This window comes from Flavonifractor hominis (genome assembly GCF_040095835.1).
Taxonomy (GTDB): domain Bacteria; phylum Bacillota; class Clostridia; order Oscillospirales; family Oscillospiraceae; genus Flavonifractor; species Flavonifractor hominis.
In genome coordinates this window covers 57672-111123 of the sequence record NZ_JBBMFT010000001.1, presented here as the reverse complement: position 1 = coordinate 111123, position 53452 = coordinate 57672, and the positions used below count along the sequence as shown (strand labels likewise).

Annotated in this window: 64 protein-coding genes, 5 tRNA genes and 1 riboswitch (2 of these 70 only partly in view); of the genes, 12 read left to right on the top strand and 57 right to left on the bottom strand. The window is 59.5% G+C overall.

Annotated features, from left to right (window positions below):
* The 10 genes from tsf to WMO45_RS00560 form a co-directional block, all read right to left on the bottom strand.
* Positions 1–724: the 5' portion of a translation elongation factor Ts gene (gene tsf / locus WMO45_RS00605; RefSeq protein WP_349138686.1), read on the bottom strand. 191 nt of this gene lie to the left of the window's left edge; the window shows 724 of its 915 coding nt (coding positions 1–724); the start codon lies at positions 722–724; the stop codon falls past the left edge of the window.
* 83 nt (positions 725–807) lie between these two features.
* Entirely contained in the window at positions 808–1536 is a 729-nt protein-coding gene (gene rpsB / locus WMO45_RS00600; RefSeq protein WP_349138684.1) for a 30S ribosomal protein S2, read from the bottom strand.
* Between the two features lie 209 nt (positions 1537–1745).
* Complete coding sequence (locus WMO45_RS00595) at positions 1746–2933, bottom strand: DUF4179 domain-containing protein (RefSeq protein ID WP_349138683.1); 1188 nt, start codon at positions 2931–2933, stop codon at positions 1746–1748.
* Positions 2914–3417 carry an RNA polymerase sigma factor gene (locus tag WMO45_RS00590; RefSeq protein ID WP_349138682.1) on the bottom strand — a complete coding sequence of 168 codons (504 nt, stop codon included), beginning with the start codon at positions 3415–3417 and terminating at the stop codon, positions 2914–2916. Before WMO45_RS00590 ends, WMO45_RS00595 begins: the two co-directional genes overlap by 20 nt.
* Before the next feature lie 153 nt (positions 3418–3570).
* Positions 3571–4038, bottom strand: a complete 468-nt coding sequence (ribH, locus tag WMO45_RS00585) for a 6,7-dimethyl-8-ribityllumazine synthase (protein ID WP_349138681.1) — start codon at positions 4036–4038, stop codon at positions 3571–3573.
* A gap of 24 nt (positions 4039–4062) precedes the next feature.
* Positions 4063–5265: a bifunctional 3,4-dihydroxy-2-butanone-4-phosphate synthase/GTP cyclohydrolase II gene (locus tag WMO45_RS00580; RefSeq protein ID WP_349138680.1), complete on the bottom strand. Its 1203-nt coding sequence runs from the start codon at positions 5263–5265 to the stop codon at positions 4063–4065.
* Between the two features lie 18 nt (positions 5266–5283).
* Complete coding sequence (locus WMO45_RS00575; RefSeq protein ID WP_349138679.1) at positions 5284–5931, bottom strand: riboflavin synthase; 648 nt, start codon at positions 5929–5931, stop codon at positions 5284–5286.
* The gene (ribD, locus tag WMO45_RS00570) at positions 5912–7018 is read right to left on the bottom strand and encodes a bifunctional diaminohydroxyphosphoribosylaminopyrimidine deaminase/5-amino-6-(5-phosphoribosylamino)uracil reductase RibD (protein WP_349138678.1); all 1107 of its coding nucleotides are present in this window, start codon (positions 7016–7018) and stop codon (positions 5912–5914) included. The genes WMO45_RS00575 and ribD overlap by 20 nt, the downstream gene beginning before the upstream one ends.
* A 151-nt stretch (positions 7019–7169) precedes the next feature.
* A riboswitch (FMN riboswitch) is annotated at positions 7170–7284 on the bottom strand.
* Positions 7285–7378: 94 nt separating this feature from the next.
* Positions 7379–8929 carry a M56 family metallopeptidase gene (locus tag WMO45_RS00565; RefSeq protein WP_349138677.1) on the bottom strand — a complete coding sequence of 517 codons (1551 nt, stop codon included), beginning with the start codon at positions 8927–8929 and terminating at the stop codon, positions 7379–7381.
* On the bottom strand, positions 8929–9312 hold the full coding sequence (locus WMO45_RS00560; protein WP_349138676.1) for a BlaI/MecI/CopY family transcriptional regulator: 384 nt from the start codon (positions 9310–9312) through the stop codon (positions 8929–8931). Before WMO45_RS00560 ends, WMO45_RS00565 begins: the two co-directional genes overlap by 1 nt.
* 267 nt (positions 9313–9579) lie before the next feature.
* Between WMO45_RS00560 and WMO45_RS00555 the strand changes: the two genes are divergently transcribed.
* On the top strand, positions 9580–10032 hold the full coding sequence (locus WMO45_RS00555) for a MarR family winged helix-turn-helix transcriptional regulator (protein WP_349138674.1): 453 nt from the start codon (positions 9580–9582) through the stop codon (positions 10030–10032).
* Positions 10025–11398 carry an MATE family efflux transporter gene (locus WMO45_RS00550; RefSeq protein ID WP_349138673.1) on the top strand — a complete coding sequence of 458 codons (1374 nt, stop codon included), beginning with the start codon at positions 10025–10027 and terminating at the stop codon, positions 11396–11398. Before WMO45_RS00555 ends, WMO45_RS00550 begins: the two co-directional genes overlap by 8 nt.
* Before the next feature lie 325 nt (positions 11399–11723).
* Here WMO45_RS00550 and WMO45_RS00545 read toward each other — a convergent pair.
* From WMO45_RS00545 to WMO45_RS00510, 8 genes are all read right to left on the bottom strand, one after another.
* Positions 11724–11797, bottom strand: a tRNA-Cys gene (locus WMO45_RS00545).
* A 42-nt stretch (positions 11798–11839) separates the two neighbouring features.
* Positions 11840–11915, bottom strand: a tRNA-Gly gene (locus WMO45_RS00540).
* Positions 11916–12004: 89 nt separating this feature from the next.
* A tRNA-Phe gene (locus tag WMO45_RS00535) sits at positions 12005–12080 on the bottom strand.
* A 3-nt stretch (positions 12081–12083) separates the two neighbouring features.
* Positions 12084–12160: transfer RNA gene (locus tag WMO45_RS00530), tRNA-Asp, on the bottom strand.
* 37 nt (positions 12161–12197) lie between these two features.
* Positions 12198–12273, bottom strand: a tRNA-Val gene (locus WMO45_RS00525).
* A 122-nt stretch (positions 12274–12395) separates the two neighbouring features.
* Positions 12396–13274 carry an Hsp33 family molecular chaperone HslO gene (hslO, locus tag WMO45_RS00520; protein WP_349138671.1) on the bottom strand — a complete coding sequence of 293 codons (879 nt, stop codon included), beginning with the start codon at positions 13272–13274 and terminating at the stop codon, positions 12396–12398.
* A 4-nt stretch (positions 13275–13278) separates the two neighbouring features.
* Positions 13279–14025 (bottom strand): class I SAM-dependent DNA methyltransferase, encoded by a 747-nt coding sequence (locus tag WMO45_RS00515; protein ID WP_349138670.1) that lies wholly within the window; start codon positions 14023–14025, stop codon positions 13279–13281.
* A complete protein-coding gene (locus WMO45_RS00510) occupies positions 14015–14323 on the bottom strand; it encodes a YerC/YecD family TrpR-related protein (protein ID WP_349138669.1) in 309 nt (102 codons plus the stop codon). The genes WMO45_RS00515 and WMO45_RS00510 overlap by 11 nt, the downstream gene beginning before the upstream one ends.
* Before the next feature lie 152 nt (positions 14324–14475).
* Here WMO45_RS00510 and WMO45_RS00505 point away from each other — a divergent pair, with 152 nt between their 5' ends.
* Together WMO45_RS00505 and WMO45_RS00500 are read left to right on the top strand one after the other, a co-directional pair.
* The gene (locus WMO45_RS00505) at positions 14476–15135 is read left to right on the top strand and encodes an RsiV family protein (protein WP_349138668.1); all 660 of its coding nucleotides are present in this window, start codon (positions 14476–14478) and stop codon (positions 15133–15135) included.
* A 155-nt stretch (positions 15136–15290) separates the two neighbouring features.
* Positions 15291–16568, top strand: a complete 1278-nt coding sequence (locus WMO45_RS00500) for an adenylosuccinate synthase (RefSeq protein WP_349138667.1) — start codon at positions 15291–15293, stop codon at positions 16566–16568.
* Between the two features lie 82 nt (positions 16569–16650).
* Here WMO45_RS00500 and WMO45_RS00495 read toward each other — a convergent pair whose 3' ends face one another.
* Positions 16651–16797, bottom strand: a complete 147-nt coding sequence (locus WMO45_RS00495; RefSeq protein WP_349138666.1) for a hypothetical protein — start codon at positions 16795–16797, stop codon at positions 16651–16653.
* A gap of 123 nt (positions 16798–16920) precedes the next feature.
* Between WMO45_RS00495 and WMO45_RS00490 the strand changes: the two genes are divergently transcribed.
* Both WMO45_RS00490 and WMO45_RS00485 read left to right on the top strand, forming a co-directional pair.
* Positions 16921–17799: a LysR family transcriptional regulator gene (locus tag WMO45_RS00490; RefSeq protein ID WP_349138665.1), complete on the top strand. Its 879-nt coding sequence runs from the start codon at positions 16921–16923 to the stop codon at positions 17797–17799.
* A gap of 94 nt (positions 17800–17893) precedes the next feature.
* Entirely contained in the window at positions 17894–19087 is a 1194-nt protein-coding gene (locus tag WMO45_RS00485; protein WP_349138664.1) for a coenzyme F420-0:L-glutamate ligase, read from the top strand.
* Positions 19088–19143: 56 nt separating this feature from the next.
* Here the strand turns inward: WMO45_RS00485 and WMO45_RS00480 are convergent, their stop codons facing one another.
* The 6 genes from WMO45_RS00480 to WMO45_RS00455 form a co-directional block, all read right to left on the bottom strand.
* Positions 19144–19695 carry an ArsR/SmtB family transcription factor gene (locus WMO45_RS00480; protein ID WP_349138663.1) on the bottom strand — a complete coding sequence of 184 codons (552 nt, stop codon included), beginning with the start codon at positions 19693–19695 and terminating at the stop codon, positions 19144–19146.
* 76 nt (positions 19696–19771) lie between these two features.
* Positions 19772–20641 (bottom strand): ABC transporter permease, encoded by an 870-nt coding sequence (locus WMO45_RS00475; protein WP_349138662.1) that lies wholly within the window; start codon positions 20639–20641, stop codon positions 19772–19774.
* The gene (locus tag WMO45_RS00470; protein ID WP_349138661.1) at positions 20641–21606 is read right to left on the bottom strand and encodes an ABC transporter permease; all 966 of its coding nucleotides are present in this window, start codon (positions 21604–21606) and stop codon (positions 20641–20643) included. The genes WMO45_RS00475 and WMO45_RS00470 overlap by 1 nt, the downstream gene beginning before the upstream one ends.
* A gap of 78 nt (positions 21607–21684) precedes the next feature.
* Positions 21685–23253 (bottom strand): ABC transporter substrate-binding protein, encoded by a 1569-nt coding sequence (locus WMO45_RS00465; RefSeq protein WP_349138660.1) that lies wholly within the window; start codon positions 23251–23253, stop codon positions 21685–21687.
* Between the two features lie 18 nt (positions 23254–23271).
* On the bottom strand, positions 23272–25104 hold the full coding sequence (gene glmS, locus WMO45_RS00460; protein WP_349138659.1) for a glutamine--fructose-6-phosphate transaminase (isomerizing): 1833 nt from the start codon (positions 25102–25104) through the stop codon (positions 23272–23274).
* Between the two features lie 89 nt (positions 25105–25193).
* Positions 25194–25481, bottom strand: a complete 288-nt coding sequence (locus tag WMO45_RS00455) for a YlmC/YmxH family sporulation protein (RefSeq protein ID WP_349139322.1) — start codon at positions 25479–25481, stop codon at positions 25194–25196.
* Between the two features lie 104 nt (positions 25482–25585).
* On the opposite strand from WMO45_RS00455, the gene WMO45_RS00450 reads away from it, so the two are divergent.
* Positions 25586–26533, top strand: coding sequence for an AEC family transporter (locus WMO45_RS00450; RefSeq protein WP_349138658.1), 948 nt, complete (start codon positions 25586–25588; stop codon positions 26531–26533).
* Between the two features lie 60 nt (positions 26534–26593).
* On the opposite strand, the gene WMO45_RS00445 is transcribed toward WMO45_RS00450, so the two are convergent.
* Positions 26594–27676 carry a putative NPN-dependent ornithine cyclodeaminase gene (locus WMO45_RS00445; RefSeq protein ID WP_349138657.1) on the bottom strand — a complete coding sequence of 361 codons (1083 nt, stop codon included), beginning with the start codon at positions 27674–27676 and terminating at the stop codon, positions 26594–26596.
* Between the two features lie 434 nt (positions 27677–28110).
* On the opposite strand from WMO45_RS00445, the gene WMO45_RS00440 reads away from it, so the two are divergent.
* The 3 genes from WMO45_RS00440 (at position 28111) to WMO45_RS00430 (ending at position 30207) form a co-directional block, all read left to right on the top strand.
* Positions 28111–28785, top strand: a complete 675-nt coding sequence (locus WMO45_RS00440; RefSeq protein WP_349138656.1) for a TVP38/TMEM64 family protein — start codon at positions 28111–28113, stop codon at positions 28783–28785.
* Between the two features lie 88 nt (positions 28786–28873).
* Positions 28874–29536: a lysoplasmalogenase family protein gene (locus tag WMO45_RS00435; protein ID WP_349138655.1), complete on the top strand. Its 663-nt coding sequence runs from the start codon at positions 28874–28876 to the stop codon at positions 29534–29536.
* Positions 29537–29541: 5 nt separating this feature from the next.
* Positions 29542–30207, top strand: a complete 666-nt coding sequence (locus tag WMO45_RS00430) for a TIGR01906 family membrane protein (RefSeq protein ID WP_349138654.1) — start codon at positions 29542–29544, stop codon at positions 30205–30207.
* A gap of 288 nt (positions 30208–30495) precedes the next feature.
* Here WMO45_RS00430 and WMO45_RS00425 read toward each other — a convergent pair whose 3' ends face one another.
* The 11 genes from WMO45_RS00425 to WMO45_RS00375 are packed head-to-tail and all read right to left on the bottom strand — an operon-like array spanning position 30496 to position 37093.
* Positions 30496–30984, bottom strand: coding sequence for a phage holin family protein (locus WMO45_RS00425; protein ID WP_349138653.1), 489 nt, complete (start codon positions 30982–30984; stop codon positions 30496–30498).
* A gap of 9 nt (positions 30985–30993) precedes the next feature.
* Entirely contained in the window at positions 30994–31602 is a 609-nt protein-coding gene (locus WMO45_RS00420) for a M15 family metallopeptidase (RefSeq protein WP_349138652.1), read from the bottom strand.
* 15 nt (positions 31603–31617) lie between these two features.
* Entirely contained in the window at positions 31618–32052 is a 435-nt protein-coding gene (locus WMO45_RS00415) for a hypothetical protein (protein WP_349138651.1), read from the bottom strand.
* Complete coding sequence (locus WMO45_RS00410) at positions 32049–32222, bottom strand: hypothetical protein (RefSeq protein ID WP_349138650.1); 174 nt, start codon at positions 32220–32222, stop codon at positions 32049–32051. Before WMO45_RS00410 ends, WMO45_RS00415 begins: the two co-directional genes overlap by 4 nt.
* Positions 32219–33631, bottom strand: a complete 1413-nt coding sequence (locus WMO45_RS00405) for a collagen-like domain-containing protein (protein ID WP_349138649.1) — start codon at positions 33629–33631, stop codon at positions 32219–32221. The genes WMO45_RS00410 and WMO45_RS00405 overlap by 4 nt, the downstream gene beginning before the upstream one ends.
* Positions 33628–33936, bottom strand: a complete 309-nt coding sequence (locus WMO45_RS00400; RefSeq protein ID WP_349138648.1) for a toxin-antitoxin system toxin subunit — start codon at positions 33934–33936, stop codon at positions 33628–33630. The genes WMO45_RS00405 and WMO45_RS00400 overlap by 4 nt, the downstream gene beginning before the upstream one ends.
* A gap of 11 nt (positions 33937–33947) precedes the next feature.
* The gene (locus WMO45_RS00395) at positions 33948–34757 is read right to left on the bottom strand and encodes a hypothetical protein (protein ID WP_349138647.1); all 810 of its coding nucleotides are present in this window, start codon (positions 34755–34757) and stop codon (positions 33948–33950) included.
* Positions 34735–35283, bottom strand: a complete 549-nt coding sequence (locus WMO45_RS00390) for a putative phage tail protein (RefSeq protein WP_349139321.1) — start codon at positions 35281–35283, stop codon at positions 34735–34737. The genes WMO45_RS00395 and WMO45_RS00390 overlap by 23 nt, the downstream gene beginning before the upstream one ends.
* 1 nt (position 35284) lies before the next feature.
* Positions 35285–36382 (bottom strand): baseplate J/gp47 family protein, encoded by a 1098-nt coding sequence (locus tag WMO45_RS00385; protein WP_349138646.1) that lies wholly within the window; start codon positions 36380–36382, stop codon positions 35285–35287.
* The gene (locus WMO45_RS00380; RefSeq protein ID WP_349138645.1) at positions 36375–36800 is read right to left on the bottom strand and encodes a DUF2634 domain-containing protein; all 426 of its coding nucleotides are present in this window, start codon (positions 36798–36800) and stop codon (positions 36375–36377) included. The genes WMO45_RS00385 and WMO45_RS00380 overlap by 8 nt, the downstream gene beginning before the upstream one ends.
* Entirely contained in the window at positions 36800–37093 is a 294-nt protein-coding gene (locus WMO45_RS00375; RefSeq protein WP_349138644.1) for a hypothetical protein, read from the bottom strand. The genes WMO45_RS00380 and WMO45_RS00375 overlap by 1 nt, the downstream gene beginning before the upstream one ends.
* A 71-nt stretch (positions 37094–37164) precedes the next feature.
* On the opposite strand from WMO45_RS00375, the gene WMO45_RS00370 reads away from it, so the two are divergent.
* Together WMO45_RS00370 and WMO45_RS00365 are read left to right on the top strand one after the other, a co-directional pair.
* Positions 37165–37338, top strand: a complete 174-nt coding sequence (locus WMO45_RS00370; RefSeq protein ID WP_349138643.1) for a type II toxin-antitoxin system HicA family toxin — start codon at positions 37165–37167, stop codon at positions 37336–37338.
* A 36-nt stretch (positions 37339–37374) separates the two neighbouring features.
* Complete coding sequence (locus tag WMO45_RS00365) at positions 37375–37764, top strand: type II toxin-antitoxin system HicB family antitoxin (protein WP_349138642.1); 390 nt, start codon at positions 37375–37377, stop codon at positions 37762–37764.
* A 36-nt stretch (positions 37765–37800) separates the two neighbouring features.
* On the opposite strand, the gene WMO45_RS00360 is transcribed toward WMO45_RS00365, so the two are convergent.
* From WMO45_RS00360 to WMO45_RS00265, 20 genes are all read right to left on the bottom strand, one after another.
* Positions 37801–38787: an XkdQ/YqbQ family protein gene (locus WMO45_RS00360; RefSeq protein WP_349138641.1), complete on the bottom strand. Its 987-nt coding sequence runs from the start codon at positions 38785–38787 to the stop codon at positions 37801–37803.
* On the bottom strand, positions 38780–39547 hold the full coding sequence (locus WMO45_RS00355; protein WP_349138640.1) for a LysM peptidoglycan-binding domain-containing protein: 768 nt from the start codon (positions 39545–39547) through the stop codon (positions 38780–38782). The genes WMO45_RS00360 and WMO45_RS00355 overlap by 8 nt, the downstream gene beginning before the upstream one ends.
* Positions 39547–41688, bottom strand: a complete 2142-nt coding sequence (locus WMO45_RS00350; RefSeq protein WP_349138639.1) for a tape measure protein — start codon at positions 41686–41688, stop codon at positions 39547–39549. The genes WMO45_RS00355 and WMO45_RS00350 overlap by 1 nt, the downstream gene beginning before the upstream one ends.
* A gap of 146 nt (positions 41689–41834) precedes the next feature.
* Complete coding sequence (locus WMO45_RS00345; protein WP_349138638.1) at positions 41835–42242, bottom strand: phage tail assembly chaperone; 408 nt, start codon at positions 42240–42242, stop codon at positions 41835–41837.
* A gap of 10 nt (positions 42243–42252) precedes the next feature.
* Positions 42253–42693, bottom strand: a complete 441-nt coding sequence (locus WMO45_RS00340; RefSeq protein WP_349138637.1) for a phage tail tube protein — start codon at positions 42691–42693, stop codon at positions 42253–42255.
* Positions 42694–42708: 15 nt separating this feature from the next.
* The gene (locus WMO45_RS00335; protein WP_349138636.1) at positions 42709–43812 is read right to left on the bottom strand and encodes a phage tail sheath C-terminal domain-containing protein; all 1104 of its coding nucleotides are present in this window, start codon (positions 43810–43812) and stop codon (positions 42709–42711) included.
* A gap of 7 nt (positions 43813–43819) precedes the next feature.
* Positions 43820–44296 (bottom strand): hypothetical protein, encoded by a 477-nt coding sequence (locus WMO45_RS00330; protein WP_349138635.1) that lies wholly within the window; start codon positions 44294–44296, stop codon positions 43820–43822.
* Complete coding sequence (locus tag WMO45_RS00325) at positions 44293–44760, bottom strand: hypothetical protein (RefSeq protein WP_349138634.1); 468 nt, start codon at positions 44758–44760, stop codon at positions 44293–44295. Before WMO45_RS00325 ends, WMO45_RS00330 begins: the two co-directional genes overlap by 4 nt.
* On the bottom strand, positions 44760–45371 hold the full coding sequence (locus WMO45_RS00320) for a hypothetical protein (protein WP_349138633.1): 612 nt from the start codon (positions 45369–45371) through the stop codon (positions 44760–44762). The genes WMO45_RS00325 and WMO45_RS00320 overlap by 1 nt, the downstream gene beginning before the upstream one ends.
* Before the next feature lie 3 nt (positions 45372–45374).
* Positions 45375–45683 (bottom strand): phage gp6-like head-tail connector protein, encoded by a 309-nt coding sequence (locus tag WMO45_RS00315; RefSeq protein WP_349138632.1) that lies wholly within the window; start codon positions 45681–45683, stop codon positions 45375–45377.
* 2 nt (positions 45684–45685) lie between these two features.
* Positions 45686–46879, bottom strand: a complete 1194-nt coding sequence (locus tag WMO45_RS00310; protein WP_349138631.1) for a phage major capsid protein — start codon at positions 46877–46879, stop codon at positions 45686–45688.
* A gap of 16 nt (positions 46880–46895) precedes the next feature.
* Positions 46896–47585: a head maturation protease, ClpP-related gene (locus WMO45_RS00305; protein ID WP_349138630.1), complete on the bottom strand. Its 690-nt coding sequence runs from the start codon at positions 47583–47585 to the stop codon at positions 46896–46898.
* Entirely contained in the window at positions 47582–48862 is a 1281-nt protein-coding gene (locus WMO45_RS00300; protein ID WP_349138629.1) for a phage portal protein, read from the bottom strand. Before WMO45_RS00300 ends, WMO45_RS00305 begins: the two co-directional genes overlap by 4 nt.
* Entirely contained in the window at positions 48859–49026 is a 168-nt protein-coding gene (locus tag WMO45_RS00295; RefSeq protein ID WP_349138628.1) for a hypothetical protein, read from the bottom strand. Before WMO45_RS00295 ends, WMO45_RS00300 begins: the two co-directional genes overlap by 4 nt.
* 9 nt (positions 49027–49035) lie before the next feature.
* A complete protein-coding gene (locus WMO45_RS00290; protein WP_349138627.1) occupies positions 49036–50781 on the bottom strand; it encodes a terminase large subunit in 1746 nt (581 codons plus the stop codon).
* Complete coding sequence (locus WMO45_RS00285) at positions 50774–51259, bottom strand: phage terminase small subunit P27 family (RefSeq protein WP_349138625.1); 486 nt, start codon at positions 51257–51259, stop codon at positions 50774–50776. Before WMO45_RS00285 ends, WMO45_RS00290 begins: the two co-directional genes overlap by 8 nt.
* 22 nt (positions 51260–51281) lie before the next feature.
* Positions 51282–51968 carry a DNA-methyltransferase gene (locus WMO45_RS00280; protein WP_349138624.1) on the bottom strand — a complete coding sequence of 229 codons (687 nt, stop codon included), beginning with the start codon at positions 51966–51968 and terminating at the stop codon, positions 51282–51284.
* Between the two features lie 262 nt (positions 51969–52230).
* On the bottom strand, positions 52231–52602 hold the full coding sequence (locus WMO45_RS00275) for a DUF8602 domain-containing protein (protein WP_349138623.1): 372 nt from the start codon (positions 52600–52602) through the stop codon (positions 52231–52233).
* Positions 52603–52660: 58 nt separating this feature from the next.
* Positions 52661–52867, bottom strand: a complete 207-nt coding sequence (locus tag WMO45_RS00270; protein WP_349138622.1) for a cysteine-rich KTR domain-containing protein — start codon at positions 52865–52867, stop codon at positions 52661–52663.
* Between the two features lie 26 nt (positions 52868–52893).
* On the bottom strand, positions 52894–53452 hold the 3' portion of the coding sequence (locus WMO45_RS00265; protein ID WP_349138621.1) for a rolling circle replication-associated protein. 236 nt of this gene lie beyond the right edge of the window; only the last 559 of its 795 coding nucleotides appear in the window; its start codon lies off the right edge, out of view; its stop codon occupies positions 52894–52896.

The window sequence follows — 53452 nt, the reverse complement described above, 5'->3', positions numbered from 1 at the left end:
CCTTGTAGAACTTACCCAGCTTGCCGGCCACAATGCCTTCCTTCACCTTGTCGGGCTTGGAAGCCATCTTGGGATCGTTGGCCATCTGCACCAGCAGGATCTTCTTCTCTTCCTCCAGAGTGGCCTCGTCCACCTGGCTCTTGTCCCAGAAGCGGGGGTTCAGAGCGGCGATCTGCATGGCCACGTCCTTGCCGATGGTCTCCACCTGCTCAGCGCTCAGGCTGCTCTCCAGGTTGACCAGCACGCCAATCTTGCCGCCAGCGTGGACATAAGGCACGGAGATGCCGTCCGTGAAGAAGGCAAAGCGGCGGACCTTGATGTTCTCGCCGATGACCAGCACCATCTCCTGCTGCTCCTCCTGCACGGTACGGCCGTTGCCATAGGGCAGCGCCATCAGGGCATCCAGGTCGGCAGGCTTGTTGGCGGCCACAACAGCGGCCACACCCTTAACAAAGTCCACAAACTTCTCGTTCTTGCCCACGAAGTCGGTCTCGGCGTTGACCTCGACCACCACGCCCACGCCGTCCACAACGGCGGAGTAAGCCATACCCTCGGCGGCGATGCGGCCAGCCTTCTTCTGAGAGGCAGCCAGGCCCTTCTCGCGGAGGATCTCAACGGCCTTATCCATGTTGCCCTCGGCCTCGGTGAGGGCCTTCTTGCAGTCCATCATGCCTACGCCGGTCATCTCGCGCAGAGCCTGTACGTCTTTTGCAGTGATTGCCATGATCACATTACCTCCATTTTTCATATCAAAGAGCGCCCGCCCGCGCGGGCGGGCGCTCCAAACAGTCCGTTTTTAGGTCCGGATTACTCGGCGGCCTCTTCCTTCTCGGCGGAAGCCTCAGCGGCATCCTGACCCTGCTTGCCCTCCTGGATAGCGTTGGCCATCACGCCGGAGATCAGCTTGATGGCGCGGATGGCGTCATCGTTGCCGGGGATCACATAGTCGATCTCATCGGGATCGCAGTTGGTGTCCACGATAGCCACGATGGGGATGTTCAGCTTGCGGGCCTCGTTGATGGCGTTGCGCTCCTTGCGGGGATCGACCACGAACAGAGCGCCGGGGAGCTTCTTCATCTCCACAACGCCGCCCAGGTACTTCTCCAGCTTGGCGATCTCGCCCAGGTGCTTCATGACTTCCTTCTTGGGCAGCATGTCGAAGGTGCCGTCCTCCTGCATCTTCTTCAGCTGGTTCAGGCGCTCCACGCGGCCGCGCATGGTCTTGAAGTTGGTGAGCATGCCGCCCAGCCAGCGGGCGTTCACATAGTACATGCCGACGCGCTCAGCCTCTTCCTTGATGGCCTCCTGAGCCTGCTTCTTGGTGCCCACGAACAGCAGGGTCTGGCCGGACTCGCCCAGAGAACGGACAAAGTTATAGGCCTCCTCCAGCTTCTTCACGGTCTTCTGCAGGTCGATGATATAGATGCCGTTGCGCTCGGTGTAGATATAGGTGGCCATCTTGGGGTTCCAGCGGCGGGTCTGGTGACCGAAGTGGACGCCCGCCTCGAGAAGCTGCTTCATAGATACGACTGCCATGGTAAATTTCCTCCTTTAATTGTTGATTCCTCCACCCGGTTCATTCGGAGCCGGCCAACCTCCATTTGGAAGCACCTGGCCCCCCGTCCGCGGGTGTGCGTAATCACATGCCCTGGTATAATATCACATTGTTCCCCCTTTTGCAAGGATTTTTTCGTTTCAAATCAAAAAAGAGGCCCGGAACACCCCGGGCCTCTCAAAGGAGATAATCAGTTCTTCTTCCAGAGGTAATTGACCTCGTTCCAGTAGGTTTCGTTGCGGAAATGTCCGGGGCCAAAGCTGAAGTGGACCACATCTCCGCTTTGCTCCTCACCTTCAGCCCTCCGGTTGTTGTCTCCCACAAAGACCAGCTCCCGGATCTTCGCCACGTCGATGGGAGATTCCAGCTCGAAGCGAACATGATCCGCCCGGAAGAAAATCTGACCGGCATCATCGTGGAATATGTCCTGGACGCCTCCCCCCTTCTCAAACCGGGTCGGTACCATGGTACCATCCTCCAGTTGGACATACATCTGCCAGGGACCTTTGGCCTCAAAGGCAGCGTCATAGGCTTCCCCGTCCGGGATCACCAGATCCATAGCGATGCTGATCGGAGAAATCGTCAGGTTTTCCACCACCGCCAAGGTGAGCCCATTCAGATTGACGGCGCACCGGCCTTCAAAGGAATAGATCTCCGCCGTAGTCTCGATGGGCACAGAGAGGGTAAAGTCCATACCGGACACAACCGCGGTCTCCTCTCCATTCTCCAGCGCCCAGAGCTTGGAGAGTTTGGTGATCCGAAGCCAGGCAGCCTCCTCCGGAATGGTCTCATCCGAAGTAATCTGGAGCATGAGAGGGATCACACGGTCGGTGGGATCCGGGTCCTCCACCGCTTGGAAGCCCCATCCCCAGCTGCGGGGATCCACTCTCCGTGTGCATGCCTCGTCCGCATAAAAGGCCACGGCACATTCCCCGTACTCCTCCCCCAGCCAAAAGTTCCGGCCGTCCGCAGTCTCCTCCGGTGTGGGAAGCACCACCTCCTCCGGAGCAGTGAAGTCCATCAACACATAGACCCGCTCTTGGTCCTTGACCACCTCTTTGACCGTGATGGAGGCTCCGGAGCCGTTTTTATCCGGAAAAACCAGATTCAGCTGTTCCGATCCCAACTGTCTGGCCTGCTCATCGCTGGTAATGCCAAAAATGGCCCGGAAAGCCGGAGACACCCCAGCCAGAGAAGTGGCACCTGCCGCTCCCAGCAGCAGGGAAACCGCCGCTACCACAGCCACAAAACCACGGTAGGGCAGCCGCATTCGCCGCACGTTTGTTTCCGTTTGTCCTGCCGTCAACCGACGGCTCAATTCCGCTTTCTCCGTCGGCGAAAAACACAGTCGTTCCAGCTCATCCTGATAGCTTGCCATATCCCTGTCCCTCCAGTTCTACTTTCAGCTTCTGCCGGGCCCGATTCATCCGTACCCGGACCGTCTCGGGCCGCAGTTCCAGCATGGCGGCGATTTCGTTGGTATCATAGCCAAGATAGTAGTAGAGCACCAGCACCTCCCGGTATTTGGCAGGCAGCTTCTGGACCTGCTCCAATACGCCCCCTTCCTCCGGTCGAAAGGGCGCTGCCTGCTCCGCTACCGTATCCAGTCCCACCGTGCGGGTTCGCCAGGGACTGCGGCGCAGATTTTTGCAGGTATTGATCGTCACCCGCACCAGCCACGCCCGTTCATGTTCCGGCCCTTCAAATTCACCGGCATACTCCAGGCGTTTGAGCAGCACCTCCTGACACACGTCCTGAGCGTCGGGCACAGAATTGAGCAGCGAATACGCCAGACGCAGCAGTCGGTCGGATTCCCGTTCCACCAGCCGCCGGGCCAGCTGTTCCCGGGTTGTTTCCGCCATAGGCTCTCCTCCTCTCCGTTCCGGTCCCGCAAGGACCTGTCCACCCAGAATACACCTCACCGGCCCCAAACGTAACACTCCGTATAAATAAAAAGGGACGCCGAGCCGCGCATCACACGGCCCGACGCCCCATCGGTATACAGACAGAATCGATCAGCAACCCATCTCCCGGATCAGGTTCACCATCTCGATGGCGCCTTCGGCACACTCGGACCCCTTGTTGCCTGCTTTGGAGCCCGCCCGCTCGATGGCCTGCTCGATGTTCTCCGTGGTAAGAACGCCGAACATCACCGGAATGCCGGTCTCCAGGGAGACAGCGGCAATGCCCTTGGACACCTCATTGCACACATAATCGTAATGGCTGGTGGAGCCCCGAATAACAGCGCCCAGGCAGATCACCGCATCGTACTTGCCGCTCTTGGCCATTTTGGAGGCAATGAGGGGGATCTCAAAGGCACCGGGCACCCAGGCCACCTGAATGTCCTCCTCCTGCACATTGTGGCGGAGCAGCCCGTCCATGGCGCCGCTGAGCAGCTTGGAGGTAATAAACTCGTTGAACCGGGCCACCACAATGCCCACCTTGATGTTGCTGGATACCAGTTTACCCTCAAACGTTTTCATAATTCAGTTCTCCTCTCATTTTTATTAGTAAGTAAGGATATGACCCATCCGCTCCTGCTTGGTCTTCAAGTAGAATAGGTCGTAATCGTTGGCGTCCATCTGAATGGGCACACGCTGGGTGATCTCCAGGCCGAACTCAGAGAGTTGGTATACCTTGTCCGGATTATTGGTCAGCAGCCGCATGGTGCGCACACCAAGGTCCCGCAGGATTTGGGCCCCGGTCCAGTACTCCCGCAGGTCGGGGGCAAAGCCCAGCTCTACATTGGCGTCCACGGTGTCAAAGCCCTTTTCCTGGAGGGCGTAAGCCTTCAATTTGTTGATGAGGCCAATGCCCCGGCCCTCCTGCCGCATGTAGAGGACCACGCCCCGGCCCTCCTTCTCAATTTGCATCATAGCGGCAGCAAGCTGCTGGCCACAGTCGCAGCGGCAGGAGCCAAACACGTCACCGGTGAGGCATTCAGAGTGGACCCGGCAGAGCACGTCCTGGCCGTCCCCGATGTCTCCCTTCACCAGAGCCACATGGTGCTCGCCGGTCAGGTCGTTGACATAGCCGTAGATTTGGAACTCACCGTAACGGGTAGGCATCTTGGCCACCGCCTCCCGCACCACATGCTTGTCATGGAGGCGGCAATAGTCCTGAAGGGCTTTGATGGTAATGATCTTCAGTCCCCACTCTCTGGCTTTCTCCAGCAGTTCGGAGGTGCGCATCATAGTGCCGTCGTCCCGCATGATCTCACAGCACAGGCCGCACTGGGCCAACCCGGCCAAGCGGCACAGATCCACCGTGGCTTCCGTATGGCCGTTGCGGGTGAGCACACCGCCCCGACGAGCCACCAGCGGGAACACATGGCCCGGACGGCGCAGGTCCTCAGGACGGGTGGACGGGTCCACGCACATCCGGCAGGTATAGCCCCGCTCCTCGGCGGAGATACCGGTAGTGGTATTTACATGATCGATGGACACTGTAAAGGCGGTGTGATGGTTGTCGGTGTTGACCTTCACCATCTGCTCCAGCTGGAGCCGGTCAGCGATCTCCTGGCTCATAGGGGTGCAGATGAGCCCCTTGGCGTGCATGGCCATAAAATTGACGTTCTCAGTCGTGGCAAACTGGGCGGCACAGATCATGTCTCCCTCGTTTTCCCGGTCCGGATCGTCGATGGAGATGATGATGCGGCCAGCCCGCAGCTCCTCCAGGGCCTCCTCCACCGTACAGAACAATTCTTCCATATTCAGCTTCCTCCTCGCTTAAAATCCATGCCGCGCCAGAAAATCCAGGGTAATTCCACCGGCAGCCTGAGGCTCCGGGGCAGGCATGAGCAGTTTTTCCACGTATTTGCCGATGATGTCGGTCTCCAGATTCACCAGGTCTCCTGCCTTTCGGTCCCGCAGTACTGTCTGGGCCACCGTGTGTGGGATGGCAGAGATGGCAAACCGATCCGCTTCCACCCGGGCTACCGTCAGGCTGATGCCGTCCACGGCGATGGAGCCCTTCTCCACGATGTAGCGCAACACCTGGGGCGTGGCCTGAATGGTGTACCAGATGGCGTTGTCATCCTTGCGTACTTCCATCACCCGGCCGGTGCCGTCAATGTGCCCAGCCACGATGTGACCGCCAAACCGGCCGTTGGCCGGCATGGCCCGCTCCAAATTGACAGCCCCGCCCCGTTTGAGCTGCGCCAGAGAGGAGCGGTCCAGGGTCTCATGCATCACGTCGGCGGTAAACCGGTCGGCAGCCAGGGAAGTCACCGTCAGGCATACCCCGTTCACGGCAATGCTGTCCCCGATTCTGGTGCCCTCCAGTACCGTTTGGGCCCGGATGGTAAGCACAGCGGACTGTCTGCCCCGCTGTATACCCTCTACCTGGCCCATTTCCTCAACAATCCCCGTGAACACAGTGCGCCACCTCGCTTTCAATCAGAAAATCTTCCCCGATCCGGGTAATGGAGCTGTGTTCCAACCGGATGGCCCGTGCCATCCGGTCGATACCAGTCCCCTCCACCGGTGTCTTGGCCTCTTTACCGCCCGCCAATTTTGGAGCAATGTAGGCCAGCACTTTCTGCACGATGCCCTGCTCCAGGGCCGCCCAGTTCAACGTACCGCCCCCTTCCAGCAGGATGCTGTCGATTTCACGCCGCCCCAGTTCTTCCATCAGCCAGTTCAGGTCCACATGCCCATCCCGTTCCGGGCCGCTCAATACTTGGCATCCCATCGCCTCATAGGCCGCCCGCTTCTCCGGGTCTGTGCAGCAAGTGGCCAGCAGAGTGGGAACCTGTCGGGCTGTGGTTACTACCCGGGCCGTGAGCGGGGTATGGAGATGTGTATCGCAGAGAATGCGCACTGGGTTTCGCCCGCCAGGGATACGGCAGGTCAGCAGTGGATCGTCGGCCAGCACGGTGCCCACCCCCACCATGATGCCAGTATAGCGGTGGCGCAGCTTCTGAACGTGATTCCGGGCCTCCTCGCCGGTGACCCATTTGGAGTCCCCGGTATGAGCAGCAATTTTACCGTCCAAAGTCATAGCGTATTTCATCACCACATAGGGCCGCTTGGTACGGATGTAGTGGAAGAATACCTCATTGAGCTTCTCACATTCCGTTTCCAGCACATGCTCTGTAACCTCTACACCCGCCTGACGCAGTATGGCGAGTCCTTTGCCCGCAACCAGGGGGTTGGGATCCCCGGAGCCCACCACCACCCGGCGGATACCCGCCTCCAGAACGGCCTGTGTGCAGGGAGGTTGCCTGCCGTAATGGCAGCAGGGCTCCAGCGTAACGTACATCGTGGCCCCCTGGGGCGGCTGGTTGCAGGCAGCCAGGGCGTTGCGCTCGGCGTGGGGCTGGCCGCACTTTTCATGCCAACCCTGACCGATGATCTTTCCGTCCTTCACAATGACTGCGCCCACCATGGGATTGGGGGAAGCCCAGCCCACCCCCCGCTCTGCCAGGGACAGAGCCAGGGCCATGTAGTCCCGATCCTCCATACCATCATCTCCGAAAAACAAAAATTGCCCTGAACAGACCGTTCAGGGCAATTACAAAGACATTGGAGCCATTCTGCGCAAAGAAAAAACTCTGGGATGTCAACACATACCAGAGCAATCGCAAAATCCGCGGGAAATCATCCCGCGCGGCAACGATCTTCTTCCATCCAGACTATACTGTCGGCTTCGGAATTGCACCGAATCATGCCTTACGGCTCGTGGGCTATACCACCGGTAGGGAATTGCACCCTGCCCTGAAGATCTTATTCACTTGCAGATCAGTATATACGCCTCTGTTTCCTTTGTCAACCCCAATCCACGCGGCGCGCCCGAATGATTCGGGCGCGCCGCGTCGTCTGTTTACATGGAATAGAATTCCGCCGGGTCGATCCGCACACCATCCTCCCACACCTCCATGTGCAGGTGTGGACCGGTTGCCTTGCCTGTCTGTCCCACATAGCCCACAGTCTGGCCCCGGGTGACTTGATCTCCCTCCAGCACCGCATTGGCTGACAGGTGGGCAAACAGCGCCCACGCCCCGTCATCCCAGCCGATGACCACATAATTGCCGTAATCAGCACTAAATGCAGACAGCAGCACAACTCCGCTGCGCGGCGCGTACACCGGTGCATCGCTGTCGGCAGCCACATCCGTTCCGTCATGACTGGTGGTAAGCCCGGTGATCGGATGCACCCGGGTGCCAAACGGAACCGTCACATCCTGATACGATGCATCCAGCGGATAACACGCCGTCTCCTCTCCCAGAGCCAGTGCGTCCCAGTCTAGCGCTGCCGCACGCTCCCGCAGCAGTGCCTCTACCGCCGCAGGCTCATCTGCCGTTGTGGGCTCCGCCTGGTCTTGTCCGGCAGAGCTCACTGGTTCCGCCTGCTGCTGCACAGAGAGCTGTTCCGCTGTTCCTTCCGGCAATTCCGCTGCATAAGCGCCCACCAGCACGGCGCACAGACACAGCGCCGCCGTCACACCGACTGCCATAGCAGCCGCTTTTCGATTCCTGGGTCGAATGTTCATAATCTCTTCCAGCCTTTCCTTTAAAATCTGTGCATCTCCGCTCATCGCCAGAGTCAGGGTTCCGCGGTCCGGAGCCGGCCGTGCCAAAGCCAGAAGAGCACTGCCATAGGCGCGCCGCCCCTTCTCATCCAGTCTTCGGATCACCCCTTCATCGCAAGAGAGCTCACACCTCCGCTCTATCTCCCGTCGGAGCAGCCGAACCAGAGGGTTGAACCAGTGCAGGCAGACGACCCCCTCCACCAGCCATTTATAACATACATCCCCCCGACGGTAATGGGTCAGTTCGTGCAGGAGTGCTGCCCGCAGGACTGTCTCCTCCATGTCCCCACTGGGCAGAAGCACCATGGGGCACAGGCATCCCGCCTGCATAGGAGCTCGCAGGGCCGGACAGAGCCGGAGCTCCGGCACCCGACGCATCCCCAGTTCGCTGCAGATCTGTCGATAGAGCTGCTCTGCGCGCCCATCCATCGGGCTGCTTTCCCGTCTCAGTGTCCGCAGGCACCGGCCGTACTGCCAGAGCGCCCGGAACAGCAATACGCCGGCCACCACCGCCCACAGGAGAAACAGCAGTTCCCACACTCCCATCGCAGGCGCCGCCTGCTGTACGGCCAGTGCCCCATCCTCCGGAATGCGCAGATCGGGCGCACGCATCCAGAGTTCTCCCGTAACCGCCTCCGTCGGCAGTCGTTCCAGCACCGTCCCTGTCAGGCTTATCCTCGGCGAGAAAGGCAGCAGCAGCCGCAGCAGCGGAATAAGCCAGAGATAGTACTGCCACCCCTGCCCTATCCGGTCCCGCAGCAGCGGACGCAGTGCCAGCAGCAGAAGAATGAGCACCGACCCCGACAGGGAAAGCGAACATACGCTCAGCAGCACCCGCCCCATCACGATTCTCCACCTGTTTCCCAGAAAGCCCGCAGCTGTTCCAGCTCTTCGGCAGTCAAACAATCTTGTTTCAGCAGAGAGGACACCAGCCGCCCGGCATTGCCGCCATAGACCCGTTCCAGAAAGGAGCGCGTCTGTTCATCAGCGTACTCCTCCTCCCGTACCAGCGCTACATAAACGTTCAGCCGCCCGTGCTTCTCCACGGCCAGCATTTCTTTCTCCACCAGACGAGAGAGGAACGTAAGCACGGTATTCGACTTCCACTCTTTCCCCTGCTCCTCCAGCGCTCCCATCACCTGGGCAAAGCGGGCCCGTCCGCCCAGACGCCAGATGACGCGCATCAGCTCCAGTTCCGAATCCGAAATGGGCTGCCGCTTCTCCATAAAATCTCCTCCTGCTATTTCAACTACAACTTGTAGGCGTATTTACATTAACATATTGTAGGTGAAATGTCAAGCTCAATCATTCCGCATGGCTGTATCGCTTCATAGCACAACATGTGATTATAAAAAGAGAGGTCGGGTATCAAAGCAGCCTGCGGCCGCTTTATACAACACAACTGATAAAAATGTGGATCCAATTGTAGTGCTATATATTTGCGTGCGCACGCACTTGGTAGTAAAATAGGATGCTGAATGGAGGAATTAAATATGAATACACTGCTGAAATGGTTTTCTGTAGTAGACCGCTTTTCAAAGCTGTATCTGGATAAGCAATTGGCTGCCCATGGCATCAACAGCAGCCAGCACATGTTCCTAATCAAAATTTGTGAAAATCCGGGGATCCTGCAAGATGCGCTGATCGACACCATATACCTGCATCCCAGCAACATCGTACGTACAGTCGCATCTCTTGAAAATAAAAAACTTTTGATCCGGAAGCCTTGCGAGGAGGACAAACGCACCTGCCGGTTGTATCCTACCGATCAGGCTATGGCAATGATTGCAGATGTGGAAGCGGCCTGTGCACAGACAGAAACTGTACTTTTGCAGGGTCTTAGCAACGAGGAACGGGTTGCGTTTGAAAAGTCTCTGATGCTGATTGGAAAAAATATCACTTCCGCCATGAAGGTTTATCGGGAAGAAGATGAATTTGATGCCTGAAAACCAACTTGGCTATGAAAAAATGACAACGTTGCTGCGCAGGTTCGCTCTGCCCAGCATTACATCCACCCTTGTTAGCTCTCTATATAACATCGTCGATCAAGTCTTTATTGGGCAGGGCGTTGGTTACCTTGGCAACGCAGCTACCAATGTATCCTATCCATTCTCCACCATCTGTCTGGCAATTGCCTTGTTGGTCGGGGTCGGAAGTGCCGCCAGGTTTTCTCTGTTTCTTGGAAAGAAGAAACCTGATGAGGCTGCAAAGGTTGCCGGCAGCGGCATTGTGCTGATGGCAACCGCCGGGCTCCTCTATGCCGTCGTAGGCGAATGCCTGCTGGAACCCTTGCTGCGGATATTCGGAGCAACTGCGGATGTACTTCCATACGCCCGCCAGTATGCAGGTGTCACACTCCTGGGAATGCCATTTCTGATCGTTACCAATGGCCTGAGCAACCTGATTCGGGCGGACGGAAGCCCAAAGTACTCTATGTTCTGTATCGTTTCCGGCGCAGTTGTCAATACAATCCTTGATCCGATTTTTATCTTTATCTGCGGCTTGGATGTGTTCGGTGCGGCTCTGGCCACTGTGATGGGACAGCTTCTCTCATTTACTCTTGCTGTAGGCTATCTGAAAAAATTTAAGACAATCCGACTTGTCAGAAGCGATTTTCGCCTTTCTCTGCACAGCACGCTAAGGACCTTCGGAATGGGCATCAGCAGCTGTATAAATCAAGTAGCCATTACCATTGTACAGATTGTTCTCAATCACTCTCTAACCTATTATGGTGCTCTGTCAATTTATGGAACAGATATTCCGCTGGCTGGCTGCGGAATCGTCATGAAAACAAATGCCATATTGCTGTCTATCATCGTCGGAATCTCCCAGGGGGTACAGCCTCTGATTGGCTTCAATTACGGCGCACAGCAATACAAACGAGTCCGTGAGGCCTATCTGTTAGCCATACGCTGGAATTTTATCGTCTCATCCATAGGATTCTGTCTATTTGAATTTTTCCCTTATCCGATCATATCTGTATTTGGAAGCGGCAATGAACTGTACATGGAATTTGCAGTTAAGTTCATGCGAATTTTCCTTTTCATGGCGCTTGTCAACGGAGTACAATTGCTCTCATCCAATTTCTTTACCGCGATCGGGAAAGCAAATCGTGGGTTGCTGCTGGCGCTGACCCGGCAAGTGTTTTTTCTGATTCCCCTGCTTCTCCTGCTTCCGCTGTGGCTTGGCATGGACGGTGTAATGCTGGCAGGACCCATCGCAGACTTTATTGCCTTTGTCGTTTCCGTGGCGCTTGTACGAAAGGAATTGAAAAGGCAGGCAGCACATTCAAATTCACCTCTGCAAGAATGACCAAAGAACATCAAATTACCAGTTATGAATAAATCCCAACCGAAACCGTGGCGGAGGGCAAATTCATTTCGCCCGAGTATTTCAAATTTCCCCAGGTATGCAAAAAAGAAGCACCTGCTTTGCAGGTGCTTCTTTTTTGTCTTGTCTGTACACTTTAAATGCCGCTGCCAGACCCTCAAACGGCCCTTTGGGGCCGCGCCGCGAGTGCGGCGTAAATTCGGAGCGCAGCGGAGAATTGCACAGAGGCGGCTTTGCTGACCCCGAGCATTTGAAATATCCCAGGATTCCATAAAAATAACCACACCTAGCGGTGTGGTTATTTTTATGGAGGCGACACCCAGATTCGAACTGGGGGTGGAGCTTTTGCAGAGCTCTGCCTTACCACTTGGCTATGTCGCCATATGGATAACAGGAGCGCTGGCGCTCCTGTTATCTTTTGTTTGGAGCAGGTGACGAGGCTCGAACTCGCTACCTCCACCTTGGCAAGGTGGCGCTCTACCAGATGAGCTACACCTGCGTTTCTGGTCCATTCTATGCAGACCCAACGCGAATGATACCTGTTTTAGAAGATCCCCCGGTGGACACCACACGGTGTCCACCGGAGAATGGTGCCTCCGGCCGGAATCGAACCAGCGACACGGGGATTTTCAGTCCCCTGCTCTACCAACTGAGCTACAGAGGCAAATGGCGACGCGGAAGGGACTTGAACCCTCGACCTCCGGCGTGACAGGCCGGCGTTCTAACCAACTGAACTACCGCGCCAGACGGTAGGGGGTACGGGAGCTCTCCCAAAAGAGAGTGGTGGGAACAACAGGGCTCGAACCTGTGACATCATGCTTGTAAGGCATGCGCTCTCCCAGCTGAGCTATGCTCCCTTATCCAGATCACTTCGCCTTTGCTTTCGAACCGCTCGGCCAAGCGACGGATGTTATTATACCAACCCTTTCCGCAGTTGTCAACCATTTTAAACAAATTTTTTTATTTTTTTCTTCTGGCCTCACAAGGAGGCCAGAAGTGCCTCCAATTCCTCGCGTGTATAGGTATATACCTTGTCACAAAACTGACAGGTGAGCTCCGCCTTGCCCTGCTCCCGGATCAGTGCTTCCAGTTCTTCCCGGCCCATACTGACCAATGCGCGGGTCACGCGATCCCTAGAGCAATAGCAGCGGTATTCCACCGGCTCTTCGGAGAGAACCTCCAATTCAAACTCCGAAAGCACCTGCTCCACCAGTTCCCGGGCAGTGGCTCCGTTCTTCATGGCCTCCGTTACCGGGCCTACCCGCTCGATTCCCCGCTCAATGGCGGAGATAGCCGCATCATCGGCACCGGGCAGCAACTGAATCAGATATCCACCGGCGCAAAGCACGCTCTGGTCTACGTCCACCAGCACACCCAGTGCGCAGGCTGTGGGAATCTGCTCGCTCTCAGCAAAATAAGAGGTGATGTCCTCGGCGATCTCACCGGAAACCAGCGGGACGGTGCCCACATAGGGCTCTTTCATGCACAGATCCTTAATGACCGTCAGGGAACCGTCCGCTCCCACTGCACTGCCCACGTCCAGCTTGGCAGGTCCTTTCAGGGGCAGATCCACCAGAGGGTTCACCACGTACCCCCGGGCGTTGCCCTGACTGTCGGACACTACGGTGATTCCGCCCAGCGGTCCACCGCCCTTAATACGCAGGGTAACGGAACCGTCCTTCTCTTTCATCTGATTGCCCATCATGGATGCAGCCATCAACCCACGTCCCAGTGCAGCGGTGGCCACAGGGAGCGTCTTATGGATCTGTCGGGCGCGCTCCACCATTTCACGCGCGGAAATAGCCGACGCCTTCACAGGCGCATTTTTGGCCAGTACTCGGATAATGCTGTCTGCCATTGTTTTAAAGTTCCTTTCGTGCGGCAAAAAAGATGCGCTGTTCCCCCGCTTTGGGAGCGCGCAGTTTCAGCTCGCCATATTGTTTGATGTGGGAAAAGCCTGCCTGACGCAAAAACTCCTCCAGTTCCGCCGGCTCATAGGCGTACTCCTCGTGGATCTCTTCCCAGCGCTGCCAAAGGTCCCCTTCTTCCCGCTGAAAGATATCCATTCCATAGGTACACACACGCCTACGCGGAGAATAATCCGCCCGCCAGACACAGTAGGCATCCTCATTCTCGTCCAGAAACATCTGTCCGTCCAATCCCCGCAGCTTGTCCGGTGTGTTGATGTCGAACACGAACACACCTCCAGGCATCAGGAACGTATGCACCCTCTGAAACGCCCTGGCCAGTGCCTTGGGCCGGGTAACGTAATTCACGCTGTCCAGGCAACAGACACAAGCGTCAATTGTCCCATACAGGTCCAGACGCTCCATCGCCTGGTGGAGAAAGATGGGCTCGATCTCCCCCACCCCCCGGCATTTCTCCGCAGCCTGGGCCAACATTTCCTGGGAAAGGTCTACCCCGATCATTTCATAGCCCCGCCTGGCCAGCTCGCAGGTCAGGCTGCCGGTACCGCAGGCCAGGTCCAGCACTGTGTGTACAGGAATGGCACTGCGGGCAAAATGCTTTTCCAAGTAGTCGGCCCAGCGGGCATAGTCCACATCGGCGGTAAAGGTATCATAACACCCCGCCAGAAATTCATACGCCATCGCGGTCCAGCTTCTCCTTGATCCGGGGCAGCACCGCCTGATACCCGTCTGCGCCGTATTGCAGCGAGCGATTTACCCGGCTGATCGTGGCGCTGGATGCGCCGGTGCGCTCCAGAATATCATTGTAAATCATGCCGTCCGACAGGAGCATGGCGACCTCGAAACGCTGCTCCATCGCCCGCAGTTCCGCCACGGTGCACAGATCAGAAAAGAATTTCTTGCATTCCTCCAGATCTCTCAGGGTGAGGATCGCCTCATACAGCAGATCTCCATGTTCCCGCTTCGCATTTTTCGTCATTCGTATTCACTGCCTCCTAAACGATTCAATGGATGGTAATGATCGCTCCTATTTTACCAAAGTGAAGTATGGAAGTAAACTACTTTTCACATTTTTTCCGAAAGAACATAGGCTATTGTGATGGAAAACTCATCCAAAAGGAGGCGCCTCGTATGGAGCGGGCACACCCAAAAGAGCCTATTTCTATTGTGGAAGTCCGGGCCAAGCGCACACTTCGGCTGGAGCACCTGCCCGTATTGACCTACAGCATCTCCCGTCCCACCTTTTCCGGTCTTTCTGGCTTAAAACGGATCGAGCGCTATTACCGCGATATGTCCGAGGCATGGAAAACCCGTTGGGAAGGTCCGCTCTATCAGCAGGCTGTGGCCAAAGCCAGACAGGTCGATGCCGCCCCTTTTCAGCCCTGGAATTGTACGCTGCGCTATACCATGGCCCTTAGGACGGAAGGCGTGCTGAGCCTGTATGCCGATGCTCTGGAACGCACCGACTCGCCGCACGAGCTGTGTGTCCGCTGTGCGGATACCTGGCTGCTCCCTTCCGGTACCCCTTGCACACTTTCTACCCTCCTTGGCCGCCGCTGGCGCAGGCTGGTTCTGGAGCGGGCTACCCAGCAGATCCGCAGCCGCCTGGCTGGCGGAGAGGCCTGGTTTTATCCCGACTGGGAGCGTCGCTTGCCCCGTTTTCTCTCTCCGGAACGGTTTTACTGTACTCAGGAGGCCGTATGTGTGTATTTTCCTCTGTGCTCCCTTGCCCCCTGGGTGGAAGGTCTCCCCATCGTTTCTCTTCCACTTCCACCAGAAATCTCCTCCTAAACTTTCCTGTATTTTTATCATCTTTTTCCCCTTTTTTTCTTGCTTAAGCCGGAATATAGCGCTATAATAGTTGCCGCTATGGGGAATCTTTCTTCATGTGCAGTTGCGCGCGGGAAAAGGCCAATGCGCGAATCCCCGCGGCAGGAGGAAGCAATATGGTCAAAGCAATCGTCGGCGCAAACTGGGGCGATGAAGGCAAGGGCAAGATCACCGATCTGCTGGCGGAAGAATCTGATGTGGTCATCCGTTTTCAGGGCGGAGCCAATGCGGGGCATACCATTATCTGTGACTATGGTAAGTTTGCCCTCCATCAGCTGCCCTCCGGCGTGTTCTACCCTCACACGACCAATATCATTGGCAACGGTGTGGCGCTGGATGTGAAAAAGTTCATGGAGGAGCTCAAACATCTGGAAGATGGCGGCGTTCCCGCTCCCCACATCATCGTGGACCAACGTACCCAGCTGCTGATGAGTTATCACGTACTGCTGGACACCTATGAAGAAGAGCGGCTGGCTGGCAATGCCTTTGGCTCCACCAAGTCTGGTATCGCCCCCTTCTATTCCGATAAATATTCCAAGATCGGCATCCAGGTAGCTGATTTGTATGATGAGGACCGGCTGCGCGGGCAGCTGGAACACATCTGCACTCTGAAAAACGTGCTGATGGAGCACCTTTATCACAAGCCTTTGCTGGACCCTGAGCAGCTCTTCCAGGAGTTGATGGAATACCGCAGCATCCTCACCCCTTATGTAGGCGATGCGGTCACCTTCGTGCACGACGCCCTCAAGCAGGGCAAGCGCGTGCTGCTGGAGGGTCAGTTGGGCTCCATGAAGGACCCCAACCTGGGCATCTGCCCCATGACCACGTCCTCCCATACGCTGGCCGGCTTCGGCACGGTGGGTGGTGCGGTACCTCCCACCGCGATCAAAGACGTGGTCACCGTCACCAAGGCCTACTCCTCCGCTGTGGGAGCTGGCGCCTTTGTCAGTGAACTGTTCGGCGCGGAGGCCGATGAACTGCGCCGCCGGGGCGGCGATGCCGGTGAGTTCGGTGCCACTACCGGCCGTCCCCGCCGTGTTGGCTGGTTCGACGCAGTTGCCACCAAGTACGGCTGCATGGTTCAGGGTACCACAGAAGTGGCTCTCACCGCCATCGATTGTCTGGGTTATCTGGACGAAATCAAGGTATGCACCGGCTATGAGATCGATGGCAAGGTCACCACAGACTTCCCCGTTCCCGCTCTGCTGGATAAGGCCAAGCCGGTCTATGAGACCCTGCCCGGCTGGAAGTGTGACATCCGAGGCATCACCGAGTATGACAAGCTTCCCAAACAGGCCAGGGACTATGTGGATTTCATCGAGTGCCACATTGGCGCTCCCATTACCATTGTCTCGACCGGTCCCAAGCGCCACGAGATCTGCCGGCGCAAGTAAACCGAAAAACCGTGAAAGCGCCCCCGGGCCATGTGGCCCGGGGGCGCTTTCTTTCTCCCCAACACAAAGACTGATAGCAAGTTCAGACGGGTCGGTTCATCGCCCAGAGCGCACTCCAGGGACTTCCCTTCCAGTACTGCCGCACGACACTTGCCGGTACAGCACCGTGCCGCAACAGCTCATAACCGGCCTGGCGGCCATACTCCTTTTTCGTTTCATTCTGCTTCATATCAGTACGCTCCTTTCCGATTGATTCCCGCTTGCCTTTCTTCTGTGTACAGTATACAATAGAATTACGCATTCGTAAAACGAATCTTTTTCATCCTTTTCATGATAGATCGGAATGATACATATGTATTTAAACAAGTACCAGATCCTGTTGAAAACCGTGGAACTGGGCAACATTACCCGGGCCGCGGAAGCACTGGGTTATACCCAGTCGGCCGTGAGCCGGGCCGTGGCAGACCTGGAGCGGGAGTGGGACCTGGAGCTGCTCACTCGCAGCCACAGCGGTGTAGCCCTCACTTCAGATGGAGAAGCGCTGCTGCCCTATATACAGGCAGTATGCAACGCCGGCAAAGAGCTGGAGGAGCAAGTGGCCGAACTGCACGGAATGACCCAGGGTACCCTGCGGGTAGGCACGTTTGCCAGCGTCTGCATTCACTGGCTCCCCTTCATCATGAAGGAATTTCTGCACCGTTACCCTGGCATTCATTTCGAGCTGGTCAGCAAATGGGAATTCGCCGAAGTGGAGGATCTGGTACGGCGAGGACGGGTAGACTGCGGCTTTCTGGGCCTGCCTGCCGGGCCGGGTCTGGATACTTTTCCTCTGCGCCGGGACGAGCTGTTGGTGGCGCTTCCACCGGATCACCCGCTGGCTGATGCGCCCTTCTATCCCATGGAGCGCTTTGCCGTAGACCCCTATATCTGTATCCCGGAGGAACGGGATCTGGAAATCGGCCTGATCTTCCAGGAAGAGGGCGTCCATCCCAACCTTCAGTATACCGTCAATGATGATTTTGCCGTGCTTGCCATGGTGGAGCAGGGACTCGGCGTCAGCATTCGACCCGAGTTGGTATTGCGGCACACCGGCCGCCGTTTCGCCGCTATTCCGCTGGAACGCCCCCGCTGGCGGGACATCGCTCTGGCAGTACGCAGCGGAAAGCTCCCCTCCCCCCTCACCGCCCGCTTTTTGGAGTGCGTTCAGGAATGGATTGGGACAGACAAATGATTTTTTATTTTACAAATGTGGCCGTTCATAGTATAATCTCTTTGCCGCGGTAAAGCTGCCGCGCCGAATTGAATCGAATTAGGAGTGTTGTACAATGAGCCGGATGGTCGGCACCGTATCTATGGGGATCCGCGCCCCCATCATCCGCAGCGGAGACGATTTGGTAGAGATCGTCACCACTTCCGTGCTGGACGCGGTAAAAGAAGGCGCGATCACCGTCCGTGACCGGGATGTGGTCGCCATGACCGAGGCCATCGTAGCCCGTGCCCAGGGCAACTATGCCTCGGTGGACGATATCGCCGCCGATGTAAAGGCCAAGCTGGGCGGCGAGACGATCGGAGTTATTTTCCCCATTCTCAGCCGCAACCGCTTTGCCATCTGCCTGCGTGGCATTGCCAAGGGCGCCAAAAAAGTGGTGCTCATGCTGTCTTATCCCTCCGACGAGGTAGGCAACCATCTCATCGACGAGGATCTGATGGACGAAAAGGGCGTGGACCCCTACAAGGACGTGCTCACCCTGGAGCGCTATCGGGAACTGTTTGGCTACACGACTCACCCCTTTACCGGCGTAGATTATGTGGACTACTATGCCAATCTGATTCGGGAAAGCGGAGCCGAGGTGGAGGTCATCTTCGCCAACGATCCCCGGGCCATCCTGGACTATACCAAAAATGTCCTGGCCTGTGACATCCACACCCGCGCCCGCACCAAGCGCCGCCTGGTAGCCGCTGGAGCCGAGAAAGTATTCTGCCTGGATGAGATCATGACCGCCCCGGTAAACGGCAGCGGCTGCAACGAGACATACGGCCTGCTTGGCTCCAATAAGTCCACTGAGGATAAGGTAAAGCTCTTCCCCCGCCCCTGCCAGGACCTGGTGGAAGCTATCCAGGCCCGCCTGCTGGCCGAAACCGGCAAGCATGTGGAGGTCATGGTCTACGGAGACGGCGCCTTCAAGGATCCGGTGGGTAAGATCTGGGAACTGGCCGACCCGGTGGTGTCCCCTGCCTATACCGCTGGTCTGGAGGGCACTCCCAATGAGCTCAAGCTCAAATACCTGGCTGACAATGACTTTGCCGCCCTTTCCGGTGAGGCCCTGCGGGATGCCATCAAGGATGCCATTCAGAAAAAGGACGGCTCCCTGGTGGGCAACATGGCCGCTCAGGGTACCACTCCCCGCCGGCTCACCGATCTGATCGGTTCTCTGTGCGACCTGACCTCTGGCTCAGGCGACAAGGGTACCCCCATCGTGTATATCCAGGGCTATTTTGATAACTATACCGCCGAATAATGTTTGCAACAAAGTACCCCCACTGCATCTGCAGTGGGGGTACTTTTTCTTATTTTCTATTCTTCTGGTGAGCGATAGGCGAGCAGCACATATTCCCAGTGCTCATCCTCCTCCGTGCCTGGAGTGCTGTGGCGGCTGAGATAGTCCTCCACCAGAGCAGCCAGCTCCCTGCGCTCCTGAGGCGGAAGGTGGAGCGCCCCAAACTGGAGCTTGCGGTAATCCTCCAACTCCGCCTCACTGCACTGATGCACGCTATCCAGCAGTCCACGAAACGCCCCGTCCACCAGACTGGCGGCCAGCGCCTCACGTTCTCCCTGAAAGGCATCTTTTCGGCCCAGGCAAAACCGCACCTCCAAGTCGGACATCTGGTAGCAGATCACTTTTCCACCGCTGCGGGTAGGGTGTTCCTGAGCGATCACGATACCCATATCTTCCAGCTTCTTCAGATGCCCCTGCGTCGCCATAGGAGATAAGTGCATCCGCTCTGCAATCCGCTTGACAGTCATTGGGCGCCCAACCCGCCGCAGCAGATGCACGATTTCCTGGCGCACCGGATTCAGCAACACGCGAAACTGTTTCCGCTCTGTCAGGTCAACGGTCTTTGCCATGATCCCACTTCCTTCCGCCCGTGTATAGGTCTATCATACCATCTCCGGGTAGAATCTGGCAAGAGAAAGCGCGGGCTTATCTCCGCTCACCAGTCCGTTCATATTTGGGATCCAGTGCATCCCGCAGACCATCGCCAATATACTGCAGGCACAGCATAGTTAAAATGATGCACGCTCCCGGAGGCAGCCACACCCAAGGCCGCCCGGTAAGCACCGCCAGATTGGACGCATATTGGATCAGATTGCCCCACGAAGCCTGGGGCGTACGGATGCCCACCCCCAGAAAACTAAGACTGGACTCCGAAAGGATCGCCCGTCCTGCACGCAGAGGCAACGCACACCACACCGGCGAGATCACGTTGGGCAGCACATTACGCCACAGGATGGTCCCCGTACTCCCCCCCAGGGCCCGCACTGCCGTTACATACTCCTTTTCCCGTACTGAAAGAGTATTGCCGTATATTAACCGGGCAATGCCTGTCCAGCCCAGCAGGCCCAGGACCAAGATGATATTCAGCACCGACGGCCCCACCAGCGCCACCAGGCAGAGCACCAGCACAATGCTGGGGAAGGTCTGAAACACATCGGCCAAGCGCATGATCCAAAATTCCCAGGGGCCCCGCCGGTATCCGGCCAGCAGTCCCATCGGTACCCCAACAGCCCCGCTGATTCCGGCCGCACACAATCCCACCAGCAGAGAGGTCCGCCCACCATATATCAGCCGTGCCAACAGGTCCCGGCCCACATCATCGGTACCCAAAGGATGTGCTGCCGAGGGCGGGGCCCAAAAGCCTGCGGTCAGGTCGCTGGTATAGGGATCCAGCCCCAGAATCAACGGCAGCAGGAGCACTGCCAGTACCTCCAGGCAGAGAATACACAGCCCAACCACGGCCCGCTTGTCCCGACAGAAACGGTGCCAACCGTCCCGGATCGTTCTGCCGCCCATCATACCCCCGCCTTTCCATAGCGCACTCTGGGGTCAACCAGGCCGTAGACCACATCCAGCAGGAGATTGGTCAGCAGAACCGTCAAGGCGATCACCACGGTCTCACCCATGACCACCGGGTAATCCCGGCTGGAAATCGCAGAAAAGAGCAAACTGCCCATACCCGGCCATCCAAACACCTGCTCCACTACTACTGAGCCGCCGATAATGTGCGGAATGTGGCTGAGCACGGTGGTGAGCACCGGGATGAGCGCTCCCCGGAAGGCGTGGCGCACCATGACGGCCCACTCCTTCAGGCCCTTGGCCCGGGCAGTCATGATATAGTCCTCCCCAAGTGCCTCCAGGCAGGCGGCTCTGGTCTGCTTGATCAGCTCCCCCATGCCGCTGACGCACACCACCCCAGCCGGCAGGATCAGATGGTGCAGCGTATCCCACACACTGGAAAAGCTCCCGTAGGAGAACATACCATGGGAGGGCAGCCACCCCAGCACCACGGAGAAGAGATAGATACCTGCCAGACACAGAAAAAAACCAGGCACACCAAAGCTGACCAGGCTCAGAAACGAACCCACCCGGTCCCAGCCGGAGCGGGGCTTCCACGCCGAGAGCACACCCAGGGGCAGTGCAATGGCCACTGCCAATATCACACCGGTACCGGTGAGCAACAGCGACGGTCCAACCCGCTGGGCGATCAGCCCGGCTACAGGCTTGTTGCTGGTATAGGATTGTCCAAGATCTCCGTGGAACAGATCCCACAGCCAAAGGCCATACCGGACCGGCAGGGGCCGGTCCAGTCCGAGAGACGCCTCCAGCGCCGCCTGTTCGGCGGCGCTGGAGGCGCTTCCCTCCCCCATCAGATCGGTGATCGATCCGGGGGCCAAATTCAGCATCAGAAAAACCAGAACGGTAATGCCAAAGAACACAGGGATCGCCGTAAGGATACGGCGGCGCAGATAACGACCCATACTGTAAACTTCCTCCTGCACTTCCGGCCCTGACCAGGGCACGGGCCGTATGGGAGCGGCCCTACGGAGGTATTCTTTTTATTGCTTCACCCAGTCCCACACATTCTCATTGGAGAACGTGGAGGAAGGATAGTCAATGCCCGTCACCGTGGGCGACTGGACATGAAGCGTCCGGCTGAACCAAAGCGGGATGAACGGCCGCTGATCAGCCAGCAGCGCCTGGAGCTCTTCTACCAGTGCCTTGCGCCGGTCAGTGTCACTCTCGGCCTTGATGGCGGCAATGGCCTGGGTATAGGGGCTGAGATCAGCCACGTGGAAGATGTTATTTCCCTCACTCAGACGGCTCTCAGTGAACCACAGAGGCAATGCGCCGGGGGTATGGCTTGCAATGGCCATATCATAGCGCCCTTCCACCATACCGGAGAACAGGGTGGCGGAATCCACCGTCTCAATGCTTACCTGGATCCCCGCTTCGGCCAGTTCCTGCTGCATCAGCGCAGCCAGGCCGGAACGATTGGAGGTACAGGCCAGTTTATAGGTCTGCCCATTGTAGCCTCCCTGCTCCAGCAGGGCGCGGGCCCCTTCCACATCGCGGCTCCAGCTGCCATCCATGGCATACTCCGTCCCCGGTGTCAGATCTGAAAAGGCCGGCTCGCCCAGTCCCTGAGCCGACTGGAGGCACAGTGCTTCCTTATCCAGCGCCAGATCGATGGCCCGGCGGACCTGGGCACTTGGAATGGTCTCGTTGTTGAGCATCAGCTCATAGAAATAGTTGGGTACCGTTCCCTCCAGCACCTCCAGCCCCGCATCTCTGGCCACCTGAGCATCCTCCACCGACACATTGCCGCCAAAGGCGTAATAGTCCAAGTCCCCTGCGATGAGAGACGTGAGCAGGTTTGACTTATCCATAACCGTGATAACCAACTGATCAAAGCCCGGCTTGCCCAGCTGGTATTCCGGGTTGGCCTCCAGCACCAGCTGGCTGCCCGCCGTCTCAGAGACGAATTGACACGGCCCGGAACCCACCGGTGCATTCCACAGCTCCAGCTCCAGGATCTGCGCCGGATCGGTATCCTCCAGCAGGTGGGTGGGCAGCACATAGTACTCCCGGTTCTTGTCCAGCAGGAAGTCCTCCGGCGTGGTGGGCGTTTTGAAGGTAAGCTTCAGCGTATATTCCTCCACCGCCTCGGCTCCCAGCGTCTCGCCCGGGACTGCCTTTCCCGCCTCGTCCGTGCCGGTCAGCACGGAAAAGGCCCCGCAGCCCAGAGCAGGACAGGCCGGATCGCTCATCAAGCGGATGGTCTCCACCCAGTGCTCCGCTGTCACCGGCGTGCCATCGTGGAAGGCTGCATCCTGGTTGAGGTGGAACAGCACCCCATAACCATCCTCAGTGCTCTCCCAGGAGTCAGCTGCCCGGGGATCCAGAGTCCCGTCCGCGTGGACATAGGCCAGCCGGTCATAGATCTTATCATAAATAATGCGGGAATAGTTGCTCCCAGACGGGCTGTTGTAGGGCATCAGAGAATCCCATGCGCTGGACAGCCCATAGCGTACCGTTACCTCTTCTTCGGCGGTCTCCCCCGGGGCACAGGCCGCCAGGCACAGGGCCAGCAAACCAGCCAAAAGCAGCGCGGCAAATCGTCTCATTCCATTCCTCCGTCTCTTTTATTCCACCGTCACCGACTTGGCCAGGTTCCGGGGTTTGTCGATATCGCAGCCCCGCTGCAGTGCCACGTAGTAGGCAAACAGCTGCATGGGCACGACCTCCAGCGAAGGCAGAAGCATGGGATGGGTGTCCGGGATGACGATGGTATGATCGGTGGTTTTGGCCATATCCTCTGCCTTGGAAGCTACGGTCAGGCCAAGCACATCGGCTCCGCGGCTCTTGACTTCCACTACATTGCTCATGGTCTTTTCAAACAGCTGGGAATAGCCTGCCAGGGCCACCACCAGCGTCCCAGGCTCAATAAGCGAAATGGTGCCGTGCTTGAGTTCACCGGCAGCGTAGGCCTCCGAGTGGATGTAGGAGATCTCCTTGAGCTTCAGGGACCCCTCCAGTCCTACGGCATAATCAATGTTGCGCCCGATGAAAAATACCGAAGGATGGTTAAAGTAGATAGACGCAAAATATTGAATATCCTTGCGATTCTCCAGGATCTGCTCCAGCTTGGTGGGGATGAGCAGCAGCTCATCCACGATACGCCCATACTCCTCCCGACTGATGGTACCCAGCAGATCGGCAAAATATAGGCCGATGAGATAGATGAGCGCCAGCTGCGTAGAGTAGGCCTTGGTGGTAGCCACGGCAATCTCCGGCCCGGCCCAGGTGTAGAGTACATCGTCGCTCTCCCGGGCGATGGTGGAGCCCACCACATTGACAATGGACAGCACCCGGGCGCCCAGGCGCTTGGCCTCCCGCATGGCGGCCAAGGTGTCGATGGTTTCGCCCGACTGGCTGATGACCAGCGCCATGGTCCGCTCCGTCACAATGGGCTCACAGTAGCGGAACTCCGAGGCCAGTGTCACCTCCACCGGCTTGCGCAGCAGCCGCTCCAGGGTATATTTGGCCGCCACGCCAACATGGTAGGAAGAACCGCAGGCGATGATATAGAGCTTGTCCAGCCCCTCCAGCTCCTCCCTGCCGATCTGCAGGTCGTCCAAGACCACACGTCCCTGCTGAATGCGGGGGAAAATGGTGTCCCGGAACGCCTTGGGCTGTTCCATGATCTCCTTGGCCATAAAATGCTCATAGCCGCCCTTTTCCGCCGCCGAGATCTCCCAGTCCACGTGGTGGCGCTCTTTCTCCACCGGACGCAGATAGGCATCGTATACCCACAGATGGTCAGCCGTGAGCTCCGCAATCTCCCCGTCGTCCAGATAGCACACCTCGCGGGTGTACTTGATGAGAGCCGTCACGTCCGAGGCCAAATAATGGGCCCCGTCGCCATAGCCCAGAATCAGCGGGCTGTCCTTCCGGGCGGCAATCAGCCGGTCCGGACAGTCTGCGCAGACGATCCCCAACGCATAGGCGCCCTGGATACGGCCCAGCATTTTCACCACTGCGTCCAAGATATCTCCATCGTAATAGTACTCCAACAGCTGGGCCACTACCTCTGTGTCCGTCTGAGATACAAAACGGACCCCTTCGGACTGCAGGAATTCCCGCAGTTCTACATAGTTCTCAATGATGCCGTTGTGCACCACCGCAAACCGGCCATTTTCGCTGACCTGAGGATGGGAATTGACATCCGACGGCTCTCCGTGAGTGGCCCAGCGGGTATGACCCAGGCCCAGGGTTCCGTGAACCGTCTTGCCCCCCTGGACCAGGTCGTTCAGCACCTGCAGGCGCCCCTTGGCTTTCACAACCTGCAGTCCCTCTGCTTCTCCGTATACCGCGATGCCCGCAGAATCATAGCCTCGATACTCCAACCGGGACAGACCATCCAGCAAAATGGGGGCTGCCTCCTCCCGGCCTACAAATCCAACAATACCGCACATAGGTTCTTCCTCCAGTAGTCATGTTTTTGCTACTGAAAAAGTAGTATATCACGGATGAAGCAACGCCGCAACGGAGGAATCTACAATTTTTAGATTTCCTCCCTCCTGCACCGTTCCGGTAATGCCTCCACTAAAATAGTGTCCGCTCCAAACCGGCGTACGGCTGTCCATGGAAATACCAGATCTGGCTCCCGGCCCAAAAGCCCAAACAGACGCAGCCGCCCAGGTACAATAAGCGCGGTGATTTGACCACTCTCCAGGTCCACTTCTGCGTCTCCCACATAGCCGTACCGGCATCCATCCGCCAAAGCAATGATCTCCTTACAGCGTAGTTCTGACACCCTGCATTTCACCGGGCACGCCCCCCTTCCTATCATTTCTATGCGCACCCCACCCGACTGCATACCCGCTTTCCTGCTTGCACTGTACAGATTGCGGTTATATAATAAAAAAAATACCGTTTTCGGGGAGAACTGATACCATGCTGGACAATCTGATCTACTGCCTGAATGCCACCGTTCCGATCTTTCTACTCATGGTGCTCGGCCTGTTGTTTCGAAAAGCCGGTTTTTTTACACCCGCCTTTGCCGACAAGTTAAACGCTTATGTATTCAAAGTGGCCCTGCCGGTGATGCTCTTTAAAGATCTGGTGGACTCCCACTTTTTCGCCGTGTGGGATGGGGGCTTCGTGCTGTTCTGCTTTCTGGCCTCCCTGCTGTCCATCTTGATCACCCTGGCGGTCAGCCGGGCACTGAAGGACCACACCCTCTGCGGTGAATTCCTCCAGGCAGGCTACCGCAGCAGCATCGCCCTTCTTGGAGCCGCTTTTCTGGAAAACCTTTATGGAAGCGCCGGGGCGGCAAGTCTGGTCATCATCGGAGCCGTTCCTCTGTACAACGTAGTGGCTGTGATCGGCCTCTCCCTTACCGGTCCACAGCACAGCGGGCTGGACCGCGCGGCTCTGCGCCGGGCTGCCAAAGGCATCGTTACCAATCCCATTATCCTCGGCATCGCAGTCGGCATGGTCTGGTCTCTGCTGCGCATCCCTCAACCCACCATTCTCCAGCACACGGTAGACAGTATCTCTGCTACCGCTACTCCCCTGGGGCTGATGGCACTGGGTGCCTCCTTTGATTTGAAAAAGGCCTTGGGCCGCTGGAAGCCCGCTATGACTGCCACGGTACTCAAGCTGGTGGTTTTCGTGGCTCTCTTCCTGCCTGTAGCCGCAGCGCTGGGTGTGCGGGATGACAAGCTGGTAGCCGTGCTGACTATGCTGGGCAGCCCCACCACCGTCAGCTGTTTTGTCATGGCCCGCAGCATGGGACACGAAGGCACCCTTACCTCCAGCACCATCCTGCTGACCACATTCTTCAGTGCCTTTACCCTCACCATCTGGCTGTATCTGCTCAAAACCCTGGCACTGATCTAAAAGTAAAACCGCGGGCGGCTGCCCCATAGCAGCCGCCCGCGGTTTTTGTCTTTTATCTGATTACAGGACACCTTTTTTCACGTTGACCACAAAGTCCTGCACGTTGGTGACGATGGTGCGCACCGACAGGCTGCCCCGGTCCCGCAACTTGTTGACCGCAAACTCCGAAATATCCACGGAGTAGAAGTAGACCGGCCGAACGACACCGTCCACCACCCGATAGGATGGGGTCATGTTGCCCGTGGCCACCGTATGCAGGGTGGAGGCCATACAGATGATGGTGGTAGCCTCCCGTACCAGTGCCCGCATAGCATCCTGCCCCTCATACACGTTGCCGTACACCTCGGGCAGTGGTCCGTCGTCGCGGACAGAGCCCACCAGAACATAGGGAATATTATGGGTAACGCACTCATAAATGATACCGTCGGTAGCCTTGCCCGCCTGGATAAAGGCAGCCGTAGATCCGTAATTGCGCACTGCGTTCAGAGTATCGATGTGGTTATAGTGGCCATTTGGCATGCTCTTCTGAGTGTAAATATCCTGGCCCAAAGCCGTGCGCAGATAGCTGGCCTCCAGATCATGGGTCGCCAGGGCGTTGCCTGCCAGCAGTCCATGGACATATCCGCCCCGTACCAGTGCGGCGAAGGCTGCCCGGGAATCGTGGTCAAAGGCGCAGGCCGGTCCCATGACCCACAGGATCTTTCCGTGATCCTTTTCATAGCGCAGCAGCTCGTAAATCGAATCGTAATCCATGGAATAGGCCGTCTCTCGGGAACGTCCCTGCCGGAATGCAAAGGTTTCCTGTTCGCTGCTTTCCGCCTGGAATCCGTTGGCATAAATGTAGATACCCTGGCTGGCATCCTCTGTACGCCCTACCACCACCGGTTCTCCTGCTTTCAAATTGCGGAATTCAACCACCGCGATCTTTCCATTCCGCAGCACTGCCACACAGTCCATTCGGCTCTCTTCCGCCAGGAGCCACTGACCGTTCACTTTAAAGTATTCCGGATAAATACTGGTGGCATGATACCCTTCCGGTGCCACACCGTCCTTGGGTGCAGGTGCAAACACCACGTCGGGCGCATTGACAAACCGGGCCTCCCCAAAATCAGGAGCATGATATTCAGGCAGAACAAAGCTCATTGGAACGAACCCCTTTCTATATTCGATCTCTAAGGCCATTGTATCATAGGAATTTCATTCCCGCAATTCGAAATCCCATTCCGCATCTATTGTAATCCTATACAATTCTCTTTTGTTAATTTTATGTAAACTTTACAATTGACTGCTTGTATTTTACAAAAAGAAACGCTATACTAAACGCAGAACAAAGGAAAGGAGGCGTATGCTTCATGATTCTGTATGAGAGCATCAGCACCAATGATGTAGACGAGCTGATCTTCGGCGACAACGAGCAGGTCATCTACAGTGAGCGGTAAGAATCGTTCCGGCAGAAACCACACCTTTGGGTGTGGATTTTTTGTTTTTTATAAGCAATTCTAAATGGGTTTGCTCTGGCAGAACGGCCCAAGTTGTGGTAGCCTATATCCATCCCGGACGATAAGGAGTAGAGAGATATGAAACAACGCAAGTGGCTGGCCGCGCTGCTCACCTTGCTGCTGCTCGCCGGCGGAGTCCTTTTGCTGTGGAATACAGGCTTTTTTACCTGCATCGGTTCATTGGACGCCATGCGCGACTATATCCAGCGTTTTTCTCCCTTCTCCCACCTGTTCTATCTGATGGTACAGCTGCTCTCCGTTCTCATCGCTCCCATTCCAAGCAATGTCACGGCGTTGGCCGGTGCAGTGCTCTTTGGTACCTGGCCCGCCTTCCTGTTGACCTGGATCGCCGTAGTATCCGGATCCATGCTGGTCTTTTTTCTGGCCCGCATCCTGGGACAGAGCTTTGCCGAGCGTCTGGTCAGCCAAACGGTTACCCAGCGGTATCTGGATGTGATCCGTCGCAAACGGGACATCTTTCTCATTCTGGTCTTTCTTTTCCCCTTTTTCCCGGATGATCTGATCTGTATTTTGGCCGGTCTCACCGATATTCCGGCCCGCCGTTTTTTCCTTATCGTGCTTCTGACACGTCCATGGGGATTGCTGGTAGCCTGCTGCCTGGGGGGTGCCACCATCTCCATTCCCGTATGGGCAATGATCCCGCTGGGTGCGGCAGGCATTCTTATTTTTTTGTTGGGCTTAAAATATGGAGACCGATTGGAACAGGCTCTGCTGGAACGATTTCGAAAATGAAGCTGTCTCACAGTGTGCCGCCCTGCTTGCAATGGGCGGCACGCTGTTGTATAATCCCTTTTATCAGTAAATGGAGGGGGCCATTCCGATGAAAAAACGCAAATGGATCCCCGCTTTTCTCTGCGCAGAGGGATGCTTATACCTGTGTTTCCTGTTGCTTGACCTGCTGGATCCAGGCAGCTGGATGAGTACGGCCCTGAAATATGGCGGCATTTTACTCTGCTTTGCGCTGTCTCTGGTCCGCACTCACAACCGGGATAGCGGACTGATGTGCGCAGCCTTGGCCTGCACCGCGCTGGCTGATCTGTTCCTGCTGGTACTCAATACCCACTATCTGGCGGGTGTAGCCTGCTTCTGTGTGGTGCAGCTGCTCTACCGTGCCCGGCTGCGCCGTCGTCTGGGTGGCCGGGCATGGCCGGATGTGGCCGTACGTGCGCTGCTTACAGGAGCGGCACTGCTGGCTGTCTGGCAACTGGGTGCGTTGAATGCGCTGAGCCTGTTGGCTCTCTTTTATTTTGTTCAGCTGGCAGTAAACGCCGCCGAAAGCCTCCGGCTGGGGCGCAAAGGCCTGTACTTTTCCGTCGGCCTCATTCTGTTTTTATGCTGTGATATCTGCGTCGGGCTGCACAACCTCGCAGCCTTTCTGCCTCCGGATGGGCTGAGTGGTGCCATCGCTTTTGCTCAAATCGGCATGTGGTTGTTTTATCTCCCCTCCCAAGTCTTACTGACCCTTTCTATTGAAATGAGGTGACCGGCATGTCCCCCTCCAAACCTGCCTCTCTGCTTTGTATAGGCACCCTGTTTTGTCTGATTCTCAGCCTTTCCATCGCGGCTCCGATTCTTATCCGGCCATTTTATTACATACAGATCCGTACCCTTCATCTGTCGGAACAGACCGGCTGGTCCGAGGAAGTTATCCGGGACGCCTACGACGAGGTGCTGGACTACTGTGTGTTTGGTAAGCCCTTCGGCACCGGCCAGTTGGCTTGGTCCGAGTCGGGAAAGAGCCATTTTGAGGACGTGCGCGGCCTGTTTCTTACGGACTTTGCCGTACTCGGCGCGTCTGCCTGCCTCACCGGGATACTTTACTGGCTGAACCGAACTGGGCGGCTGCGTTTTTACCGTTTTCTCGGACGAGGTGTGGGATTTTGGGCGGGAATCTCGACCTTGGTTCTCACTGCCGCAATCGGTGCTTTAGCCGCGGTGAACTTTGACCGGGCCTTTGTCGTGTTCCATGCCCTCTTTTTCCCAGGAAAGGACAACTGGATTTTTGACCCCAACACCGACCAGATCATCCTCGTTATGCCTGAGGTCTTTTTCCGAAACTGTGCGTTGTTTATTGCAGCGGTATTGATCCTCTGCTGCGTCATCCTCATTCTCCACGACCGGCGGCATCGCCGGTCGGCAGCAGTCTCTTACTGAAACAGTCACCTTTCAGCAGTCCGGACCATAGCATGGTCCGGACTCTCTTTTTTCGACCAGACATTGTCTCCTCTGCGCACAAATCGCGCACGGGTACATAGAATGGAGCGAGAAGGGAACCGTCCTTTTCACACTCTACGAGGAGGTATCATTCATGTCTGAGAAGGTCATGCCCGGTCCCGTGCAGGATAACACCTGCATCCGCGAGGCCGTCTGCATACACACGAAAAAAATCTATGATTCCTGTAAGGAGGAAGATATAGCGTCTTATATAAAGCTTTATAGCGCTTATACGTCCCGGTTGGCGGAGTCCTCACCCTGGCCCAGCTGCTCGCCGGCCTGATCCACGCGGGCCTCCAGGGCGGCGATGGCGTTTGCCAGCCAAGCGGGCACGGGCGCACCCAAAGCGCCGGCATTTTCGACGATTGAGCCCAGTTCGGTCATAATGTACCACACCAGCACCAACACACTCACAAATACCGTGTAGTCAAAGGGCAGCGTGAGGGCCGGAATATTGGCCAGGATGATGCCGATCACCCCGTCCAGAATGACGGCCACCAGCACAGCCACCACAGCCCCCAGCTTGTGCCACAGCCCGTCCCGGGCCTGCTTTGAGGACCACTCCCCCGCTCTCAGCGCGGCGCAGGAGCCGGTGATATAGTCAATGGCCATGCAGACCACCCAGGCAAACACCAGCCAGCCAAACCACCCCCACAGTGCGGTGAGGCATCCGATCACAGCGGCAATAGCCGCCTTTGCTCCCGTGATGTGCTCCATCGTTCCCTCCTATTCCAGCAGGCCCAGCCGGTCTAGCCAGACGATAGCCTGCAAATTGGTTTCGTAGACGTTGACTGCGCCGGTCTGTGCGTCGGCTTTGATGACGCCTTTATTGTACGCCTTCTCGGCGCTGGGCCGGGCCCAGTCGGGCATGTCCTTGAACCAGTGATAAATCTGCATCTTGTCCTCCTCGCTGTGAAGTTGATACAGCGGCATATCCGGCGGGTAGTTCCCTGCGCGGATCATGGCGCTGGTGTATTTGCCTCCGTCGCTCCACTGGAGGTGGGGCCGGTCGGGGAAGCTGGACCAACGTCCGCCCCACTCGAAACCAACCAGCTCCCCCAGCTCCCCGGCTTTCTGGAAAAAGGCGAGGTCGGAATACTCCCTGCCCTTGATGTTCTGGCAGAAATCAAAGGCCAGCCCCGCCTTCTCTCCGTGAAAGCTGGGAACGGGGGTGGCGGCGGTACCCTGTTCATAGCACCAGCGCTGGTATTCCTCGTCCCGCACCGTGCCTGTCACCAGCACTGCCAGTCCGGCCTCCTTGCACAGCTCCAGCCAGACGCGGCAGTTAGCCGCCACGTCGCTCCGCAGAGTATCAATATCCCTGCTGTTAAGCATATCCGGTTGCCCCCTTTACTCCACCAGTCCCCAATCAGCCGCGTATTCCTCAGGGCTAAAATCAGTGTCGCGCTGGCACTGGTACACTTTTCCGTCTGTGTAAATCATGCACTCTCCGATGTGATAGATGTCGGTTGTTCCGTGCTGGGGCTTTAACCAGGGGCGGGCAGTCTCAGGGGTTTTACCGTGGAGAGGCCTCCAAAATGTGTACCATGCGGAATTCTCCGGAGTGACATCCGGGTGTTCCTCGTTGTCGTGGGCCTGGAAGCACTCCCAGGTCTGGCCGTTGGCATTGCGGATATTCCCAACCTCATACTTACCTGCGGTCCACGCATCGTACAGCCCAGAGGCACGGATGCGCTCATCATCGTCGGTCAGGCCGGCGCTCTGCACCTGCCGTCGTGCCAAATAGATTGCGGACGCCAGGGCGTCCAGAGTACTCTGTTTCATAGGCTCATCCCCTTTTCAATCGCAGTTTCGATGTCGGACACCCGGTCCTCCAGGGTTGGAACTGGTTGCTCCTCCTGGGCGGCCTGCCAGAGGCGTGCCTCTTCTTCGGTCACTGTGTGCTCCACCAGCGCCCCGTCGATCCAATAGGGGATCTTGTCTCCCGCGTTCATCTTGTCACCACCTTGTAGAGCGTGCATTTGCTGCCGGACGGCACAAGTTTGGACTGCTGGCTATATAAGATCATCTTTGTAATTGGAGCAGTAGACGATGCGGGCCCCTGTATTGGTACCGAATATCCAGCTCCATTTTGAAGGGGAGTCGAAGTATTTGTGTTGGACGCTAATAGGCAGGACAGTGGAGTAGCCGTGCCGTTACCGTCGTAAAAGAACAAAACCTTCGACCACACATACGCCCACGTTTCTGTTCTCGAAGGAGAAAACAGAAATTTAAGTCCCGGAGTATAGATACTTCCAGTTGCCCCTACTGCGGCACCTACCGTCTGCCCCTTGTTCTCATCAGAGTCTTGGCCAATGATGCCCTCCGCCATGTAAATACCAGCCTGCAATGGGTCCAGTGTTTTTGAGTAAAGCACCGCGCTGCCGTCGGACTCCAGCGTAGCGATCTCCTCCAGGGACAGGCCTCCGCCACCGCCGGACAACGCGGCCCACACCGCCGCGCCATCGGCTACAGCGAGCACCTTACCCTCGTCCTCCGCCGTGATGGCGGGCACTCCGGCTCCGTCTTTTCCAGGCTCCCCTTGAGGTCCTGGCTCTCCCTGCGGACCGGGTTCTCCTTGCGGACCTTGTGGGCCTTCCGGACCAGCAGGCCCCTGTGGCCCTGTCTCACCTTGCGGGCCTTGTGGACCCGTCTCCCCCTGGGGGCCGGTTTCTCCCTGGTCGCCCTTGGGCCCCTGGGGCCCCGTTTCCCCCGTTTCTCCCTTTGGTCCCTGTGGGCCTTCCGGTCCTTGTGGACCAGGCTCTCCCTGCGGGCCTTGCTCTCCGGGGTCTCCCTTTTCTCCCTGCGGCCCCGGTTCACCCTGGGGGCCCTGAGGCCCGGGATCTCCTTGCGGACCCTGTGGGCCAGGCGGCCCTTCCGGCCCCACCGACACGTCGGGCAGGGGCAGCTGGCTCTCCACATAAGAATCTGTCTCCAGGTCCCACACCTGCCAGTACCCGTTATCCCCGGGGATGGGCGGGTGGGCGTTGAGGGTCCGGATGCACGCCTCAGCTTGAGAAAACTCGCTGGGCACCTCCGGCCACTGTGTGTCCCCGGACAGAGAGGCTGGGATGAACACCTGCACAAGGTTGGTGTGGCGCACCATATCGCCCTGCGTGCCCCGCAGCTGCATGGCGTAGAGGCCGGATACCGCCAGCATGTCGTCGGTGAGCAGTACCCCCACGCCGCCTTCCATCGGCTCCAGGGATATGATATTGAGGTTTCTGCCAACCTGCACCAGCAGGTCCCACGTCCATCCCTCGGGCAGCTCCCCCGTGATGACCAACACCCGGCTGTTGTTGTCGTGCTGCCGGGCAATGATGTTGCTGTCGGCGGTAATCAGCCAGTCGGCAAAGGCGATCACAGGCCAAGCCCCCTCTCAATGGCCGCCGTCAGCGCGTCCACGTCGGCCCGCAGCGCGGCCAGCTCTTGGTCTTGGCCCGGGTCCGGCTCCTCCGGCGGCTCCGGCTCCGGAACTTCTCCCGGTGTGATCCCGGCCAGGACGCCATCCTGGATGTCCAACGTGCAGTAGCCTTTGCAGGCCCACACGCCCTTTTCGAGCTCCGGAGGAACCGCAACCCAGCCGTCAAGCCAGCAGGACTCACGACCGCTCTGGCTCTGGAGGCCGTGCCCGCCGTCCGCTCTGGGTTCAATCTGGATGATGGTCATATTTCGCCTCCTCACAAAAACGCCACGTATACATATTTTCGCCCGGTCGCATTTAGCTGTCGTGTGGAATCGATAATGTTGTACCACTCAACGGTTGCCCCATTTTTTGTTAGGGTAGAATCATAGCCCGCTGAGTTGTTTCCAGAGGCAATATTGATCTTCTTTTCCATCCCGGCTATTACCTCAAGGTATAAAGACCATCCTTCTGATTCTGCACCAGATTGACGCACGATCAATAATTTAGGTGCTGACGGAAAGGTCAAACTGGTGGGGTTACCCTCTCCATAGGAGCCGTCTCCCATGTAGCTCCCTGTCACGATCTTCGGCGCGCCCATAGCCTCTCTGGCCTCGTCCGGACTGCTCCAAAACGGTGCATTTGTGGTGTTGGCCCGCAAGAAGGACCCCGCCTTGGTGGGTGACAGCACCTGAGCCAGGGACGTGGTGGTGTTGGCATATACCAGCCGGTACAAGCTCCAGCTGCTTTTACCCGTCCCACCCCGGGCCACCGAAAGGACGCCACTGGTCACATCCGAGGCGCTGTGTTTGTGGCTGAGCGGTGCAAACACCTTCCCCAGCGCCGTTTTGACCCCAGACCACAGGGCCCGTTTGACGGTGTTTCCGGCCGCGCTGTCGGTGATGAGGATCCCGTCGTTGTCCACAGGTGTCTCCTTGACCTCGGCGTCTGATACGACGCCCTGCTTTCCCGTTTCCAAGCTGTGCAGGGCCGCGTCCACAGCCGTGGTATTGGCGTTGAGCACCTCAATGTTGGCCGCGTCGCTCGTCCCCGGCAGGCTCAGATTATAGTGTTCGGTCTGTTCCACTCAGCTCCTCCTCTCGTATCTCACCCCAGGTGTACTGCCCGACCTGTCCCCAAGTCAGGCCCGCTACCTGCCCCCAGGTACGGAACCGGTATTCATAGCGCACGGCCAGATGCGCAGGTTTGATCTCATTGACGGCGTCCATCAAGTCGGAGATATTTGGCGGCACCCCCAGCTCGGAGACAAAGCGGATCACGATGGTGTACTCCGCTGTCCGCTCCTCGATCTCCACCTCGCCATTGGCAAAGCTCTCTGCCACATCGCGGATCATCGCCAGTGTGGTGGAGCCCTGCCCCCTCAGCTTGGAGGTAACGCGGCTGCGGCGGTAGGCGTAGGGGCGGCTGTGGTCGGTGGGCAGGCCTGTCCACTGCTCCCACAGATCCAGGCCCCAGGTGGCGCTGTCTACAAACAGCTGCGCCAGCGTATCCGTCACGGCTGAACGCAGCCCTTGGGCCTGGATGTCCAATACCCGTTCCAGTTCAGTCACCTGAGGGCTGTCGCGGTAATAGCGGGGCAGCTTCTGGATCATTTCATTCACGCAGTTCCACCTCCCCCAGTACCGGGATCTCTCCCGGCTGCAAGGTCAGATTCTCCACCCCGGAGTTGACGCTCAGGTTCTCGGCATTCTCCACGCCCTCCTGATTGAGCAGCAGCGCCAGTACCCGATTATAGAGCAGCGTGTAAGCCGTGTCCTCCTCCGGCTGATAATAGACCCGGCCGTACTTACCGTCGATCAGGCTGACCAGGTACTCCGACAGCGCCGCCTGGAAGGCGCTCTGGACGTGCTCCAGTTCCCCGTCGCCGGTCAGTATCACGGACGCGCTCACCGTGACAGGCACCTCCCGTGGCACGGCCACAGTTGGTGTACAGCCCACCGGGCGCACAGTCTCCAGATATTGCTCCACCGCCGTCCGGATCTCTTCCGAGGCGGCCCTGTGGTTGCTGTCCACCACGGTCAGGCCAACCGTTCCCGGTCCTTCGGCCAGCTCCACCACCTTTGCGCCGCCCACGCCCGCCACAGCCATGGCCCACTGCCGGTACTGATAGCCGTTGGCACTGGTGGGCGGCTGGCGTACCCGCTCCTGGATGCGCGCCAGCAGGGCCGCGTCCGACTCCTCGTCGGTACCTCCGGCCGCCTCTTCATTGTGATAGGCTGTCAGGCCGGGCAGGTTGACGTACATACGGGTAATGGCTCCGGCCTCCACATTGTAGGCGCTCCCGATGTCGGCCGCCTCCAGCCGTCCCGTCCCGGCTCCGCTCTCGTCCAGGGTCACCCCCTCCGTCAGGGTAAAGGCAAGCCCTCCGGCTGTGAGAAAGGCCGTTCCCGATGGGATATCCAATCCAGCCGATCCGGTAAGCTGCACGCTGCAGGCCGCCCTGGTCCCGGGGCGGCGGGTGATGTTGTAATACTGCCGCCCAACCAGATCGATATAGCCCCCGCTGGCCGCGTCCACGAACAGCATGCTCGGCACTGCCCGCAGAGCCTGATAGGCCTGGCTGATCTGCTCGGCATTGGGGGCAATGATCCCGTCGGCAAAGCCGCCTGCCATGGCGGTTACCCCCTGGCTCTGCTGGATCGCCTCCAGCATCTCAGCGCGCAGAGCCTCTGGCGTCCGGTCCTCAAACATCGATGATCGCCTCCCCATAAACCGTGGTGATCTGCGCGTGGATGTGCAGCACGGCCCCCTCCAGTCCATCCACACTGGCGGAAACAGACCGGATGTAGGGGCAAACCTCCAGCGCCTGGCGTACATATCGCACCGCCTCGCTGCGTCTGGTCTCGCTGCCATAGGGCTGACCGGCCAGGGATTCCAGCTCACAGCCATAATCCCAGGACAGGCAGCTGAACCGGTACCGGGCAGTCTGGAGCGCCCGCCAGGCCCAGCTTTTGACGGCCTCTGCCCCAGTGACCAGCACCGGCTGTCCTCCGGACCAGAGGGGCACGCCCCGCTCATAGTCCATGGCCACGTCCCGCAGCAGCGGCAGCGCCCCCGGACCTGACAGCGCCGTTCCGGCTTCAAACATAGGAAACAGCTGCCGCGCCATCAGATGACCGCCTTCCCCCAGAGCAGGTAATCCTGCCGGTCCGCCGTCACCAGCACGATCACCCGATCCCCCGGCCGGAGCAGCTGCATCTCCCCGGTATCGCTCTCCCAGGCGTAGTCGTAAGGAGCGCACACCGCGATGTCCTCCGGCCCCAGCCGGAGACCGTCGCAGGTAACCAGCAGCTCTCCCTGCCCGGCCGCCTCCACTGTCCCGTGCAGCCAGCCGCCAAGAGCGGCCGGTCCCCGCTGTCCGCCGCCCATCATCGCGGCCAGATCGGCATATACGTTGCTCATAAACTTTGCAATACCCCCTTGACAAATGCGCATTAAATGCGTATAATATAAACAGACAGGGAGGGAAACAGATGAAACGCCGGGACTTGATCAAGTTGTTGGAACGGAATGGTTGGCAGCTTTTCCGAAACGGCGGGAACCATGATGTGTACATCAAAGATGGTGAAATAGAAGTAATCCCCCGTCACAACGAGATCAAAGAGATGCTTGCAAAAGCGATCATCCGCAAGCACGGGCTGAAATAAGCCCGTGCTTGTCCACCCTGAAAAGGAGGCCTTTCCATGAAAGATCTGTACCCGATTCTTATCACGCCCGCCGAGGAGGGCGGGTATACGGTCCATGTGGTCGGTCTGGAGATCGACACGCAGGGCGACACACTGCCGGAATGTGTGGAAATGGCCCGGGATGCCATTGGCATCTGGGGCATCGCTCAGGAAGATCTGGGACACGCCATCCCCAACGGGTTTGTGGGAGAAATCCCCCATCGCCCCGACCAGATCGTCACTCTGGTGGACGTGGATTTTACCGCCTACCGGCGGGCCCACGACATGCGCACCATCCGAAAAAACGTCACCATCCCCAGTTATCTGAATGAGCTGGCCGAACAGGCCGGTCTCAACTTCTCCCAGGTCCTTCAGGACGCGCTCAAGACCCGTCTTGGCGTCTCCTGATCATCCCCATGCCGCCCTGAGTAAGGGCGGCATTTTTTATGTTTCACTTCCCGCTGTGGTCTCGTGCATCAGGTTGCGGAAATTGAGGCTCAGCCGGCAGAAATACTGTCCGTTTTTCCAGGTATGTATATCGCTGTCGATCCAGCACAATCCCGCCGCTCCGGTACGGTTGGCCCGTAAGATGACCGCGTTGCCCGCGATGAGCTCCGGGTCTCCCAGACATTCTACCGTCATGGTCTGATCCAGCCCATGGTCCTCCAGCCATGCGTTGGCCTCACCCAGCGCGTCCTCACCGTCCCGCTGGGTGAGGACATGCTGGAATTGACCATACAGCGCTGTGCTCTCCGCGTCGGACACCGTGCGCACCAGACGCCCGGTGCTGGTATAGATAGCCACTGTATTGCTCAGCTCCGAGATATCCTCTGTGACCCGCAGCGTCTGCAGGTTCTTTTGCGGAGCGATCTCCAGCGCCGCGGCGGTGGGCTTTTCCAGCACCTCCAGCGCTCCCAGTCCGTTGAACCGGGCCAGATAGCGCCGTCCATTCTGTTCCCCCGCCAGGGTATAGAGGGTATCCACGATCTTGCTCAGCGTCACCCCGGGGAATTTCCGTCTCACCGCCACACCGGTTCCGGCCAGCTGGCCCACCGGGATGGAAAAGTCGGCGCACAAGGCGCGTACCGCCGCCTCCGGCGTATCCCCCGCGAACTGATACCAGCCTTCGTTATTGGCCAAAAACCGTCCCCGGTCCAGGCCCGTGAGGGTGGTGACGTCGGAGTCCGTATCCCGCTGACGGGTCACCACATGGCCCAGAAACCGGTTCTGTCCCCCCGCCCAGAGGCGCAGCTCGCTGCCCACCTCACAGGGCGGGACCGGGAGGCTGCCGTCCCTGGGCGTTACCAGCGTGACCTCCAGCTGACGGGAGACCTGCTGGATGCTGCCCGACCAGCTCAGGCTCTCCACCCGTCTGGTCACATCCCGCTGCTCTCCCGTGATGCCGGTGAGCACCAGCTGGTAATCACTCATAATATGCCTCCTCTTTCTTCAGCTGCATGGCCCAACGCCTGGCGTCGGCGTCATAGCGCGCCGTGGTGGCGTCCGAGATCCGGGCGCTGGCCGGATGCTCCGGCTCAGCAGGCAGCTGATCCAGAGGCGGTATGGTAATCACCTGGCCGACCCGGATGAGATTGGCGTTGGCGATCCCGTTGGCCGCTGCCAGGCGCCAGGCCAGCGCGCCATCGCCGTAGAATGCCCGGCTGATCCCCCACAGGGTCTCTCCGGCGGAAACCGTGTGGCGTTTTTCCGTGGATGTTCCCGTAGCGCTGTCCCGCACGGGCTGAGCATCGGCCTGCATCTGGACAGGCAGCACCGGTGTCTCCGGGGCCTGATACTGCCGCAGCGTAATGTCCGCATACAGGTCGTTGGTGCCGTCCTGCTCCCGGTAGGAGACCCCCTCCAGGAGGACCGCCGTATTGACCGGCGTGCCGGAGACCAGCCACCGCACCACCGTTCCCCCGTCGATCCACCGCTCCAGCTGTTCCAGATAGACCCATGGGTCGGTCCCCGCGCCAGGCGATAGAAAGGGGTAGGCCTGTGCAGGCAGGATGCAGTCCCGCAGTGTGGTAGAGCCCATCCTGCGCCCACCGAAAAAGTTTAAATCTCCCATCTGATCCACCGTCACCTGCTGGATGACGGCCTCATGGGGCCATTCGTACCCGGCCGGCGTCACAGGGAGCGTCAACTCCACTCCGGCGCTCTCGTCCAGGAACGTGATGTAGCGCTGCACTAGCGGATCCCTCCCTCTTCGGCCAGACGGATCTTCCGGTAGAGCGTCTCAGCCACAGATTCCACATCGCTCTCCTGCCGGATGACAAAGGTATTGCCCGTAATGGCTACCGGGGCCGGATTGCTTCGCTCCTTTTCCCGCGCCTGGCTGGCGGTGAGCACCCGCTCCCCCTCATGGAGCAGGGCGGCATAGCCGTTATAGGGCACCCGCTCCAGCCCGTAGGCGTGAGAGGCAAACAAATTGCCCAAAATGCTGCCCTCGCTGAACCGTTCCCCCAGCGGGACCGAAGTGGATCCCGTGGATGACGAACTGCCGCTCCCCGTAGCCAGCAATCCCTTATCCTGCTCCCGCTGCATGTTATAGGAGTTGAGGTATGCGGGCAGCCCCTTTACATCCTCGCGGATGCTCTTCAGGGTGTCCAGCTCCTGTCCCTGGATATCCTGATAGATGTCGCTGCTCTCATAGGAGGCGGTGGCCAGCGCCTGCGTCTCCTGGTATACCCGCTCCATGACGGCGGCGGCCTCCCGGTCGCCGGTCTGCTGGTACTCGGCGGACGCGGCCAGATACTCGGTCCGCTTCCGGGCCAGCTCCTCCTGCTGCTCCGGAGCGTAAAGCGTGGTGTCCTGCCCCAGCAGCACGGCGCCGAGCGCCTCACGCAGATACTGCTCCCCCAGATTTTCCAGATAGGCCTGGTTCTCACCGGCGATACGGTTGAGGTTCTCCACCGCCGTCCCCAGCACGCCGGAATAGGTGTCGATCTCGGCCTGCAGCCCCTCCGACCGGGTCTCGTTGTAGCCCTCGCCCATGGCGTTGTCCAGCTCTGCCATGGTGTCCTCCAGGGTGGACGTCAGCCCGTCAAAGGTCGTTGCCATGCGCTCCATGGCGCCGCTGTACCGCTCCTGCATACCCGCCTGGAGGATGTCGGCGGCGTACTGGCCGCCGATCTCGCCCTTGGAGATCATGTCATAGATCTCCCCCTGGGTCTTGCCCATGGCCTCGCTGAGCATACCGATGGCGTCCACGCCCCGGTCCTGGAAAATGTTCAGGTACTCCAGCGTGGCCTTGCCGGAGGAATTCATCCGGCTCATGGCCCGGGCCATCTCCTCCATGTCCGCGGCGGTGACCCCCACAGCGCTGCCGGCGTCGCCAATGGCCTGCATCAGCTCCAGCATGCGCTCCGGGCTGTCGCCGAACCCGGTGGCCAGCGCCCGGCTCATGCCGGTCAGGTCGGAGTATTCCAGCGGAGTCCGTGCCGCCAGCGTCCGCAGATCCGCGAGGTAGCGCCCACTGGCATCCGCGCCCAGCAGCTGCTCAAAGGCGATGGCGTCCAGTTCCCGCTGCGCCGCGGTGGCCGAGCCGCTCTCCAGGCTCTCCTGAGCGGCAGTCTTTCCCTGCTCATAAAGCCCGGCATAATACTCCTTGAACGCGTCGTCCCGTCCTTCAAAGGCCTGGGTCCCGCCCTGCAGCAGGCCCAGAGCCCCGCCCACCGCCGCGCCGACGGCTGTTCCAATGCCGGGAATAATGCTGCCGATTGCCGCCCCAGATAAGGCCCCGGACAATCCGGAAGAAAAGACGCTTCCCGCCGTGCTGCCGAACGCGGAGGTGACCAGTGTGCCCGCGATCTCCTGGGCCGCGTCCCCTGCCATGTCCAGCAGTCCGGCCTTGCCCAGTGTAGCCAGTAAGGAGGCGTTGTCTCCGGAACCGCCGCCGGAGCCGCCAGAGCCGCCGGAACTCCCGGAAGAGCCGGCCCGGTTGTCGTTCCTCCGGGCGACATCGCCCAGCCGCTCCATGTCCCGCTGGGTCTGGCGGGCCTGACGGCTCACCAGGTCCAGCTGCTGGCGCAGGTGCTCATAGTTGTTCTGGGCCTGCTGGAGCCGTTCACCGGCGGCGGCGCGCTCCGCCTCGTCCGCCGCCTGTCCCAGCTGATCAAAGGCCCGCTGTGCCGCTTTCAGCTCATTCTGGGCCTGGGTCAGGTCCATTTTCAGCTTATAGCGGGTATTGGAGAGCACATCCAGATCCCGCTGCAAAGCGTCGATATCGTTGCGGAACGGGGTGAGGCTGCTCTGCATAGCCCGAATACTGGCCGACAAATTGTCCTGCACGCTCAGCGCAAGGGTCACATCGGATCTCTGTGATGCCATTCAGTTCTCCCCCCGTTTTCTCAGATCATCCAGCAGCAGCGCACAGGTCAGGATACGCTCCCCCGGCGGCCGGCGCAGGAAGTCGCCGGGCAGTACGCCGTGCCGGACCAGCAGCAGCTGGGCCGCCGCTAGGTCGGCACGGCGGTCTAATTTTTTTCCAGGTTCTCCAGGGCGGCTCCCAGGGCCTGTCCCTCCAGCTCCTCGTCGCTGAGCTCCAGCACGCTCCCTGCGCCGTATCCGTTGAGCCGGTCGATCACCCGCACCAGCTTGTCCAGTTCGCCCACCCGCAGCTGCTTTTTCAGCGCGTCCACAGGGGTGGGGCAGCCCATTTTGCCCTCATACCAGGCTTTGTCCCGCAGATTCGGGGAGACGGTAGCCTCCAGGATCAGAAACAGATTGGGATCCCGCTCCCTTCTGCAGCGCATCACCCGGTCATAGGGCACCTCCTGCAGCACCCACTCCATCCCCAGCCGCGGCAGGCGTACCCGTCGCCGCTCCGGTTCGAATTCCGGCAGATCCAACAGGCCTGCCGCCAGATTGCTGTTTTTGTCCATAGCCGCCTCCTTACTCCGCCTGGATGGCATCCAGCAGCTCATAGCGGCTGAATGTGTAAGGGACCGTTACGCTGCCAACGGTGGCGGCCTTCCAGTCATTGAGGGTGAGATCGTCAAAGCTGACGTTGTAGTAGGCCACCCGCTCGGCCCCAAAGCTGTCCGGGTCGGCCAGCTTCTGGATAATGGTGTACCGCCGGTCCACCCCGTCCTGGAGCCCCTGCTCCCGCTGGATAAACCCGCTGTCTACCTTGTAGATGGTCAGGCTCCCGGTACCTGCGCCGCTGGTGGCCTTGGTATCCTCCATAAAACGCCCGCACAGGTTGACCGTGGTCTTGTTTTTGCTCACCTTGCCCTGACCAGCGGTGCACTCGCAGATCTTCTCCCCGTCCAGCCAGACTTCTCCATAGGTGCCGTTGATCACCCGCTTGGCGCTGTCGATGTTTTTTGCCATAGGTTTTTGTCCTCCTTACAGATTGCAGAACGCGACCCGGAAATCTTCCATAGCGTCCACCAGCCGTCCGCCGCAGCGGAGGAACACCCAGGATCCGGTCTGATATTCCCGGATCTGCTGCTCCGTCATGGCCGAGGTGTCCACGCCGTTTTCGGCCAGCCACTGCTCCTGGGCCTCCACGTCGATCTCAGCCCAGCTCTCCCCCGGATTGAGTACGCCCTGCCCCTCCAGATAGGTGAGAAATTCGGTGACGGCGGTAAGCAGGATGCACTTGTTGTCGTAGGTATTGGGGTATTTGCCCACATAGGTGTCCTGAATGGTGGTGCGCAGGTAGTAGGTGATCAGGTTCATCCCCTCCGCCACCTTGATCTTGCTCCAGTCCGCCTTCCCCTCCTCCGGGACCGTGGTCAGGGAGTTGACCCCCCGGGCGATTTTGGCCTTGACCCCGTCGTGGATCAGGATCAGCTTTCCCTCATTTACCGCCTGGGTCTGCTCCGTTTCAGAGCGGGGCGTAACGGCTGTGAGCTCCGGCAGAGGGGCATAGGTAGCGCTCATCCCCATGGGGATGCCGGCCAGGATGCCGGCGATGCGGCTGGCGTACTGCCCCGCCGTGTAGGTGGTCTCGCCCGCGGCCAGCTGTCCGTCGGTCTCGGTAAAGGCGATGATCCCCATGTCGTCAGGGGGCGTGGACGGATTGGGCTCCACCAGCGTCTCGGTATAGTAGGCCTTCCGCCGGGCCTTTACCCACGTCTCCAGGGCCGTCTTTTCGTCCTCTGTCACGTCGGCAGGCGGGGCGATGTAGTCCAATGTCATGCTCTCAATGCTTTTGAGTCCCGCCTCCAGGGCAGTCGTATCGTCGGTACCCGTGGCAATTACCACGGCCACGACCTTGCTGGGGCCGCCCCGGTCGGAGCCGGTAAAGGCCCGGGCGATGTAATCCCGGTTGGCCTGCCCCAGCCCGGAGGGAATCCGCGCGGCGCTGGTCAACACATGCACGCCCTGCTCTTTTTCATCCCGGACAAAGACGCCTACATAGCCCCGCTTGCTCCGGGTGACCACCTGCTGGGCGGCCGCCTGAAAGGTAATGCTCAGGCTGGGCAATCCGATGGTCGTTGCCATTGTTTCCTCATCCTTTCTGTTCGGTCACTCTGACCGCGAAATGCTCCATGGCCGGCACATCGTGCCCGCCCTCCCCTGTGTTTGGATCCGTGTACCCCGGCCGCCGGTCCATCCACCGCGCGAAAAAGGTCACGGCCGCTGTGCCCGGCCCCGGCGTGTCTGCCCGGGCAGAAAACATGATGTGCCGGTCTCCTACGGCCAGTCCGGGGCCCGGGAACCGTTCCAGCACAGCAGCCTGCTCGGCCCGCAGCGCTTCGGTGGACGCTACGCTGTAAGCATCCGTCGCAGAAAACAGCTCAAGCTCGATCTCCACACTCCACTCCACCAGCCCCAGCGCCGCATCCTCATATCCGGCATCCCGCACATACAGGAACGCGGAAGGCCGCTGGAAGGCCGCCGGGCAGAAATCCCGGTAGATCATCCGCTCCGGCCACAGCTCGGCCAGTCTGGCCGCCACGGCCTCCACGACATCGATTTGATTCATCCCTGTCCCCCCAGTTCCTCCAAGATCTCCTGGGCCAGCTGGCGCAGCTCCCGGTCCCCCACCTGTCCCAGCTGTTGGCGGACCGAGTAGTAGAAATGCCGTCCCGGTGTAGCCGCATGATGGATCCGGGCGCGATAGCGGTAATCCGCCTTTCCGCTGGGCTGCGGTCTGCGGTTGCGGTGCCCGTTCTCGATGGCGTTGGTGATATAGCCCACGGCATACCGCGTGCCGCTTCCAGTCATCTGATACGTGTCCTTCCTAGGGCGAACCGCCACATATCCGCCCTTGCTGCCCATGGACATGTCCTGCCAGGAGGCCACCTTGCCTGTGCCACCGATTGCGCTGCGCAGCCGCTGAAGAATCTGCTGGCCGGCCCGTTCCAGCAGATCCCTCTTTTGGCCGGGAAATTGCTGGATCAGCCGTGACCAGCGTTCCTGCAGCTGTTGCAGATCCAGTTCCTGCATCAGATGTCCTCCCCCTGCATAAGCTCATACTCATTTTTGTGCAGGTCCAACACGTGGGAAACCGTCACATGGTAAGTCCCCTTGGCCGGGCCGTCCTGCACCTGCACCAGATCGCCGCCGCGCAGCTGCACCGCCTTGGGCGTCACCAGCACGTAGACCATCTCGCTCTCGTCATGTGTCTCCTCTCGCTGATAGCGGACGTACTTTTCCGTCAGGATCCCCGGGAAATCCACCTGCATGACCTGCCCGGTGACCGGCCGGCCGGCCGGTCCGACACGGTTTCCCTGTCGGGTGGCCCGGCAGGGCACCGGCTCCACCAGGGCCGCCGCCACATCCAGATGGTTACGGTCTCGTTGGATGATGGACGTTAAAAACAGGTGCTTTCCCTTCCAGCGCAGGGCGTTGTGGAGGGTGAGCGGCTGCCGGCGGACAACGAGGGCGGCGTCTCTGGCTCCCACGCCCACCTTGCTGAAGAGGTTGGTCTTGGCGGTCTGCTCCACCAGGCCCCAGGCCCGGCAGATGGGAACCCACTCCCACAGCCCCGCGCCGATCTCCCGCAGCTCCAGCACCTCCAGGGGCTGGTCCAGCCTGCCCGCTCCGATGTAGACCATGATTCAGGCCTCCTCTCCCGGCTCGGTCAGCTTCAGCTGGGTGATGAGCCGCCGGAAGGCGGGGTTGTCCTGGATGCTCCCCGTCACCTCGGCATCCCGCAGGTCAAAGTCCCGCAGCACCATGAAATTGACACACAGATCATACTGGGCCCGGCGTGGCGTGCCCTCGGGCGGCAGGGACACCCCTGCCCCTTCCAGGTAGCCAACAGCGGCATCATAGAGCCCGTCCAGGGTAATCAGCTCCTCCGGGGTAGGCTCCTCCATGCGGCAATAGGCCAACAAACTGGCCCGCCGCTCCTCCGTCAGGGCCATGATCAGCCACCGATGGTGCCCACCACAAAGCCCTTGTCCACCACCAGGTTGCCTCCCACAAAGGCGTCACCCAGGATGGCGTACATCCGCTCCACCGCCTTGACGGACTCGTCCACCCGGATGGTGTAGTCCCCGAACAGGCCCACCTCGAAGTTCATGGGATCGCCGTAGAGCAGTTTGGTGTCCCCCACCGCCTTCACCAGGTCGTAGGGCAGCACCAGGCCGCCGTCCACGATGGTACCGGAATTGGGGTTGGTGGAATCGGGCGTGATGGTCAGCAGCCGGCGCTTCTCGTTGGTGCCCCGGAGCTGGCCCAGTGCCTTCAGGCTGGCCTTAGTCAGAAGCAGCCGGGCGCCGGCGCCCATGGCCTCGTCAGAGCCGTAGGCAAAGTACAGGGTGTCCAGGGTGTTTACGTCGATGGCGGCCCCCAGGGCGGCCTCGGCAAAGATATTGGCCGAGGCCTTGTTCTTGGCGTTGGTGATACCGAAGAAGGTGGGGGTACCGGGGTCGTCGCCGTTGACGATGAGCTCGGCCAGCTTGCGCCGCAGGGCCCGCATAGACATACCAAAGATCTTGTTGTAGTAGACGGCGGGGGACAGCCGGGCGATGTTCCGGTCCACATAGCTGGTGACGCTCAGCTCATAGGGCTTGATCTCCGCCACACCAAAGGTGGGATCGGTGGAGGCGGTCCGGGCGGTCCCGGCGGTCTCCTCCACCTTGCCGCCCTTGGCGTCCAGCTCGGTGATCACATAGGGCTCCATAAAGCTGCCCATGCCGGTCATGTCCACCACCCGCACCCGATCCACGATGGAGGGCACCACGTTGCCCACGGGGTCCCGGATCTCCGCGCCGGCGCCGTTGGGCTGGACGATGGTACCGGTGGCCAGGGTGGTCTGATTGCTCAGGGCCCGGCGCACTTCATTGGCGGTAAAGGTCACATCATCGCCACGCTGGAGGGCAGCGGCCCGCTCTTGGATCATGTCCATAGCCTCGCTGCCGGTGGGCCCGGGGGCGGCCAGCATCTGCCGGTCCTGCTCGGCCAGCAGATCCTGGACCCGCTGAATTTCGCCGTTCAGATTGGTAATCTGCTCCATCAGGGACTGGTATTCGCTCTTGTTGTCCGCCCCCAGGGCGGCCTCAGCCTGCTGGAGCAGGCCGGCTCTTTTGTTGATGAGGTCGTAGAGCTTCTGCTTCATTGTTGTGATCCTCCAATCAAATTCTGTGTTTCTCCAGTTCCAGACGGGCGGCCAGCCGCCAATCCGGTTCAGGACGGTTCTGGGGCTGCTGCGCCTGCTGATACGCCGCCCGGAGGGCGTCGATATCGGGCAGTCCGAAGGCGTTGACCAGGCTGCCGGGGCTCATGCTCCGGGCGTCCTGGCCCAGGATCTCGTCCACCAGCCCCCGGTCCAGGGCCTCCTGGGCGGTGAGCCAGGTCTCCGCGCTCATCATCCGCCTCAGCTGGGCCCGGTCGCTCTTGCCCCCGGCCTTCAGCTCGTAGGCGTTGAGGATGGCCTCCCGGGTGCTGTCCAGCATGCTGAGGGAACGCTGGTGGGCCACCCGGTCCCCGTCGGTGCAGGTACTGGGCAGATGGATCATCATCTGAGCCACCGGTGAGATGGCCACCGTGCCGCAGCCCAGGCACAGATAGCTGGCCGCGCTGGCCGCCAGGCTCTGGATCTCCGCCCGGGTGGGCAGGCTGCAGGCCTTCAGCACGGAATACATCTCGCTGCCGGCAAAAACCGAGCCGCCGGGGCTGTTGATCTCCAGCACCAGCTCCTCCCCCTCCGGATTGTTGGCGATAGCGTCCCTCACCTGCTGGGGGGAAAACGCGGAATAGCCGAACCACTCATAGATCCACTTGTCCTCATCCGCCGACACGATCCCGTTTAACGTCACTCTCATTGGGTCTCACCTCCTGCATTTTCGGAATTACGGTTGACGCTGAGCTCCACCCATTTGGACAGGGGCACATAATTGAGGGAGGCCAGCCGCTCGTCTCCGCCCTCCACATCCGGCATATCCTCCAGCGCCATGATGTCGTTGACGGAAAAGGCACCGATCTCCCGCATGGTCTTGTACCAGGCGCCGCGGGCGGCGTTATCGCCCCGCAGCTCGGCCATCATGTTGATGCGCAGCTCCAGGCCCTGGCTGACCTGGGAGGGAAAGAGCAGCTTATAGGTCTGCTCCTCCTCGTACTGGGTCACAATGGGGTGAAGGGTGCCCACCACGTACTCGATTCCGTTCTGCTCATTGGAGTTGTAGGACTGCTTCCCCTCCTGTAGCTTGTAAAGGGGGACGCCGAAATACCGGGCAATGTCCCGGATGGCCACCTCTTGGCTCTCAATGAACTGGGCATCTTTGTTGGTCACCGAGATGGCCTTGTAGTCCAGGCCGTAGTCCAGAATGGCCAGCCGGTTGGCGTTGGTGGGGCCGGAGTGGACCCGCTCCCATTCCCGGCGCAGCAAGTCCTTCTTGCTGATCTTCTTGTCCGGGTCCTTTGGGTCTTTCACCAGGCCGCCCAGGTCGGTGTCGGTGCGCAGCACACCGGAGGGCTGTCCCCCATTTTCGTAGTAGCTCAGATCATGCTGCTGCCGGGCTCTGGCTGCGGCGATCACCTCTGCCGCCCGCTGCAGCACCGAGATTCCGTGAATTCCATCCCTGGATGCGCCTTTGTACTGGACCACATCGGCATGAGATAGCGTAAACACGCTGCCTGAGGCCGGATCCTGGACATTGTGCCACACATGGCCTCCAGTATCCCGCCAGGTGTAGACCAGCTCTCCCGGCAGGGGGATCAGCTCGATGATCTCAGCCGTGTAGGGGTTCCGCCGGATCCAATCGTAACTGTTACCCCGGGTCAGTCGGCTGGACTCCAGCAGCTTTTTCCGTACGGATGGTGCCATGGCCTCGTTAGGCCGCACATTCAGCAGCCGCAGCAGAGGCAAGTCCACCCGCTTGCGGCTCACCCGGTCCACACAATAGGTGGGCAGCTTGGCCATGGAGTCGGAGAGGATCTCAATGCACCGGTCCACGGCGGACAATTTGCGGGCATAGGTCTCGCTGGTCTCCGCCCCACCGGATGGGTACCCGGCGGCTGTCAGGGTATCTACCGTTACAGCCCCTCGCACTTGGCGGGAAGGCGACCGAGCCACAGCCCGGATGCCTCTGACAATGCTCATCCATCCTCACCTCCTCCCAGGATATCCAGCACACCGGCCGCCAGGCAGAGCGCACCGGCGGTAATGCAGCCGGCAGGCAGATAAATAAGCCCCGCCCCCAGCGACACCAGCACACCGCCTGCAGCCAGGCATACCCGCCCAAAACAATTCTTGATGTGTTTCAAAACTGCCTCCTACAAGGTAAAGTCCGGCGACTCCAGTGCCCGGGCCAGATCCGGCTTGGCCGCCTCCCGCACCATGGCTGTGGCCATGGCGATGATCCAGGCCACCGTCATGTCGATGCGGCCGATGCTGCGGTTCTTCATGGGCTTCAGGTTCTCGTTGCCGTCCACATGGCAGCGCACATTTCCGAAGCACCACCGGGCCGCCGTATTGTGCTCATGGAGCAACTCATGGGACCGCAGCAGCCGCTCCACCTCCTTCATGGCCGGGGACAGCTCCTTGATGGTCTGGGGGATCTCCACCACATTGACGCCCCGGTCCATGAGCCGTTGGGTCAGAGTACGGCTGAGGTAGGGGTCTACCCCCAAGGTGTCCAGGTCGAACACGCCGGCGCACCAGGCCACCGTCTCCTCGATCATAGAGAAGTCCACCATGTCCCCGGGGCACAGGGTGAGAAACTCCGCCCTGGCCCAGTCCCGATACGGCACATGGTCCCGCTGCTCGGCCTCCACCACCCCGTCCTCCGGCCGCCAGGCCCAGAACAGGGACACCCAGGTGTCCAGCCCCTCCTGGGGCGGGAACAGCAAGGTCAGTGCCGTCAGGTCGGTGGTGGTGGACAGGTCCAGCCCGCCAAAGCATTTCTTGCCCATAAGCCAGTCCCGGACGGCCTGCCGCCGGTCTGTGACCTTCAGGCCCTGCCACTCCTCCCGGTTCCACTGGGTCTTGTCGTACAGTCCCAGGGGCAGCCAGCCCACCGTATGGGTGGCGATCCACTGGTTGAGCCGCAGCCACCGGAAGAGTCGCTCTGCGCTTTCACTCTGTTTGGCCGCTCTGGCCTCCCGCCGGAAGTCCCGCAGCTTCAGGTTGTGCCCAAGGCCCGGGTTACAGGCGTACCACACGGCCTCGTCGTAGATATCCAGCTCCGCGATCTTGTCCGGATCGTCGCCGGTGAGGACAGAAACGCCGTACATGATGGGACACCAGGCCGGATCGTCGGCATCCAGCTCCCGCTCGGGCTCCCCCCGCCGCCAGGCCAGGATGCGCCGGCACTTCTCATGGATCTCCCAGCCGATGCTCTTCCGGTCCGGGTCGTCGCCGGCGGTGGTGAGGACGATGACCGCCTGCTGCCGCCGGGCGGCGTTGGAGCCTGCGGTGAGCACGTCCCACAGCCGCCGGTTGGGCTGGGCATGCAGCTCATCAAAGATGATGGCGCTGAAGGAGTAGCCGTGCTTGGTCTCGGCGTCGGCGGAGTACACCTTCAGTACACCGCCGTACTTGGTATGGATCTCCCGCTTGGAGTCCACCGCCCAGGCGATGGGGTCGTGCTCCGGCTGGCCCAGGCAGGTATGCTCCACCATGTACTTGGCGGCGTCATAGACCTGGGCGGCGTTGTCCTTGTCGGAGGAGAAGATGCCTACCTTTGGCCGCTTCTCCCCGTCCCACAGCAGGTGGTACAGCCCCAGCCCGGCGGAAAACTCCGTCTTGCCGTTCTTCTTGGGCAGCTCGTCGTAGAGGAAACGCCGGTAACGGCTCCAGCTGCCGTCCTCGTCCTGCTCCTGGACGCCGTAGAAGTTCCTGATGGCATCCAGCTCCCAGTCCAGCAGCTGGAAGGGCTCCCCCGCCCACTCGTTGGAGCCGAAGCACAGCAGGGAGAAGAAGTCCAGCACGTCCTGCACCGCCTGCTCGCTGTACCGCAGCACCGCGCCGTCATCCGGGGCGCACACCGTCACCGGTCCCAGCTGGAGCAGTTCAGGCACGGGCCATCCGCTCCTCCATCATCTGCTCAAAGGGGTTTTTCTCCTTAGGCCTGGCCCCCTCCGGCAGCACCAGACGGCAACGGCTGGTGATGGTCATGCCCAGGTCATTGGCGCAGGCCCTGGCCTGCTTGAAGCAGGTGTCCTGGATCTTGGTCCACTTCTCCGCCAGGACGGAGTTCTCGGCCGCCAGGGCCTCCCCCGCCATCTTGCAGGCCTGGGCATATTGGGCCTGAGCCACCACATAGCGGCCCAGGGTATCCCGGTCCAGCTGAGCCGCCCCCATGTCGGCGGCCAACAGCTCCTTGGCCAGGGCCCGGAACTCCTTCCGGTGTTCCTCCGGCAACCACTTGGGCAAGCGCATGGTTTTGGGCTTGGGCAGGTCCACTTCCCGAGCCGCCCGCTGGGCCTTTTCGCTTTTGCTCAGGTGCTTCCGGCCGTTTCCCTCCAGCACGCTCAGCTTTTGCCTGGGTCCAGGCATACCTTTCCCTCCTCTCCCAGCCTTACGGCTCCGGCGCATTCCACTTATCCACCCGTGCCTGGGCTGTCTTAAAATATCCATGGTCCCGTTCAAAGCCCACAAAGCGCCGCCCGGCGTTTAAGCAGGCCACTGCGGTAGAGCCACCCCCCATGCAGTTGTCCAGCACCAGATCCCCCGGATCGGTATAGGTCCGCACCAGGTATTCCAGCAGCGCCACCGGTTTCTGGGTGGGGTGAAAACGCCGCTCCTTCCGGTTATGGAAGCGAAGGACCGAGCGCGGATAGTTGGTAAAACGCTGCACGCTCTCCTTGCCCATGGGGCGATAGACGCCGCCCTTGCGTTCGCCGTGCCTCACCACCGGACGTTCCAGCGGGATCAGCCCCTGGGGGTGGTATTTGGGCAGGCGCTGGTAAAAAACCAGTATCAACTCATGGGAGCGCATGGGCATCCGGTTGGCGTTGGCATAGCCCACAGGGGCGCTTTTTTCCCACACCAGGTCATACCGGAAGAGCTTCCGGGCGCTGTTGATAAGATCGGTGGCGAAGGGCTGGGCCGCAAAGAGCACCAGCGCCCCCCGTGACTTGAGTACCCGCCGGTACTGTTCCCACAGAGGCTGGAATGGAATTACCGTATCCCATGCACAGTTGGTAGTCCCGTAGGGCAGGTCGCACAGCACCAGGTCCACACTCCCGGTCTCCAGCCGGCTCATACCCACCAAACAGTCGCAGTTGTGCAGTCGGATCTGCCGATTTCGCTCGATGTCGATTCCTCCTCTCGATGCCCGGCCAGGCGCTCTTGTTTCTCCGTGGGGAAAAAATCCCCCACGGAGGGGGCCGCACGGTCTTACCGCACCCCCCTCGAAACTTTTCCAGGGCGGGGGGAGGTGCTGGCAAGCCACAGGCTTGCCGCGGGCACCCGGGCACATAGCGCACCCACGTACGTGCGCCCAAGCCTTCCCCCCGGAATAGGCCTTAGCCTCTTGTCTTTTCCCGCCGGTTTTGCGCCTGTTCCAACGCCGTCTTGCGGTCGTGACAGGACTTGCACAGGGATTGCAGATTGCTCTTGTCGATGAACCGCTGCCACTCCCCTCGGTGAGGCCTGACGTGGTCCACCACGGTGGCCCGGGTGCGGATACCCCGGCATGCGCACTCCCGGCACCAAGGCTCCCGCAGGAGCTGAGCCGGCCGCAGGTCGTCCGTCCAGACCGGCAGACTGTACCAGGCGTGGTATTCCGCCGACGCTCTGCGGGCCGCCGGCTTTGGTTTATGGCTGGAGCAATAACCCTCCCGAGTGAGGGCAGCGCACCCAGGGTGTCTGCATGGACGCAGCGGCTTTAAGGCCACGGGCTATCACCTCCGGACAAAACAAAAAGCCGGTGCCGACGCTCCCCCACTCGGGAAGTCATCGGCACCGGCTCTGAAAGCACTGGCCCTGTTCGATATCCACCATCGTCTCCGTCCGGCAGTCCCGGCAGTAGACGATGAGATTTTTCGCCGTGGTTTCCGGCCTCACCTGGAGTACCTTCCGCCTGCGGCAGGACGGACACATCAGCCATCCATCCTTCACGATAAGTTTACCACACTCACACTCTTTTTTCAACTTTTCCACTCACTTTCTATGGCCTTTTTTACTTGTTACACCTGGTTTCCAGACCGAATAAAGACGCGAGGGCTGTTTCGTTGTCGCTTGCGCGGCGGCCTGGTCCCTTTTCTCTCCTTTCTAACTGGCAAATAATATTTGATGGTGGTAAACACCCCGAACTCGTTCTCCACCGGCGGCGGCGAGCTGAGGATAATGGCGCCCGGCGGCGGCACTACCGTTAGATTATCCTTAACGATTTCGCTCTCCACCTTAGGTTTTTTCAATCCAATGGAAGCCGCCCAAGTGCGGGCACCGATCTCCGGTTTTCCGCATTCCCTTGGTTCCTTGGTCAGATACTTGGCCAGAGCCTCGTATCCCTGCCACAGGTCCAGCGGTTCCAGTTCCACCTCCCCATAGGGCCAGAGGGAGCGAATCACTTCCAGATCCGCCCCGGTACCATTTAATATCATGTGGTGGTGGAGCCGCCCGCCTTCCGCGCTGAGCTGTTCGGTCACGTAGATGTATTTCATCTCCTGACCTCTGGCTTTTCGATGCATCCGCAGCAGGCGGATGAGCTTCTTCAGCCGCTTTACCGCCTCCGGTCTGGTCGCC

Bases quoted from the DNA above. Each gene is read 5' to 3' on its own strand.
- rpsB (WP_349138684.1), bottom strand. From the start codon at position 1,536: ATGGCAGTCGTATCTATGAAGCAGCTTCTCGAGGCGGGCGTCCACTTC.
- WMO45_RS00595 (WP_349138683.1), bottom strand. From the start codon at position 2,933: ATGGCAAGCTATCAGGATGAGCTGGAACGACTGTGTTTTTCGCCGACG.
- WMO45_RS00590 (WP_349138682.1), bottom strand. From the start codon at position 3,417: ATGGCGGAAACAACCCGGGAACAGCTGGCCCGGCGGCTGGTGGAACGG.
- ribH (WP_349138681.1), bottom strand. From the start codon at position 4,038: ATGAAAACGTTTGAGGGTAAACTGGTATCCAGCAACATCAAGGTGGGC.
- WMO45_RS00580 (WP_349138680.1), bottom strand. From the start codon at position 5,265: ATGGAAGAATTGTTCTGTACGGTGGAGGAGGCCCTGGAGGAGCTGCGG.
- ribD (WP_349138678.1), bottom strand. From the start codon at position 7,018: ATGGAGGATCGGGACTACATGGCCCTGGCTCTGTCCCTGGCAGAGCGG.
- WMO45_RS00565 (WP_349138677.1), bottom strand. From the start codon at position 8,929: ATGGGGCGGGTGCTGCTGAGCGTATGTTCGCTTTCCCTGTCGGGGTCG.
- WMO45_RS00560 (WP_349138676.1), bottom strand. From the start codon at position 9,312: ATGGAGAAGCGGCAGCCCATTTCGGATTCGGAACTGGAGCTGATGCGC.
- WMO45_RS00555 (WP_349138674.1), top strand. From the start codon at position 9,580: ATGAATACACTGCTGAAATGGTTTTCTGTAGTAGACCGCTTTTCAAAG.
- WMO45_RS00550 (WP_349138673.1), top strand. From the start codon at position 10,025: ATGCCTGAAAACCAACTTGGCTATGAAAAAATGACAACGTTGCTGCGC.
- hslO (WP_349138671.1), bottom strand. From the start codon at position 13,274: ATGGCAGACAGCATTATCCGAGTACTGGCCAAAAATGCGCCTGTGAAG.
- WMO45_RS00515 (WP_349138670.1), bottom strand. From the start codon at position 14,025: ATGGCGTATGAATTTCTGGCGGGGTGTTATGATACCTTTACCGCCGAT.
- WMO45_RS00510 (WP_349138669.1), bottom strand. From the start codon at position 14,323: ATGACGAAAAATGCGAAGCGGGAACATGGAGATCTGCTGTATGAGGCG.
- WMO45_RS00505 (WP_349138668.1), top strand. From the start codon at position 14,476: ATGGAGCGGGCACACCCAAAAGAGCCTATTTCTATTGTGGAAGTCCGG.
- WMO45_RS00500 (WP_349138667.1), top strand. From the start codon at position 15,291: ATGGTCAAAGCAATCGTCGGCGCAAACTGGGGCGATGAAGGCAAGGGC.
- WMO45_RS00495 (WP_349138666.1), bottom strand. From the start codon at position 16,797: ATGAAGCAGAATGAAACGAAAAAGGAGTATGGCCGCCAGGCCGGTTAT.
- WMO45_RS00490 (WP_349138665.1), top strand. From the start codon at position 16,921: ATGTATTTAAACAAGTACCAGATCCTGTTGAAAACCGTGGAACTGGGC.
- WMO45_RS00485 (WP_349138664.1), top strand. From the start codon at position 17,894: ATGAGCCGGATGGTCGGCACCGTATCTATGGGGATCCGCGCCCCCATC.
- WMO45_RS00480 (WP_349138663.1), bottom strand. From the start codon at position 19,695: ATGGCAAAGACCGTTGACCTGACAGAGCGGAAACAGTTTCGCGTGTTG.
- WMO45_RS00475 (WP_349138662.1), bottom strand. From the start codon at position 20,641: ATGGGCGGCAGAACGATCCGGGACGGTTGGCACCGTTTCTGTCGGGAC.
- WMO45_RS00470 (WP_349138661.1), bottom strand. From the start codon at position 21,606: ATGGGTCGTTATCTGCGCCGCCGTATCCTTACGGCGATCCCTGTGTTC.
- WMO45_RS00465 (WP_349138660.1), bottom strand. From the start codon at position 23,253: ATGAGACGATTTGCCGCGCTGCTTTTGGCTGGTTTGCTGGCCCTGTGC.
- glmS (WP_349138659.1), bottom strand. From the start codon at position 25,104: ATGTGCGGTATTGTTGGATTTGTAGGCCGGGAGGAGGCAGCCCCCATT.
- WMO45_RS00455 (WP_349139322.1), bottom strand. From the start codon at position 25,481: ATGATAGGAAGGGGGGCGTGCCCGGTGAAATGCAGGGTGTCAGAACTA.
- WMO45_RS00450 (WP_349138658.1), top strand. From the start codon at position 25,586: ATGCTGGACAATCTGATCTACTGCCTGAATGCCACCGTTCCGATCTTT.
- WMO45_RS00445 (WP_349138657.1), bottom strand. From the start codon at position 27,676: ATGAGCTTTGTTCTGCCTGAATATCATGCTCCTGATTTTGGGGAGGCC.
- WMO45_RS00440 (WP_349138656.1), top strand. From the start codon at position 28,111: ATGAAACAACGCAAGTGGCTGGCCGCGCTGCTCACCTTGCTGCTGCTC.
- WMO45_RS00435 (WP_349138655.1), top strand. From the start codon at position 28,874: ATGAAAAAACGCAAATGGATCCCCGCTTTTCTCTGCGCAGAGGGATGC.
- WMO45_RS00430 (WP_349138654.1), top strand. From the start codon at position 29,542: ATGTCCCCCTCCAAACCTGCCTCTCTGCTTTGTATAGGCACCCTGTTT.
- WMO45_RS00425 (WP_349138653.1), bottom strand. From the start codon at position 30,984: ATGGAGCACATCACGGGAGCAAAGGCGGCTATTGCCGCTGTGATCGGA.
- WMO45_RS00420 (WP_349138652.1), bottom strand. From the start codon at position 31,602: ATGCTTAACAGCAGGGATATTGATACTCTGCGGAGCGACGTGGCGGCT.
- WMO45_RS00415 (WP_349138651.1), bottom strand. From the start codon at position 32,052: ATGAAACAGAGTACTCTGGACGCCCTGGCGTCCGCAATCTATTTGGCA.
- WMO45_RS00410 (WP_349138650.1), bottom strand. From the start codon at position 32,222: ATGAACGCGGGAGACAAGATCCCCTATTGGATCGACGGGGCGCTGGTG.
- WMO45_RS00400 (WP_349138648.1), bottom strand. From the start codon at position 33,936: ATGACCATCATCCAGATTGAACCCAGAGCGGACGGCGGGCACGGCCTC.
- WMO45_RS00390 (WP_349139321.1), bottom strand. From the start codon at position 35,283: ATGATCCAGAAGCTGCCCCGCTATTACCGCGACAGCCCTCAGGTGACT.
- WMO45_RS00385 (WP_349138646.1), bottom strand. From the start codon at position 36,382: ATGTTTGAGGACCGGACGCCAGAGGCTCTGCGCGCTGAGATGCTGGAG.
- WMO45_RS00380 (WP_349138645.1), bottom strand. From the start codon at position 36,800: ATGGCGCGGCAGCTGTTTCCTATGTTTGAAGCCGGAACGGCGCTGTCA.
- WMO45_RS00375 (WP_349138644.1), bottom strand. From the start codon at position 37,093: ATGAGCAACGTATATGCCGATCTGGCCGCGATGATGGGCGGCGGACAG.
- WMO45_RS00370 (WP_349138643.1), top strand. From the start codon at position 37,165: ATGAAACGCCGGGACTTGATCAAGTTGTTGGAACGGAATGGTTGGCAG.
- WMO45_RS00365 (WP_349138642.1), top strand. From the start codon at position 37,375: ATGAAAGATCTGTACCCGATTCTTATCACGCCCGCCGAGGAGGGCGGG.
- WMO45_RS00360 (WP_349138641.1), bottom strand. From the start codon at position 38,787: ATGAGTGATTACCAGCTGGTGCTCACCGGCATCACGGGAGAGCAGCGG.
- WMO45_RS00350 (WP_349138639.1), bottom strand. From the start codon at position 41,688: ATGGCATCACAGAGATCCGATGTGACCCTTGCGCTGAGCGTGCAGGAC.
- WMO45_RS00345 (WP_349138638.1), bottom strand. From the start codon at position 42,242: ATGGACAAAAACAGCAATCTGGCGGCAGGCCTGTTGGATCTGCCGGAA.
- WMO45_RS00340 (WP_349138637.1), bottom strand. From the start codon at position 42,693: ATGGCAAAAAACATCGACAGCGCCAAGCGGGTGATCAACGGCACCTAT.
- WMO45_RS00335 (WP_349138636.1), bottom strand. From the start codon at position 43,812: ATGGCAACGACCATCGGATTGCCCAGCCTGAGCATTACCTTTCAGGCG.
- WMO45_RS00330 (WP_349138635.1), bottom strand. From the start codon at position 44,296: ATGAATCAAATCGATGTCGTGGAGGCCGTGGCGGCCAGACTGGCCGAG.
- WMO45_RS00325 (WP_349138634.1), bottom strand. From the start codon at position 44,760: ATGCAGGAACTGGATCTGCAACAGCTGCAGGAACGCTGGTCACGGCTG.
- WMO45_RS00320 (WP_349138633.1), bottom strand. From the start codon at position 45,371: ATGGTCTACATCGGAGCGGGCAGGCTGGACCAGCCCCTGGAGGTGCTG.
- WMO45_RS00315 (WP_349138632.1), bottom strand. From the start codon at position 45,683: ATGGCCCTGACGGAGGAGCGGCGGGCCAGTTTGTTGGCCTATTGCCGC.
- WMO45_RS00310 (WP_349138631.1), bottom strand. From the start codon at position 46,879: ATGAAGCAGAAGCTCTACGACCTCATCAACAAAAGAGCCGGCCTGCTC.
- WMO45_RS00305 (WP_349138630.1), bottom strand. From the start codon at position 47,585: ATGAGAGTGACGTTAAACGGGATCGTGTCGGCGGATGAGGACAAGTGG.
- WMO45_RS00300 (WP_349138629.1), bottom strand. From the start codon at position 48,862: ATGAGCATTGTCAGAGGCATCCGGGCTGTGGCTCGGTCGCCTTCCCGC.
- WMO45_RS00285 (WP_349138625.1), bottom strand. From the start codon at position 51,259: ATGCCTGGACCCAGGCAAAAGCTGAGCGTGCTGGAGGGAAACGGCCGG.
- WMO45_RS00280 (WP_349138624.1), bottom strand. From the start codon at position 51,968: ATGAGCCGGCTGGAGACCGGGAGTGTGGACCTGGTGCTGTGCGACCTG.